This is a genomic window from Nocardiopsis sp. FIRDI 009 (assembly GCF_003386285.1).
Taxonomy (GTDB): Bacteria; Actinomycetota; Actinomycetes; order Streptosporangiales; family Streptosporangiaceae; genus Nocardiopsis.
On the sequence record NZ_QPNC01000037.1, the window covers coordinates 1 to 44,474 of the forward strand.

Below are 44,474 nucleotides of genomic sequence, written 5' to 3' on the forward strand. Positions count from 1 at the left end.
AACGGTCAAGCCCGTGACCGGAACGGTGTCCGGGTCACGAGCTGAGGTTAAACGCCAAGCTAGAGGGTGTCGGTCACGACTTTGCCGTCGCTCTTGTCGATGGTGAAGGAGTCCACGACGGTGCCGTCGGGGGTGCGGGCGGTGTAGCGCAGGGTGTCGCCGTCCACCTCCACGGCCTGGTAGGTGGGCGTGTCGGCCAGTTGCACGCGCACCTCGGCGCCGTTGTCGGTCCAGTTGTCCTCGGCAATGTCGTACATCTTGGTGCCCGTCACCGCGACGGTGTAGACCGGACCGGTCTGCACGCGGGGGTCGTCGGTGCCGTTGGCGGCCACGTTGCCGCGACCGTAGGAGTGGTCGTGGCCCTGGAGGACCAGGTCGACGTCGTACTCCTCGAACGTGTCCAACCAGGCGTCGCGCAGGATGCCGTTGTCGCGGGTCGGGCTGTTTGAGAACACCGGGTGGTGGAAGGTGACGACCGTCCAGGGGTGGGGGTTGTCGGCCAGGACGTCCTCCAGCCAGCCCCGCTGGATGTCCGTCCAGATCCGGCTGCCGATCGGCGCGGCCTGCCGGTAGTTGGAGTTGAGGACGATGAAGCGCACGCCCTGGTAGTCGGTGTAGTAGGTGGTGTCGGGCAGGTGGCGGCCCCACGAGCTGGCGCCGTTGCCCGGGGTTGGGAACTGGGGCCGCCAGTAGTCGCTGAGCGAGAGCAGCGCGTACTCGTGGTTGCCCGCGGTGGTGACGTGGTTCATCGTGCCGGTGGCCTCGGCACCGAAGGCCCCGAACCACTCGGTCCACTCCGACTCGCTGTTGGCGTCGTTGACCAGGTCGCCCGCGTGCACGGCCAGCTCCGCCTCGGGTTCGGCGGCCAGGGCCGCCCGCGCCACCGCGGCTCCGCCGGTGGAGATGCCGTTCTGGACGTCGCCGAAGTACAGGAACGTGAAGGGGTCGGCGCCTTCGGAGGCGGTGGTGAAGGTACGCCAGGGGCTGAAGACGGCGCCGTCGCCGACGCGGTAGCGGTAGTCGGTGTCGGGGGCCAGGCCGTCGGCCGTGACGGCGTGGAAGACGCCCCCGACCTCGTCGGTCTGGGCGCCGTCGACGGTGGTGACCTGGTCGGGGGAGGCGGCGGGCGCGATCTCCAGCACGGGGGAGCCGGAGCCGTCCGAACGCCAGGTGACGGTCTGGGAGGTGGAGGGGTCCGCGGTCGGGACGAGGATCACGCGCTCGGGCGCGGTGGCCGCGTCGGCGACGGGGGCCGCCACCGCGACGGAGGTCAGGGCCAGCAGGGTCGCGCCGAGCGCGGCGAGGGTGTGACGGACGGCGGGGTGGGACACCGGGTGCCTTTCTGCGGGGGAACGCTGACGCAGCGACGGTAGCTGCCCCCCGGCAACACGGTGTGAATCCTCTGTGACCATCCGTCGCGGCGTGGTGAACCCCGGGTATGCGTGCCGTTTCCCGCCCAGGACACCGGTGTGCGCGGGCGCCCCGGACCGGGCCGCCCGTTCCGCGGGGTGCGTCCTGGACGGGTTCAGTCCAGCGGGTCGCGGGACAGCGGGCAGGTCATGCAGTGTCCGCCGCCGCGCCCGCGGCCGAGTTCGGCGCCGACGATGGTGACGACCTCGACCCCGGCCCTGCGCAGCGCGGCGTTGGTCAGGGTGTTGCGGTCGTAGGTGAACACCACGCCCGGCTCCACCGCGACGGCGTTGTTCCCGCTGTCCCACTGCTGGCGTTCGGAGGCGTAGACGTCGCCGGCGGTCTCCACCACACGCAGCCGGGGCAAACCCATGGCGTCGGCGACCACGTCGACGAAGCGGGCGTCCCCCTCGTCGGTGACCTCCACCCCCGGAGCCCGGTCGGAGGGCCGGAGGGAGAAGGCGCGGATCCCGTCGACGATCGCCGGGTGCACGGTGACCAGGTCGCGGTCGGCGAAGGTGAACACGGTGTCCAGGTGCATCGCCGCGCGGAGCCGGGGCATGGCGGCCACGACGACGCGATCGGCCGCCCGGGCGTCGAACAGGGCCTTGGCGAGCTGGGTGATCGCCTGGCGGGAGGTGCGCTCGCTCATCCCGACGAGGACGGCCCCGCCTCCCACGGGCATGACGTCGCCGCCCTCCAGGGTGGCCCGCCCCCAGTCCTGTTCGGGATCGCCCCACCACACGGCCGAGCCCGCCAGCTCCGGGTGGAACCGGTAGACCGCCTTCATGAGCAGGGTCTCGCCGCGCCGGGCGGGCCAGTACAGCGGGTTGAGCGTCAGTCCACCGTAGATCCAGCAGGTGGTGTCTCGGGTGTAGAGCGTGTTGGGCAGCGGTGGCAGCAGGTATTCGCGGTCGCTGCGGGCCTCCCGGGCCATCGAAGCGTGGTCGGTGCGCAAGTCGGCGGGAAGGTCGGAGACCGCCAGGCCGCCGATGAGGTGGCGTGCCAGCTCCCTGTCCGGGAGGGGGTCGAGGTAGGCGCGGGTGCCCTCGACCAGCCCCAGCCCGACCTGGTTGGGGGTGATCGTGCGGTCCAGGAGCCAGGCCCGGGCGCCGGGGACGGCCAGGGTCCGCCCCAGCAGGTCGTGTAGCTCGACGACCTGCACACCCCGGTCGGTCAGCTTGTCCACGAAGTCGAGGTGGTCGCGCTGCGCGGCCTCGACCCACATCACGTCGTCGAACAGAAGTTCGTCGGAGTTGGTCGGGGTGAGCCGCTCATGGGCCAGACCCGGGGAACACACGAGGACCTTGCGCAACCGTCCTACCTCGGAGTGGACGCCGTGCGCGGGTGCGGTGGAGCCGACTGGCATGCGCTCTGCCTTTCTCGCGGGGTGATCCGTCCGGAGCCGGTCATGGACCCCACGACCGGGGTCACGAGGCTGCGGAGGCCGCCCCTGTCGACGAGGTGTCGTCCCCAGGCGGGAGCCGGGGGACCGATCACGCTCGCCCGGTGATGCTCGCAGTGATTCTCCGAGTGTTCACGCAGACACGCTGGGTCTTCGCGTGTGCGGTCACAGGGGTCGCATGTCGGCGTCGAAACGCTTCTGGTGCTCACCGAAGGGACGGCGGCGGGCAGGGATCGATCGCGGACTGCGTTGGCCTGGACGATCTGAGCTGGATCGGTCACGAGTTCGGGGGCCAGCCTCCGGACGTCGGAGTCGTAGTTCATGCGCACGAGCCGGTGCGAGTCGAAGGGCCAGTAGTCGAAACGAGGGAGGCCCCCGGGCCAGGATGAGCCGTCCGCCACGGGGAGGATGTTGACGTCCTCGCCCGCCCTGACGTTGGCGCGGTAGGCCCACACGCACTCGAACCTCAGAGGGCGTCTTGCTTATGTGGCTGGTGGTGTGCCCGGTTCGGTGGGAGCGTCCCGCCATATCGGGGTGTTCCCACCGGTCAGGCGACGGCTCATGACGTCGATCATGGCCCAGTGGACCATCGACCGGGCGTGCCCGGAACGGGCCTCGTGGTCACGGGTCAGACGGCGGTGCAGCACCAGCCACCCGAACGTCCTCTCCACCGCCCACCGGCGGGGCAGTACCCGGAAGCCGCGCTGGCCGGGCTCCCTGGCCACGGCCTCGATGGTGATCCCGGCCCGTGCGGCGTGCTCGGCGAACCGGGTCTTGTAGCCGCTGTCCACCCAGGCGTGGGCGGCGATGACGATCACGGCCAGCAGCAGCCCCGGGGTGTCGGTGGCGATGTGGCGCTTGCGGCCTTTGACGCGCTTGCCCGCGTCATAGCCCTGCTCGGACTCGGCGACGTTGGAGGAGGTGGGCACGGTCTGGGCGTCGATGATCGCCGCGGTGGGCTCGTCCTTGCGCCCGCTCGCGTGGCGGGTGCGTCGGCGTAGCAGGTCGTGGATGCGTTCGGTGGTGCCGTCGGCCTGCCAGGCGGAGAAGTAGCCGTAGACGGTCTTGTGGGGCGGGAAGTCGTGGGGCAGGTACTCCCAGGCGATGCCGGTGCGGTTGACGTAGCCGATGGCGTTGACGATCTCGCGCAGGTCGTGGGTGGGTTTCTTGATGCCCAGGCCGCGTCGGGCCTCACGCCAGGCGGTGAGTGTCGGTTCGATGAGCGCCCAGCGTTCGTCGGACAGGTCGGTGCGGTGGGGGCGTCGGGAGGCCATACCCGGTGGATTACCAGTAGATCACCGGTCGTGGGACGGTGTCGCGGTGGTCCCGGATCCTTCGATCGGGATGATCCGGGGCTAAAACAAGCAAGACGCCCTCTGAGAAGCACACATGAGAGGAGGGGTGCCGCAGCCCCCCGCGGTCTGCGGCACCCCTGGCCCGTGGAGGACTACACGAGCCCGGGCAGGCACTCGCGGGCGGGCGTGGGCTTCCACGCGAGGTCGCGTTCGACGACGTGCGGAGGAGTCCCGGCGCGTGACAGCCGCAGCGCTTCGAGCCGGGTCAGATCGATACGCCCCCATTCACCGCCTTCGGGGTCGCAGCGGAGCCAGGCGAACCCGAAGGCCCACCAGCGACCAGGGGTGTGCCTGTCCTCCCAGAGTTCGGTCACCCACCAGTCGGCCGACGGTGAGAAGTAGTGCAGGTGCACGATGGCCTCCTCCAGGGGCAGGTCGTCCTGCCCGAGATCGCCGGGGATGAGGGCGCGCTCCTCGGGTGGAGGGATGAGGTCGTGTCCGCGCAGATGGCGGTTGACCTCGGGCACCGTGCTGGGGCCGGTGTTCTTTGGCATGGTGTCTCGCCTCGATGCGGAAGATTTCAGAGGGTTCGTGTGACCGCGCGGATGAGTTCCTCGGGGGTGTCGGCGCAGACCAGGCACATACGGCCGGTGTGCGCCGCCCAATACTGTCGGGTGTGCCGTCCGAACCAGACCGTCCAGCCCCGGCGGCGCAGGTCAGCCGCCGACAGACGGGGTTCGGGTTCGGGTCGGGTGATCGGACTCGACCAGCGAGGGAAAGCGCTCGTCGGTCGGGTCCGCTCCACGGCGATCACCGGGCACCGGCCGACGGGCGCCCCAGGGCCTCGCGCAGGGCAACCGGGGTGGCGGCGGTGACCAGATCGGGGGAGCGGGGACAGCAAGGACGGGCGCGGGTGGCGGTGAACACCGGGCGTCCTCGCTCGTCGTGGAGCTCACAGATCAGGTGCTCGGGGAACTCGGCGCGCAGCCGCTGTACCTCACGGCTGGGGTGGAGGCTGTACCCGGTCATGCTCACCACCCGCACGCTTCACGCCGCACGGCACCGGATCGGGGGAGGGGCTCGGACCGCTGGCGGAGCGGGGACCGCTGTGGTGGCTCCCATTCGAGGGTGAAGTAGACGGCGGGGCCGCAGCCGGTGCGTTCGACACCCCACGTGTCCGCGAGGCTGTTGACCAGGAACAGGCCGCGGCCGTGCTCGGCGTACGGGTCGGCGGGTACGACCTCCAGGCGGGGGACGGCGGGTCCACCGGTCGCGCGGACGGCGACGCGCAGACAGTTCGCGTACATGAAGACGGAGACGAAGAAGGCTCCGCCGCCTCGCCCGGCGGGGTCGTGCAGCAGGGCGTTCGTGGCGATCTCGCTCAGGATCAGCAGGGCGTCGTGCCGGGGGGATTCGGGCACCCGAGCCAGGTCCAACCGCTGCCCGAGCCAGTCCCGGGCGTCCCTGACCGAGGTCAGCGCGCTGGGGAAGCGGCCCAGGAAGCGCCTCATCTCGGGGTGATTCGGGGGTTTGTGTACGGGAGCGCTACGCTCGTTCACAGGTCCTCACCTGTCCCTATCAGGTTCGAGGGCTCAGGCCCTGGTCTGGTGTGTCCGCACCCGACCAGGGCCGTTTTGTTGCGCACGGGCATCAGGAACTTCAGGAAGCCACCCCTGAGCTGTGCTCTTGGTCTCTATCATCAACACTACAAGGGGTAAGTGCAAGAGATCTTTAATAGTTCGTCGCATTTTTAGTTCAGATGATGAGGCTGGAGGCTGGCAAGATGGGCCGACGTACACCGAACGACGCCATGAGTGGAGTGACTATGAGGACGCGGCTCAGCCTGTCCGTCCGGGGGAAGCGCCTGCTGCGCGAGCTGCGGCGTCTTCGCGACGAGCGGCGGATGAGTCCTGAGGAGGTCGCCGGGCAGCTCGGATGGCACAAGACGAAGCTGTACCGGATCGAGCGTGGCGAGAGCCGCCTGATCCTTGATGACCTGGACGAGCTGCTGGAGCTCTACGGGGTGCGCTCTCCGGAGCGTGAGTCGCTCTTCCAACTGGGCAAGGACGCCTGGAAGCGTGGTTGGTGGCTGGCCTACCGCGACCTCTACCAGGGTGAGAGCTTCTTCGTGATGGAGAACGACGCCGCGAAGATCAGTGTCTATGCCCCCAACCTCCTGCCTGGGCTCCTCCAGACGGCGGACTACGCACGTGCCGTCATCAGCGCGCTCGATCCTCAAGGGGAGGCCGCCGAAGTGGATCGCCAGGTGGCAGTACGGATAGAGCGACAGGGTGTGCTGGCGCGGCAGGAGCCCCCGGAGGTCGTTGCGGTCCTTGACGAGAGCGTCCTTCGGAGGAGAGTGGGGGATCGCGATGTGCACTGTGAGCAGTTGCGGAGGCTTCTTGAGCTGGCCGAGCGACCGAACGTGACGATTCATGTGATCCCCTTGGACGCAGGGGTGTACATGGCCCAATCAGGTCAGTTCACGCTCTTCGAGTTCCCAGATGCCGAAGACGCGCCTGTCGCCTACCAGGAGGGCCTCTTCGGTGATGTCTACGTCGAAGACGCGGAAGACGTGGCGCGGTATAGGCTGGCAGCCTCGAAGACGACTGACGCGGCACTGAGCGTTGACGCCAGTGTCGCGTTCATCCGTGGTGTGCTGAAGGAGACTGAATAGATGGCTGCCCAGCCTACGCAGGTGCACTGGCGCACGAGTACCTACAGCGGCGCTGGCAAGGAGTGCGTCGAGGTGGCGGACGTCGAGTCCCGTTCGCTCGTGCGCGACTCGAAGCGGCCTGAGCTGGGGCACCTGGCATTCGCCTCGGGGGAGTGGAGCACCTTCGTCTCCTCCCTCAAGGGCACGGCGAACCCCTCCTGACCGCAGATCGCGTCGAACCCCGGGAACGCCGTGCTCCCGGGGCTCCGTCATGCGGTCACGGAAGCCCGTGAAGGTCGTCGAGGTGTCTGAGGCGGGCGCGTAGCTCCCGTGCGGCCCTGGGCCTCATCGCGTTGACCAGGGTGTGGAGGAACTCCCGTGCCGTCACGGGGTGATGGCAGCAGTACCAGACACAGTCGTCCTCCGTGTCGTTCCATGGTGTCCGCACGAGGGCGCGGGCGTGCCTCTCCCCCACGGGGAGCACCTCTTCGGTGATCCCCGGCCACAGGCGGGGGTGGCGCCGGACCGGCACACCGTGCCATGCTGCCGTGTCATCCGGTCATCCGACCGTGACACGAACCCCCGGAGTGGAGAGGCCCGCCATGCCCCAGCAGGTCGAAACGAAGGTGTTCCGCGACGTCAGGCCGATGGGAGGCGAACCCGTCGACCTCGTGGTCTCCGGCGGGGTGGTCACCTCCGTGGCCGACGCCGGAACGGCTGGGGCCGGGACCGTGGTGGACTGCGGCGGCCGCCTGGCCCTGCCCGGCCTGGTGGACGCGCACATCCACCCCGACAAGACCACCTGGGGCGAACCCTGGGTCTCGCGGCGCGCGGCGCGCGGCATCGCCGACCTCGGCGAGCAGGACGCCGAACTCTTCCGCACCCTGCCCACCCCCGTCGGGGTCCGCGCCGAACGCCTCATGGCGCACGCCGCCGCCCTCGGCACCCGCGCCATGCGCGCCCACGCCGACGTCGCCCCCGCCTACGGCCTGGCCGGGCTCGAAGGAGTCCGGAGTGCGGCGGCCAACCTGGCGCACGCCACCCGGGTGCAGACCGTCGCCTTCCCCCAACACGGCGTCCTGCGGGCGCCGGGCACCGCCGACCTCCTGGCGGAGGCGGCCCGCTCCGGACTGGCCGACCTGGTCGGCGGCATCGACCCGGGCACCTTCGACGGCGACCTGGACGGCCAGCTCGACCTCGTCTTCGGGATCGCCGAGCGCCACGGGGTGGGCGTCGACCTCCACCTGCACGACCGGGGCGAGCCCGGCCACGCGGCCCTGCGCGCCATCATCGACCGCACCCGCGCGCTGGACATGCGCGGCCGGGTGACCGTCAGCCACGCCTTCCGCGTCCCCGAACTGAGCGGCGACGACCTGCGCCGCCTGGCCGAGGACCTGGCGGAGGCCGGGATCGGGCTGACCACCGTCGCACCCAGCCCCGCGAGCGTCCTGCCCACCGGGGCGCTGCGCGAGCGGGGCGCCGTCGTGGGCGTCGGCTCGGACGGCGTCCGCGACGCCTGGAGCCCCTTCGGCGACGCCGACATGCTCCACCGCGCCCACCTGCTCGCCCGCTCCCTGCGCGCCCGCTTGGACGACGAACTCACCGACGCCTACCTCACCTGCGCCCACGGCGGCGCCGACCTGCTGGGCCTGGCGCGCGCCGACCTCACCCCGGGGTCCGCCGCGGACTTCCTCCTGGTCGAGGGCGAGTGCGTCCCGCAGGTGGTCGTGGACGTGCCGCGCCGGTGGGCGGTCGTGCACGGCGGGAACGTGGTGGCCCGGGACGGCGTCCTGTTGGGCCGGGAGGGGGACTGAGCGGCCGGTCCGCGTACCGACTCAGTCGCAGACCGAGGGCAGCGCGCGGACCAGCCCGGTCGTGTGCAGCGGGTCGAACCCGTATCCGGCGGCGACGCGGTGGGTGTCCCGGGCCAGCGTGTCGAAGCAGCCCGGCCTGGCCCGCAGCTCCTCGGTGGCCTTGAGCTCCGCCACGAGCTCGGCGGTGATGCGGTCGAGCACCGGCCGCAGCTCGGACAGGTCGGGTTCCTGGAGCGGGGCCCGGCCGGGGTCGCGACGCCACTGGGCGATCAGCCCGCGCTGCACGAACTTGTTGGCCTCGATCTGGTCGCGCATCACCGCGGTCGCCACGTGCGGGTCCAACCTGGCGCGGCGGGCCTGCTCCGCCACCGCGGCCAGGATCTGCTCCTCACGCGCCGGATCGTCGATCTCGGCGCCCGTGTGCCACTTGGCGGCGGCGACCGCCTCGGCGACGGTGACCCGCTCGGCGGACAGCTCCACCAGGTCCCCGAGCCCGCCCCCGACACCCGCTCTGGCGGGAGCGGCGAGGAGCGTCGCGGACAGGGCCAGGGTGACGGGGAGCACGAGCGCACGCACGGTCGTTCCTTGGGTTCGGTGGTCGAGGGACTCATGAATCTAACAGAAAGTGATCACTCGATGATCGTGTGTCGCAGTCGGGGGAGGTGGGTGTGTGCGAGGGCACGTCGGGGTGTCGGCCACTGGTGTGTCCGTTTGTGCACATAGAGTCACGATCGTTGGCTGGTACCGGCGAGAGGACGCACGATGGCTGACCCGGCAGACGTCAGCGAGGAGACCACCCAGGCCCCGGCCGCCGAGGAGGGGGCGGCGCGCGAGGCCGAACCGCGCGGCCGCGAGGCCGGGCCCGGCAGGGGGCACACCATCGTGGTGGGCGCCGGGATGGCCGGTCTGGCCGCCGCCAACCGGCTCGCGGACGCGGGGGAGCGGATCACCGTCGTCGAGGCCCGCGACCGGACCGGCGGGCGCGTCCACTCGATCCGGACCTGGGAGGGCTTCACCATCGACGCGGGCGCCTCCTGGATGCGCGGCGAGGAGAACAACCCGCTCGCCGCGCTGGTCCGCGAGGTCGGTGCCCGCACGGCCGTGTTCAACCGCTCCACCGAGACCGCCTACGACCCCAAGGGCCGCAGGCTCCTCTTCGACCGCCACCGCCGCAACATGGAGGACGTCAACCTCCTCCACGAACACATGTACTGGGCCAACGTCGGCGCCGACCCCAGCGAGTCGATGGAGGAGGGCATCCAGCAGGCCCTCTACGACGCCAACCTGGTCCGGGCGCGGGCCAGGGACGCGAGCGAGATCGTCCACCGGATCATCGAGGCCGACCACGGGGCCGACGCCTCGGAGGTCGCCTTCAGCGCCGTGGCCGCGCTGCACGAGTTCAGCGGCGACGACGTCGTCTTCCCCGACGGGATGAGCCAGCTTACCGACCACCTGGCCCGGGGGCTGGACGTGCGCCTGGAGCACGTGGTCCTGGGGATCTCCCACGACGACGAGGGCGCCTCGGTCCGCGTCGAGACCCCGGAGGGGGAGGAGACCCTGACCGCGGACCGCGTCCTGATCACCCTGCCGCTGGGCGTGCTCAAGGCGGGACAGGTGGAGTTCTCACCCGGCCTGCCCGGCGCCAAGAAGGACGCGATCGAGCGCCTGGGCAACGGCCGTCTGGAGAAGCTGTTCCTGTTGTTCGACGACGTGTTCTGGGGCGACGCCGAGGTCATCGTGCACCTGGGGACGGAGGAGGGGACCTGGTTCCACTGGTACGCGGGCCAGCGCATCCGGGGCGTCCCCGTCCTGGTCTGCCGCAACGGGGGCAACGCCGCGCGCTTCCTGGCCCGGATGGAGGAGGGGGACGTGGTCGAGCACGCGATGGCGTCGCTGCGCTCCCTGTTCCGCAAGGCCCCCGACCCCGTCGACCACTACCTCACGCACTGGATGCAGGACCCGTTCGCCCGGGGCGCCTTCTCCTACACGGCCGTCGGGTCGGGGGACGAGGACCGCGAGGCCCTCGCCGAACCGGTGGACGGCCGGTTGTTCTTCGCGGGGGAGGCCACGGAGATCGAGCACACCGCGACCGTGCACGGCGCGCTGCTGTCCGGACTGCGCGAGGCCGACCGCGTCCTCGGCGTGGAGTAGGGACGGAGCCCTCCTTGGGCCTTCACCGGGCTTCGGCCCGCCCTCACCCACCACCCCCGACGACGCCTGCGGCGCGGTTCCACCCGCCCTGTTCGGGCGTCCCTCAGCGCACCAGCCGACGTTCGGCGGCGGTGATCCCGGCCCGGCAGGCGCGCTCCACCCGGCGGTGGTTGCGCAACCGCTCGAACAGGCCGAACGGCTGGGGCGCGGGGTCCGGGCCGCCCTCGGCCTCGGCGATCTCCAGGGTCTGCCCGCGCAGGGAGCCGGTCCTGCTCCACCGGTCCCACCGCTCGTAGTCCGGGCTGGCCTGGTGGCCGAAGACGAACGCGGCCCCGCCGTCCCCGTCCAGGTTCCGGCCGTCGCGCGGCCACAGTTCCACCCTGTCGCCCGCTCCGCCCGACCAGTCCGGCGCGGTGACCACGTCCACGCTCACGTCCGCGTCGACCTCCCGGACCAGCAGCGCGTCGCTCGCCCGGGTGCGGGCGGGGACGCGGCGGACACGGTCGACGTCGACCAGGCTCACCACGGCCCGCGACATCCACCACCAGTTCTCCCGGCGCGCCATGAGGCTGCCCGCACGCAGCCGGGTCGGCGGATGCTTGCGCACCTCCTGCTCGACCAGGTCCCCGCCGAACTCCGACCCGTCCAGGTCCAGGCGGACCCGGATCCGGCCGGTGGCGACCAGCGTCGGCTCACCGGGACCGGCTGCCGTGGTCAGGCAGAACGCCGCCCGGTTGACCAGGGAGTCGACGAGGGGCAGGTAGGCCAGGGGCAGCGCCACGCAGGGGTGGTCCGCCAGCAGCGGAACGACCGGGACCCCGACGGGCCCGTCGTCGGACAGCCAGCACATCTCACCAGCGGGGGAACGCCGCCACGCCGTGTCCCAATCGTTCACTTCGAACCTTTTCCGTGACGTGGCCCTCATGTTAACTTCTCGGGACTGTACCCACATCCCCCATCCCCAGCACCCACGGGTCAGCCACACCGGGGTGCCGACACCCAAGGAACCCCCCATGCCTGCCGTAGCCGTCCTCCTCGGGGCCCTGGCGCTGTTCGCGCTCGGCTACCGCTTCTACTCCGTCTACCTGGCCAAGCGGGTCTACCAGCTGGACCCCGCCTTCGTGACACCGGCCCACACCTACCGGGACGGGGTGGACTACCTCCCCACCAACAAGCACATCGTCTTCGCCCACCACTTCATCTCCGTGGCCGGGGCCGCGCCCATCGTCGGCCCGGCCATCGCCGTGTTCTGGGGGTGGGGGCCGGCGCTGCTGTGGGTCGTGCTGGGCACGATCTTCGCCTCCGGCGCGCACGACTTCGGGTCGATCGTCGTGTCGGTGCGGCACAAGGGCCGCGGTATCGGCACGCTCGCCAGCGACGTGATCAGCGCGCGGGCACGCGTCCTGTTCCTGCTGATCATCTTCTTCCTGGTGACCATGGTCAACGCCGTGTTCGCCGTGGTCATCGCCGGTCTGTTCATCGCCACCCCCGAAGCGGTCCTGCCGGTGCTGGTCACCGTCCCGCTGGCGATCGGCGTCGGCCAGGTGGTCTACCGCCGACGTACGGCCGCGCTCCTGCCGTCGGTCATCGCGCTCGTGGTCGTCTACGCCTGCATCCCGCTCGGCCAGATGGTGCCGATCACCGTCGACCCGGTGGCCGGAGCCCTGGGGGTCGACGCGTCGCTGGTGTGGATGGTCCTGCTGTTCACCTACACCTTCTTCGCCTCGCGCCTGCCCGTGTGGATGCTGCTCCAGCCGCGCGACTACATCAACCAGCACCAGATGATGCTGGCGCTGGCCATCATCATGCTCGGCGTGGTCGTCGGGATGGACAGGATCGAGGCGCCCGCCTTCCGCGACGTGCCCGACGGCTCCCCGGCGATCTTCCCGCTGCTGTTCATCACGATCGCGTGCGGTGCCGTGTCCGGCTTCCACAGCCTGGTCGCCTCCGGCACCACGGCCAAGCAGCTGGACAAGGAGACCGACGCCCGCTACGTCGGCTACCTCAGCTCCCTGGGCGAGGGCACCCTCGCGGTCTGCTCGATCCTGGCCTGCACCGCCGGGATCATGGTCCTGTCCACCAACCAGGACACCACCTGGACCCAGCTGTACGTGGACTGGGAGACCGCCGGGACGGGGGCGGGCGGCCGGTTCGTCCAGGGCGTGGCCGGGTTCGCCGCCAACGTCGGGGTCCCCGAGAGCATGGGCCTGATCTTCGCCAGCGTCGTGGTGATCAGCTTCGCCGCCACCTCCCTGGACACCGCCGTGCGCCTGCAGCGCTACACCATCCAGGAGATCAGCACCATCGTGGCGGACCGGACGAACGAGGGCGGCGCGGCCCACCGGGCGTTCGCCTTCCTGTCCCGCAGCACCACCGTCGCCACGCTGATCACGGTCGGCCTGGCCCTGTCCCTGGCCCTGGTGCCCGGCAACTTCGCCCTGGGCACCCTCTGGCAGCTGTTCGGCACCACCAACCAGCTGACCGCGGGCCTGGCACTGGCGGTCATCGCGGTCTGGGTGACCAAGCGCGGCCGCAACCCGATCGTCATCCTCGTCCCGCTGGTCTTCCTCGTGGTGATGACCTCCTGGGCGCTCGTCATCCAGCTGCTCACCTTCGTCGGCTCCGACGACCCCCTCCAGCGGTTCGTGCTCGCCCCGCTGGACCTGGCCATCTTCGGCCTGGCCCTGTGGATGACCGCCGAGGCCGCCGCGGCCCTGCGCCGCGCCTTCCTGTCCCGCCGGACCGGCCCCGCCGATGCCACCGCTGCGCGGGAGGACGCGCGGAAGGTGCCCGAGACCTCCGCCGAGGGGACCGACGGCGATGACTGACCACCGGTCGGACGCCCCCGCGTGAGCACCGGCCCCACCACCGCCGCCGGGCCCGGCCCCCTGGGTCGGGCCTGGCGGCGCGCCGTCTCCTCCTGGCGCCGCTTCGAGACCTTCCACCAGGCGGTGTTCGAGGCTCGGTGGGGGCACGCCCGCCAGCGCGAGGCCCGCACCCAGCAGGACACCTTGCGGGCCCTGCTCATGCTGGAGACCCTGGGTGTGGACAACCCCGTCGCCTACGAGACCCTCGACCTGATCCCGTACATGGTCGCCGACCTGCACGAGTGGCACCAGCGCCTGGGCCGCGAGGACTTCGGCGCCCCCGGAGGCTGCTGTTGACCACCCCACCCCCCGACCCCTCGGCCCCGCCCCCTCCCGCCGCGCCGATCACCTTCGTCGGCGGCAAGGGCGGCGTCGGCAAGACCACCCTGGCCGCCGCGCACGCCCTGGCCCTGGCCGACGCGGGCCGCTGCGTCCTGGTGCTGTCCACCGACCCCGCCCACTCCCTGGGCGACGCCCTGGACAGACCGCTGTCCGACGAGCCCGCGCCGGTCGCGCCCGGCCTGTGGGCGGCCGAGCCCGACGCCGACGCCGCCGTGCGCCGCCGGATCGCCCGGGTCGCCGAGGACGCGCGCCGCGCCGTCCCCCGCGAGGTCATGCCCGCCGTGCACCGCCACCTGGAGCAGGCGGGCGCCAGCCCCGGCATGGCCGAGTCCGCCCTGGCCGACCTGCTCGTCGATCGTATGGAGGAGGTCGGCCGGCGCTGGGACCACCTGGTCGTGGACAGCGCCCCGACCGGGCACCTGCTGCGCCTGCTCCACCTGCCCACGCTGCTGACCCCCTGGGTGGCGGGCCTGACCCGCCAGCGCGAGCGCGCCCGCCGGGCCGAGGCGCTGGCCGACGTCGTCGGCGGCGGACATGAGGCCGACGACCCCTTGCTGGAGCGGCTGCACGCCCGACGCCACCGGCTGGAACGGGCCGCCGCCCGACTGCGCGAGGACGCCGTCGTCACCCTGGTCACCCTGCCCCGCCGCATGGTGCTCGCCGAGACCGAACGCGCCGTCGACCGGCTCTCCGAGGCCGGGTTCCGGCTCACCCCCGTCATCGTCAACCAGATCCCGCCGGACGGCGCGGCCGGACCCGACGGAGCGGAGGCCCTCGCGCTGACCCAGGAGAGGTTCGCGCACCTGGGCGTGGTGCGGGTGCCCCTCCAGGACACCGAACCGACCGGACCGCGGCGGCTGCGTCGGCTCGTGCCGTTCCTGGGCGCCGTCCCGGCCCGGTGAGCAGCCCGGGCACGGCCGCGATCGGCCCGCCACCGGCCGCGGACGACCCCCGCAAGGCACGTCACACCAGGTGGCTGCCGTGATGGCGGGAAAGGGCCCCACCGCCCGCTATCGTTGGCGCTATGGGGCGATCCGGGGAAGACGGCAGAGGCGAGGCGGGGGGCGACGTGGCCAGACCGGTGGTCAGTGACCGGATCTGGACGATCCCGAACCTGTTGAGCATGCTCCGACTGGTGGGTGTTCCGGTCTTCCTGTGGCTGGTGCTGGGTCCGCGCGCCGACTGGTGGGCCCTGCTGGTGCTCGCCTTCGCCGGGCTCAGCGACTGGCTGGACGGCAAGATCGCCCGCGCCTGGAACCAGACCTCGCGGCTGGGGACGGTGCTCGACCCGCTCGCCGACCGGCTCTACATCTTCGCCGCGCTGCTCGGCCTCGTCGTCCGGGGCATCATCCCGTGGTGGCTGATGGGCATCCTGGTGCTGCGCGACGTCCTCATCCTCGGAGCGCTGCCGCTGCTGCGGCATTTCGGCTACGGCCCCCTGCCGGTGAACTTCGCGGGCAAGGCCGCAACGTTGTGCCTGTTGTACGCGTTCCCGCTGCTGTTCATCGCGGGACACACGTCGATCGTCTCAGATGTGGCGCGGATTATAGGTTGGGCGTTCGCTCTGTGGGGAACTGCTCTCTATTGGTGGGCCGGACTGCTTTATGCCGTACAGGGGCTGCGCCTGATCGCCCAGACCCGCCGCGACGAACGCGCTGATCACACCGGTGGCCGGACGGGCACCGAGGACAGCGACCCAGCGCGGCCGCAGCACGGATCGACCCGATCCAACCGACCAGGCGACCGCTGACGGAGGACCCCGGGGCGGAATCCGAGGACGAACGGACGCACCACGAATTCGGAACCGGACCCGGTTCCGACCCCGACCCGGGCAGACCGGCGGAACGGCTCACCGCGAATCCTGTCGGATCGAGAGGGAGTGTCATCTCCGCCATGAGAACATGTCCCACCGCGTGCGACGACGCGCGCTCCCACCCCCGCGTCGCGACCTTCGACGGCACCGCTGTACGGAGGTCCCGGCGATGACCGACACCAGCGCCCACAGCGGCCCCGACCGCAGCGGCGACGCCGCCGACACCCCGGCCACACCCCCGATGAAGGCCGTCGTGATGGCGGGCGGCGAGGGCACCCGTCTGCGCCCCATGACGGCCAACCAGCCCAAACCCCTCCTGCCGGTGGTCAACAAGCCCATCATGGAGCACGTCCTCCGGCTGCTGCGCAAACACGGCTTCACCGAGACGGTGGTGACCGTCCAGTTCCTGGCCACCCTCATCCGCAACCACTTCGGGGACGGTGAGGAGCTGGGCATGAAGCTCCACTACGTCGCCGAGGAGGTTCCCCTCGGAACCGCGGGCAGCGTCAAGAACGCCGAGGAGTACCTGCGCGGCGAACCGTTCATCGTCATCTCCGGCGACGCGCTCACCGATATCGACCTCACCGACATGGTGCGCTTCCACAAGGAGCGCGGCGCCAAGGTCACCATCGCCCTCAAACGGGTCCCCAACCCGCTGGAGTTCGGGATCATCATCGTGGACGAGCAGGGCCGCATCCAGCGGTTCCTGGAGAAGCCCACGTGGGGCCAGGTCTTCTCCGACACCGTCAACACCGGCATCTACATCATGGAGCCGGAGGTCCTCGACCGCGTCGCCGAGGGCGAGGTCGTGGACTGGTCCGGCGACGTCTTCCCCGAGCTGCTCAAGGAGGGCGAGCCCCTCTACGGCTACGTCGCCGACGGCTACTGGGAGGACGTCGGCACCCACGAGAGCTACCTCAGCGCCCAGGCCGACGTGCTCTCCGGCCGCGTCGACGTGGACATCGACGGCTTCGAGGTGTCGCCGGGCGTGTGGGTCGGCGAGGGCGCGCAGGTCGACCCGAACGCCGTGCTCAAGGGTCCGCTGTACATCGGCGACTACGCCAAGGTCGAGTCCGGGGCGGAGCTGCGCGAGTACACCGTGGTGGGCAGCAACGCCGTGGTGCGCGCCGACGCCTTCTGCCACCGCACGGTCCTGCACGACAACGTGTTCGTCGGGCGCGGCGCCAACCTGCGCGGCACGGTGATCGGGAAGAACACCGACGTCATGGCCGCCGCCCGGATCGAGGAGGGCGCGGTCGTGGGCGAGGACTGCGTCATCGAGTCCGAGGCCTACGTGCACAACGACGTCAAGGTCTACCCGTTCAAGACCATCGAGGCCGGTGCGGTGGTCAGCACCAACGTCGTGTGGGAGTCGCGCGGGCAGCGCTCGCTGTTCGGTCCGCGCGGGGTGTCCGGCCTGATCAACGTCGAGATCACCCCCGAACTGGCGGTGCGGTTGGCCAACGCCTACGCGACCACCCTGAAGAAGGGCGCGATCGTCACCACCTCCCGCGACGTCTCACGGGCGGCGCGCACCCTCAAGCGGGCGGTGATCAGCGCGCTGACGGCGGCCGCGATCGACGTGCGCGACCTGGAGGTCGTGCCGCTGCCGGTGGCGCGCTTCCACACCTCCCAGAGCGGGGTCAGCGGCGGCATCCACCTGCGCACGAGCCCGGGGGACCCGGAGTCGGTGGACATCCTCTTCCTCGACGGGCAGGGCGCCGACCTGTCGCCCGCCTCCCAGCGCAAGCTGGACCGGGTCTTCTCCCGGGCGGAGTACCGGCGGGCCTTCCCCGGGGAGATCGGGGAGCTGACCTTCCCCTCGCGCGGGGTGGAGAACTACTCGCACGACCTGCTGCGCGCGGTGGACACCAGCGGTGTGGCCGAGGCCGAACTCAAGGTCGTGGTCGACTGCGCGGGCGGGACGGGCTCGCTCATCCTGCCGTCCCTGCTGGGGCGGATCGGGGTGGACGTGCTCACGGTGAACAACCGGCTGGACGAGGCGTCCCCGACCGACACAGCGGCCAAGCGGATGCGCGACCTGGAGCGGCTGGGCGAACTCGTGGCCAGTTCCGGGGCCGACTTCGGCGTCCGGTTCGACCCGGTGGCCGAGCGACTGGCCGTCGTGGACGAGAACGGCGAGCTGGTCGACGGCGGGCGGGCGCTGCTGGTCGTGCTGGACCTGGTCGCCGCCGAGCGCGGCGGCGGCACGGTGGCGCTGCCGGTCACCACCACCAGGGTGGCCGAGCGGGTGGCCGGCGCGCACGGGGTCTCGGTGCGGTGGACGGCCACGGCCACCGACGAGCTGACCAAGGCCGTCCGGGCGGGGGAGGAGGACATCGTCTTCGCCGGGGACGGCCGGGGCGGGTTCGTCATCCCCGAGTTCAGCCCCACCAGCGACGGCATCGCCGCCTTCGTGCGGCTGCTGGGCCTGGTGGCGCGCACCCGGCGCTCCGTGGGCCAGATCGACCGCGCCATCCCGCAGGCGCACCTGCTCCGCCGTTCGGTGCCCACCCCCTGGGCGGTCAAGGGCAGCGTCATGCGGGCCGTGGTGGAGGCCGCCGGGGACCGGGAGCTGGACACCACCGACGGGGTGCGGGTCCTGGAGGCCGACGGTAGTTGGGCGCTCGTCCTGCCCGACACCGCCGAGGCCGCGACCCATCTTTGGGCCGAAGGTCCCGACCCCGACACCGCGCACCGCCTGCTGGACGAGTGGGCGGCCGTCGTGGAGCGGGCCGAGGGCTGACCGATCGCCGCGCGGGTGGGGACGGGACCCGTCCCCACCCGCGCGGCGTGTCCATCGAGGGGACACCGTCCCCACCCCGGCGCGAAAGTTCCCGTTAAACTGGACATAACGGCAGGTCATCGTGGTGGGGGAAAGTTCGCGCGAATCCGTTTGGCTCAGTCGCGAACCAATCCGCCCCGCACGGCATCAGCACCAGAGCAGGTGTCCATCTCGACGGGGGCGGACATCGGCGGAGACGGTGCCCCGGGTGCCGGGTCCGCCGTCCCCTCCGCCGCGGGCGGGTCCGGGCGCCCACGGCAGGCCGAGGTGGAGCAAAACCCTTCCTGGACAGGGATATGGTTTAAAGTCGAGTGTTCCCTGACGCACCGCGTCACCACCGGGCGGGCACCCCAGCGACGGCGGACCCGGGCCGGGGGTGACAAGGAGTACAACATGGGGGATGAGACCAAGCGACCGACCGTGTGAGGCGCACCGCTGCCCGCCAGCGGGCTGTCTCGCCACGCTCCGGGCGGTGTTCGGGTGAGCAACCCGTACGGCGTCCGGGACGTGTCACCGATCAGCCGAATCAAGCACCGCCCCGTGCGGTAGGAGGCCGAGCCGACCTATGTCGAGCGTTTACTGCACGCAGTGCGGTCACGCCGTTGCGGATGATGCCCGTTTCTGCTCCTACTGTGGGACTCCCATTCGCAGGCCCCAGCAGCAGACCCCACAACCTGGTGCGGGTGGGGACTCCGCCGGCGATGTCACGTCCACCATCTCGATCTCCGGGATCCAGGCCCTCGAGGAGGAGGAGTCGACCGGTGACGAGTTGGCGGCCGACGACCCGGCCAACGCCGACGCTCTTCCGCCGGGCACGGCGCTGCTCGTCGTGCGGCGCGGTCCCAACGCCGGGAGCCGGTTCCTGCTGGACAGCGACGTGACGACCGCGGGGCGCCACCCCAACAGCGACATCTTCCTCGACGACGTGACCGTCTCGCGCAGGCACGTCGAGTTCTTCCGTCGCGGTGACGGTTTCGGGGTCCGGGACGTGGGCAGCCTGAACGGCACCTACGTCAACCGCGAGCCCGTCGACGAGGCCGCCCTGGGCGGTGGGGACGAGATCCAGATCGGCAAGTTCCGCATGGTCCTGCTGACCAAGCCGCGCCGCTGACCGGCGCGGTGACCAGGGGAAGGTGGGGCTGGAGCCGAAGGCCCCGGCCGAGGGCGGTGGTCCCATCTTCCCGAGAGGCGGTCATGGAGACGACGGACGGGTGGGGCTGGGGCAGGAGGCCCTCGGCCGGGGGTGGTAGCCTCCCCGCGAATCGGCCGCCACGGCGATGGTGGGCGACGGGCGGGAGGGCCGAGCAGGTTTGCGGGCCCCCGCCTCCGGAGAGCTTTGTAACGAAGGGTGCCGATTTCGCCCTCGGGTCCTGATCCAAACGGGGGAGCAGGGACGAGCGCCCATCCGGCATGACGACTCGTGGGACGGAGCCGCTGTGAAGCACATGGAGGTCGTCGGCGTCCGGGTTGAGATGCCCTCGAACCAGCCGATTGTCCTGCTCAAGGAATCCGACGGAGACCGCTACCTCCCGATCTGGATCGGCGGGGTGGAGGCCACGGCGATCGCACTCGCGCAGCAGGGGGTGGCGCCCGCCCGGCCGCTCACCCACGACCTGTTCCGGGACGTGCTGGAGGCACTCGACACCGGGTTGCAGACGGTGAACATCACCGGCCTGAGCGACGGGATCTTCTACGCCGAACTGGTGTTCAGCAACGGGGTGGAGGTCAGCGCGCGGCCCTCCGACTCGATCGCGCTCGCGCTGCGGACCGGCACGCCGATCTACGCCCACGAGGACGTGATCGACGAGGCCGGGATGCCGATCCCCGACGAGCAGGAGGACCAGGTCGAGGCGTTCCGGGAGTTCCTGGACAACATCTCGCCCGAGGACTTCGGTCGGCGTACCGAGTAGGGTCCCGCCAGGCCGCGCGGCGGGCCGGTTCCGCCGCGCCCGTGGTGTGCCCGAGGACGGGTCCACCCCGGCGACACAGCTGTGACCTGCGGCTTCGTCGGGCTCGGTACTGATAGATTGGATTGTCGGGGCAAGGGAGGGGACGTGGTGGTCACGGCCGGGGCCTCCGGGCGGCCGCGGATCGGGCCCGGTGCGGATCCGGGACGCGCGCGACGCGCGTACTTGGCGACGCGCCGCGTGCCTTCGTTGACGCTGCCGGTCGGTCGTCCTACGGTCGGTGCAGTGGAACCCACGGCGCACCCTTTCCCTGAGTGGACATCCCCTGTCGACACCGCCGTGGGACGAGGAGCCGGAGGTCGGCGTGGCGGTAGCGGGCGGCAAGCGGGAGACCCATGACAGGCGGTCCGCGCTGCGGCTAGCGGGGCAGCAGGGCCTACTGTGCGAAGAGGACGTGGTGGCGCTGCCGATGGACGTCGGGTACAGGGGGCCAGCGGCGTGTACCGCCGCCGGGATCACCTACCGTCAGCTCGACTACTGGGCCAGAACCGGCCTGGTCGAGCCGAGCGTGCGCGCCGGAGCCAACAACGCCCCCCTGTACAGCCTCCCCGACATCCTGTTGCTGAAGGTCGCCAAACGCCTTCTGGACACGGGTATCTCCCTCCAACAGATCCGCACCGCCGTCGACCATCTGCGTGGCAGGCCCGCCCACGACCTGGCCAGCATCACGCTGATGAGCGACGGCGTCAGTGTCTACGAGTGCACCTCGCCCGACGAGGTCGTCGACCTGATGCAGCGCGGACAGGGCATGTTCGGGCTGGCGCTGGGCAACGTGTGGCGGGAACTGGAGGAGGCGCTGGGCGTGGTCCCGGCCGAGGACCGCGCCGACCTGCCCGCCGCCCCGCCCCAGCCGGTGGACGAGCTGGCGCGCCGCCGCCGGGAGCGCCGCACGGGTTGACGGCGGCCCGCGACCGCGCGGTGGGGAGTGTCCGGCGGGCGATCGGGAACAGCGGTGTGTGAGGACCGCCCCGAGCGGGGAGCCGGCGGGGCGGGCGCCGGGGACACGCCAGACCCTGGCTCGGCTCCCGACGCGGCTATCGAGTACCGTTTGGTCACGGCAGGGATGAAAACCGACATTCACCCTGTCCATACATTCACACACAGCGTCAACAGGCCGTCAATACCACGCGGGAGAGACCCCGGCAGGGGCGCCGACGGGGCAATACTCCCCAGTAACCTCTCAGGCACCACGGACCGCGTGGAGGAGGCCGCTCTGAAGCCTGGGCCGCGCCGTGCCCGGTGACAGAGGGGGAGACCGTGAGGAACGCGCCGACCCGCTCGGCCCTGTCACCAGGAGGTCTCCGTGCCTGACCAGTCCACGCCAGACCCGACGCCGCACACGCCCGGCACCCCCGCGCGGGTCTTCGCCGACCGCCACATCGGACCCACCCCCGCCGAGACCGCGGAGATGCTCAAGACCGTCGGCTACGGCTCCACCGCCGAGCTCATGGCCGCCGCCGTCCCCGAGTCCATCCTCACCGGCCCGGGCCGCAGCGCGCCGCTCGACCTGCCCGAGGCGCTCGGTGAGGCCGAGGCCCTCGCCGAACTGCGGAACCTGGCCGACCGCAACCAGGTGCGCACCTCACTGATCGGTCTGGGGTACTACGACACCGTCACGCCGCCGGTCATCCTGCGCAACATCATGGAGAACCCGGCCTGGTACACGGCCTACACGCCCTACCAGCCCGAGATCTCCCAGGGGCGGCTGGAGGCCCTGCTCAACTTCCAGACGATGGTCTGCGACCTGACCGGCCTGCCCGTCTCCGGCGCCTCCCTGCTGGACGAGGCCACGGCCGCCGCCGAGGCCATGACGCTGGCCCGGCGCGCCTCCAAGAGCAAGGCGGACGTCTTCGTCGTCGACTCCGACGTCTTCCCCCAGACCCTGGACGTGCTGCGCACCCGTGCCGAGCCCCTGGGCATCGAGGTCGTCGTCGCCGACCTGTCCCAGGGCCTGCCCGACGGTGACGCCTTCGGCGTCCTGGTGCAGTACCCGGCCGCCAGCGGTGTCGTGCGCGACCCGAGCGGGATCATCGCCGCCGCCCACGAACGCGGAGCGCTCGCGGTCGTGGCCGCCGACATCCTCGCGCTCACCCTGCTGCGCAGCCCCGGTGATCTGGGCGCCGACATCGCGGTGGGCTCCACCCAGCGCTTCGGCGTCCCGCTCGGCTTCGGCGGCCCGCACGCCGGGTACATGGCGGTCGGCGAGAAGCTGCGCCGCCAGCTGCCCGGCCGCCTGGTCGGCGTCTCGGTGGACGAGTCGGGGCGTCCCGCCTACCGCCTCGCCCTCCAGACCCGCGAGCAGCACATCCGGCGGGAGAAGGCCACGAGCAACATCTGCACCGCCCAGGTGCTGCTCGCGGTCATGGCCGGGATGTACGCCGTCTACCACGGCCCCGACGGCCTGCGCGCCATCGCCCGCCGGGTGCACACCCGCGCCGCCGCGCTCGCCGACGGCCTGACCGAGCGCGGCTTCGAGGTCGTGCACGACGCCTTCTTCGACACCCTGCGCGTGCGCGTGCCCAGCTCCGCCGCAGTCATCGAGCGCGCCCTGGAAGCCGGGTACAACCTCCTGGCCGTCGACCAGACCACGGTCGGCGTCAGCGTGGACGAGACCACCACCCCCGCCGACCTGGAGCGGGTGCTGGAGTCCTTCGGCGAGTTCGAGCGCGGCTCCTCCCGGGCCGGGCTGACCGTCGACGAGAGCGCCGACCGGGTGCCCGCCGACCTGCGCCGCGGCGTGGACTACCTCACCCACCCGGTGTTCAACACCCACCGCAGCGAGACCTCCCTGCTGCGCTACATGCGTCGCCTGTCCGACCGCGACCTGGCCCTGGACCGCACGATGATCCCGCTGGGCTCGTGCACCATGAAGCTCAACGCCACCGCCGAGATGGAGGCCGTCACCTGGCCCGAGTTCGCGCGGCTGCACCCCTTCGCGCCGCTGGAGCAGGCGGCGGGCAGCGTGGCGCTCGTCCGCGACCTGGAGTCCTGGCTGGCCGAGGTGACCGGATACGACGCGGTCTCCCTCCAGCCCAACGCCGGGTCCCAGGGCGAACTCGCCGGTCTGCTGGCGATCCGCGGCTACCACCGCTCCCGGGGCGAGGCCCACCGCGACGTGTGCCTCATCCCCAGCTCCGCGCACGGCACCAACGCCGCCAGCGCCGTCATGGCCGGGATGCGCGTGGCCGTCGTGGCCTGCGACTCAGGCGGCAACATCGACCTGGCGGACCTGCGCGCCAAGACGGAGAAGCACGCCGGGGACCTGGCGGCCATCATGGTCACCTACCCCTCCACGCACGGCGTGTACGAGGACACCATCACCGAGGTGTGCCGCCTGGTCCACGAGGCGGGCGGTCAGGTGTACGTGGACGGCGCCAACCTCAACGCGCTGCTCGGCTGGGCCAAGCCCGGCGAGTTCGGGGCCGACGTCAGCCACCTGAACCTGCACAAGACCTTCTGCATCCCGCACGGCGGCGGCGGTCCCGGCGTCGGCCCGGTGGCGGTGCGCTCGCACCTGGCCGGGTTTCTGCCCAACCACCCGGGCCAGCCCGAGGCGGGCCCGCACACGGGGGTCGGCCCGGTCTCGGCCGCGCCGTTCGGATCGGCGGGCATCCTGCCGATCTCCTGGGCCTACATCCGGATGATGGGGGAGGACGGGCTGCGCGCGGCCACCGAGACCGCCGTACTGTCGGCGAACTACCTGGCCAAGCGCCTGGAGTCGCACTACCCGGTGCTCTACACCGGCGCCAACGGCCTGGTGGCGCACGAGTGCATCATCGACATCCGGCCGCTCCAGAAGGTCAGCGGGATCAGCAACGAGGACGTCGCCAAGCGGCTCATGGACTACGGGTTCCACGCGCCGACGATGTCGTTCCCGGTGGCGGGCACCCTGATGGTGGAGCCCACCGAGAGCGAGAACCTCGCCGAGCTGGAGCGGTTCGTCGAGGCGATGATCGCCATCCGCGAGGAAATCGACCGCGTGGCCTCGGGGGAGTGGGACGCCGACGACAACCCGCTGCGCAACGCCCCGCACACCGCCGAGGCGGTGACCGCCGACACGTGGGAGCACGGCTACGGCCGCTCGGAGGCGGCCTACCCGCTGCCGTCGCTGCGCCAGGACAAGTACTGGCCGCCGGTCGGTCGGATCGACCAGGCCTACGGTGACCGCAACCTGGTCTGCTCCTGCCCGCCGCCGGAGTCCTTCGAACTCTGACGGTCGACCGCTTCCGTGGGAGGGGATCCGTGGTGGTCCCCTCCCACGGGTGTGTCCGGTCGCCGGGGCGCCGCGCGTCCGCGCGGGGAGACGCCGGAGGAGCCCGTGCGGCCCGGGACGGTCATGGGATCACCACGGGAATCGTTTCGCGGTTGATGTCCGGAGAACACCCACAGGGCACCCCGGTCCGCTAGAAACGCGTCATGGTGCTCACCAAACTAATCTACGGACACGAACGACGCGTGGTCAGAAAGGCGGGTGTCACCACGGGAGACGCGTGGCGGGACCGTGACCTGGCGTCGAGACTCCCCGCGATCCGGTCGGGCGACACGGACACGGCGGTCATGCTGCTCAAGACCCTGGACCCGAACCTGCGCGCCCTGCGCGTCGACGTCCTGGGCACGGAGTGCGTCCCCTTCCTGGACAGGCTCGAAGAGGCCCGGAAGGAGAGCGACGACCCCGACCTCGCCCTCCTGGCCGGAAGGACGCGGATCACGGCGGCGTGGCGGGTCCGGACCGGGGCGTGGGCCAAGGACGTGAGCAGGGAGCGCTTCGAGAGGTTCCACGCCATGCTCCCCGACGCCTACGAGCACCTGATCCACGCGACCAACGCGGCCCCGGACCGGCCGGACGCGCTGAACCACCTGCAGTGGTTCGGTCTGGGGGTGGGGATGCCCCGCGAGGACCTCGACTTCCTGTGGGAACGGATCGTCGAGCGCGATCCGTGGCACTACGAGAGCCACCTGTCCCGCCTCCAGGTCCTGTGCCAGAAGTGGAAGGGATCCCACGAGGAGATGTTCGCCTTCGCCCGGGAGGCCGCCGCCCACGCCCACCGGGGCGATCCGCTGCTGGAACTGGTGCCGCGGGCGCACGTGGAGCGGTTCTCGATACTGGAGCGGGACAGGGAGGACGAGGTGGTGACCGTCGCCGACCTCAAGTCCCTGCGCCGGGAGTACTTCTCCGACCCCGGGGTGCGGTCGGAGCTCGCCGACGCCGCGGACCTGTGGCTGTCCGGGGACGACGACCACCCCCGCGGGCAGGAGACCGCGCACGAGTTCGGCGCCGCGCTCTACTTCTCGGGCGAGACGGAGCTCGCGACCCGTGCGCTGCGGCTGGTTGGGACGATCGTCCCGGATCTCTCGGCGTGGACCCGCTGCGCGTCGGGCGCGGAGTACGAATACATTCGTGCCCGCCGCAAGCTGGGAATCCCGTTGTCCGGTCAGGCCGACCCCCTCCGTACCTGAACCACGGGCGCCGACACGGAACCGGCGCCCTTTTTCGGACATGTCGAAAATCTACGACGTAAAGGTGGCGCCTGTTTCCACAGAACCGCACAAGGAGGATCCCCAGTGCCGACCACTCCGGCCTCCGGTTCCCCCCGGATCATCCGCCGCGCGCGTTACAGTGGCGGCGGCACCGACGGTGCCCACCCCACCGAGCGACCACCAACGCCCCTGGAAAGCGGACCGCGCATGACCACCACGTCCGGCTCCCCCTCACGCTCCGGTCCCGACGAACCCCCGGCGGACGGCCCCCGGCGGCACGAGCCGCTCGCCGTCGACCCGGCCGACTCCCCGGGGACGGACACCCCCTCCGCGCACGACGCCTCGGGCCTGTGCGACCAGGCCCAAGACCTGGCGTCGAACGGCCACCTCTCCCAGGCCGCCAAGCTCTACCAGCGGGCCGTGGCCGCCAACCCGCCGCCCGCCGTGCAGGCCCGCGCCCTCCTCGGCCTGGCCGTGGTCGAGGACCAGCGGGGCGACCTGCCCGCCGCCCGTGACGCCGCGCGCCGCGCCCTGGCCACGGGGGACGCCCGCCACGCCCCGCGCGCCGCCTACCACCTGGCCCTGTCCCTGGAACAGGAGGGAGCCTGGGAGGAGGCCGCACGCGTCTGGCGGCGCCTGCTGGACCTGGGCGGACCCGCCTACACGGCCGTCGCCCACTACGGCCTGGCCCGCGACGCCGAGGCGCGGGGCGAGACCGACCGGGCCGAGACGCACTGGGAGGCCGCGCTCGACCTTCCGGCCGACCCCGGGGCGCTGAGCCCCCTGCACGCGGACACCGTCGTCGAGGCCGCACGGGACCTGGCCGGGCGGCTGCTGGAACGGGGGCGGCCCGAGGCGGCCGGGGCCGCGGTGGAACGCGGACTGGCGGTCGCCGACGTCCCGGAGCTGCGGCTGCTGCGCGCCGCCGCCCACCTGGAACACGCCATCGCCGATCTGGGGGCGGTGGTCGACCGGGAGCCGGACACCGACGGGGCCGCCCGACCGGAGCCCGCGACCTCCGGCGCCGCGGTCGAACTCCTGGCCGGGCTGCTGGCCCTGCGCGGGGAGCCGGACGCGGCCGAGCGGGTCTGGCGCTCCGGTCTGGCCGACCGCGCCCCCGAGACCGCGGCGGAGGTGCGCCGCCGTGCGCGGCGGGGGTTCGCGTCCGCCCCCGAGGAGGACGCGAACGGGGCTGCGGAGCCCCCGTGGTGGGAGCCCTACCTGGAGGAGGCGGCGGTCACCTCCAGTACGCCGGTGCTCGCGGGGGAGCTGTTCGCCGTGGTGACCCGCATGCACGCGCTGCTCGCCGTCCCCCTGGTGGAGGGCGAGGCGCGCCCCTCCGCGCTGCGGGCCGTCATGGAGCAGGCCCTGCGTACGCCGGGTGGCACGGTGTGGGGGGCCGGCGTGCACGCCGACTTCCGGCGCCGACTGCACGAGGCGATGGGGGAGGACCCGCTGCCCGAGGGGTGGCCGGAGCACGGGCCACTCGACGGTTCCTGAACGGACCGGCGGCGGACCCCGGGGCGGGAGGTCCCGGGGTCAGGCCGGCACGTGGGCGACGTCGGGGCGGCGTGGGGCGACGACCTGGCCCCCGGGCAGCAGCTCTCCGGTGTCCTCGAACAGGACGACACCGTTGCAGAGCAGGCTCCAGCCCTGCTCGGGGTGGCTGGCGATCACCCGCGCGGCCTCGCGGTCGGTGTCCTCGTAGGACGGACAGGCGGGTTCGTGGCTGCACGTGAACATGGAAGGCCTTTCGGTCCAGAACGCTCGGCGTTGAGCTGACGCCAAGAGTAGTGGCTGACATCACATGTTGCTGCGGTTTGGGACGAGATCTTCTCGTCCTCTTGCTCTGACTGTGAGATACCCGCTGGTCGCGTGGAAGTTCTGGCCGATCGCGGTCGGATCCGGGTGAGGGCGCCGCCAGGGGGCCGCGCTCAGTACCCTCCGCGTGTCCTGCGGGCAGCGGGACGGCTGCGCATGCCCGCCCCCGCCAGTCCGCCGTGCTGGAAGGCCCGGACGAGTTCGCCGCCGAGGTTGACCCCGGCGCCCAGGGCGAGACCGACCATGACCGCCTCGACGATGCTGAGCAGCCCCGAGACCACCGTCCCCTGGGTGATCTGGATCAGCCCCCGGTACAGGATGCTGCCGGGCAGCAGAGGGGCGATGGAGGGGATGAGGTAGGGCAGGACCGGCCTGCGGGTGCGCCGTGCCAGCCAGTGGCCGAAGACGCCCACGGCGACCGCGCCCGCGACGGTGCCCACGACCGGGGGGACCTCCAGGGTGTCGCGCAGACCGGCGTAGATCACCCAGATCAGCACGCCCAGGAGGCCGATCGCGGGGAGCAGCCGGGGTGGGACCGCCAGGGAGATCGCGAAGGCCATCGCGATGCCCGCCGCGCCGAACAGCACCGGGACCTCCAGGGAGGTGCCCGCCGACGGCAGTGAGTCCAGGTTGATGTGCACGCCCAGCCGGATGGCGGTGTAGGCGACCGCGGCCACGCCGGACACGATCGCGCCCAGGATGAAGAAGGTCTCCAGGAGCCGGGCGGCCGCGGAGACGTAGAAGCCGCTGATGCCGTCCTGGAGGCTGGACACCAGGGGGCGTCCGGGGAGCAGGGCCATGATGTTTCCGGTGATGATGGCGCTGGCCTGGAGTCCCAGCTCCAGTTCGGCGCTGATCCACAGCAGCGCGAGGCCGATGCTGGCGGCCACCACGGCGGCCGCCGCCATCTGGTAGAACTCCGCGACGCCGCGCCGGGCCAGGAAGACCGCGGTGCGGTCGCCCAGGACGGTGGCGAGGAAGGCCGCGGCCGCCACGATGAGACCGCCGCCCATCATCACACTGGCGCTGGAGGCGATGAGGCCGAAGCCGACCGCGATCATCCAGTTGGGATAGGGCATGCGTGCGCGGCGGATCCGGTCGAGGCGGGCGGCGGCCTCCTCCAGGTCCAGCAGGCCGAGTGCGGCCTCCTGCACGAGCGTGTGCAGTTCGCCGACGCGGAAGTAGTCGAGGGTGCGGCGGCGGACGACGCGTTCGCCGGTGACGGGCGGTTGGTCGCCTCCGGGGTGGGTGGAGAGGGTGATGGTGGTGAAGGTGACCGACACCTCCGCGCGCGGCAGGTCGAAGGCGACGGAGAGGCTGAGCATGGCCTCGCTGACGGCCTCGGTGCCCTCGCCGCTGGCGAGCATGAGCTCGCCGACGCGCAGCACGGTGTCGATGGCGCGCGCGTCGGGGAGCTGTTCGTCCTCGTCCAGGCCGTCGGGGGTGAGTTCGCGCTCGTGGGCCGCCCGCCAGTCGCGCATCCTGCTCAGCAGGCGGTCCTCACTGGGCGCCGCGGGCCGCTCTCGCTTGCTGGGCATGTCAGTCCTCCCCTCACGTTCCGCCTGGTCACGTCGTGGCCGGCGTGTCCCTCCAACGCACAGGAGACGCCGTTGGGTGGTTCTGGGTTCGCCTGGTCGGGCGGTGCTCGTCGGTGAGGTCGGTCACCGGATCATCCTTCCAGGGCGCTGGGGTGGCTGACAGCGACGCGCCGGGTGCCGTGCTCGGTCAGGGGCCGGAAAACGGGTCGACGGCTTCGCGGTGCCCTTGGCACAGTGGCGGGCCATGGCGAACTCCGAGTTTGTGACCGCGGCGGACGTGCGGCTCATGCAGGGGCTGGCGCAGCGTGTCACCGCCACCCGCCCGGACCTGGTGAACGGCGACGCGACGTTCGGCGAGCTGGCCTGGAACTGGGGCAGGGGGCAGGTGGGTGAGGGGGCGAGCTGGCGGCGTCGGCTGTGGTTCTCCGGCGGGGACCTGGTGGGGTGGGGTTGGGCGCGGCTGCCACGCCGGGTGTGGCGGAGCGACGGGTCGGTGAAGGACGTCACCGGCGCCTCGCTGGCGTACCAGGTCCATCCCGACCACGCCGGGCTGGTCGAGGAGGTGATCGACTGGTACGACGCTACGGCGGCGGGCCTCGAACGGACGGTGGTGCTGAGTGCCGCCGACGGGTTCGCCCTGGAGCGGTGGGCGGCGCACGGTTACGTGACCGATCCGGCCTCGCTCGGCGACACCGGGTCCTGGACCCAGTTCAACGAGCGGGATCTCACCGACGTGGAGCAGCCGGTACTGCCGGACGGATTCCGGTTCCGCGCCGCCGACGAGGCCGGGCCGGAGGCCGCGGTCCGGGCCCATCTGGACGCCTGGGCCCCTTCGACGTACACGGCCGAGGGCTACCGGGGCGTCCGGCGGACGGCGGCCTACCGCGGCGGCCTGCACGTCCTGGTGGAGGCGCCGGACGGGACGATGGCGTCCTCGGCGATCATGTGGCTCGACGCAGTGAACAGGAGCGCTGAGTTCGAGCCGGTCGGAACGCATCCGGACTACCGGCGTCGGGGGTTGGGAAGGGCGGTGCTCCTGCACGGGATGCGTCTGGCGCGGGCGGCCGGGGCCACCCGCGTGACGGTCGCCTGTCTGGGCGCTCCGGGGCATCCCGAGGCGCGCGGTCTGTACCGCGCTGTCGGGTTCCGGGAGCTGTCGCGGGACGCGTCGCTCATCAGGACCGCGGACTGAGGTCCGAGGGGACGCCCGTCTACTCCCCGGGGCGGACCAGTCCGGTCTCGTAGGCGTGGACGACCGCCTGGACGCGGTCGCGCAGCCCCAGTTTGGTCAGGAGGCTGCGTACGTGGGACTTCACGGTGGTCTCGCCCAGGACCAGGTGGGCGGCGATCTCGGCGTTGGACCAGCCGCGGGCGACCAGGCGCAGGACCTCGCGCTCGCGTGCGGTGAGGGGGTCCTCGTGGGGTGGGGCGGCGCCGGTCTCGGCGGGCAGGTGGGGCGTCCAGCGGCGCAGGAGCCGGTCGAGGACGGTGGGGGTGATGACGGCGCCGCCGTCGGCGACGACGTCGACGGCGGCGAGGAGTTCCCCGGGTGGGGCGTCCTTGAGCAGGAAGCCGGAGGCGCCCGCGCGCAGGACGCCGACGGCGTACTCGTCGCGGTCGAAGGTGGTCAGGGCCAGGACGCGGACGCGGTGTCCGTGTCGCCCGGCCCAGGCGGTGATGCGGCCGGTGGCCTCGATGCCGTCCATGCCGGGCATGCGTATGTCCATGAGGACGACGTCGGGGAGGAGGCGGCGGGCGGCGTCGACGGCCTCGCGGCCGTCGGAGGACTCACCCACGACGGAGAGGTGGTCGGCGGACTCCAGGATCATCCGGAATCCGGCGCGCACGAGCGGTTGGTCGTCGACGAGCAGTACTGAGACGGGCACGGGCTCGATTGTGCCGTAGCCGGGGCGGTGGCGGACGCGCTCGGGGCGTCGCTCAGCGGCTGGGCGGGGGTGGCGGGGTGCCGCCGAACTCGGGGCAGATCGCCTGGTGTTCGCACCAGCCGCAGAGTTTGCTGCGTTTGGGCTGCCACACGCCGGTGCGTCCGGCCTCCTCGATCCGTTCCCAGATGTGGCCGATCTCCGCCTCGGCGGCGCGGAGTTCGTCCTCGGTGGGGTCGTACCAGCGGACGGCGCCGTCGCCGCCGAGGTAGACGAGTTGGAGGCGGGCGGGGACGACGCCGAGGTCGCGCCAGATCATGACGGCGTAGAAGAAGATCTGGAACCGGGCCTTGTCCTCGAAGCGGGGGTGGGGTGACTTGCCGGTCTTGTAGTCGACGATCCTGATCTGTCCGCCCGGGGCGACGTCGAGGCGGTCGACGTAGCCGCGCAGGCGCAGGCCGGTGGGCAGGGCGACGTCCAGGCGCATCTCGCGGTCGCGGGGTTCGAGGGCGGTGGGGTTCTCCAGGTCGAAGTAGCGGGTGACGAGTGCGCGGGCGGACTCCAGCCACGCGTCGCGTTCGGTGTAGTCGGCGAAGAGGTCGTCGACCTCGGGTCGTTCGGTGCGCAGCCGTTCCCACTGGGGGTCGACGAGGCCGACGGCGGTGCGGGGGGTGCGGCTTTCGGCGGGGAGTTCGTAGAGGCGTTCCAGGCAGGCGTGGACCAGGGTGCCGCGCAGGGCGGCGGAACTGGGGGGTTCGGGGAGTTTGTCGATGGCCCGGAACCGGAACAGCAGCGGGCACTGGAGGAAGTCGGAGGCCCGGGAGGGGGAGAGGGCGGACGGGAGCGGCACGGTGGTCATGGCACGAGCCTATGGGAGGGGTGGGACGGGCGGGGAGCGGTCGGACGTGGGGTGCGGCTGGTACGGCCTAGTCTGGGGGCGTGACCAATGGTAGCGACGATTCCAGGCCCGGATCCGGCGGGCGTTCCGCGAGGCCGGGGCTTCTGCTCGGCCGTCCCTTCGGCATTCCGGTGTACGTGACCTCCTCGTGGGTGATCGTGGCGGTGTTGATCACGCTGGTCTACGGCGGGATCGTGCAGAACCGGCTGGTGTTGGGGCCGGTGGCGTACCTGTTGGCGTTCGTGTTCGCGATCCTGTTGTACGCGTCGGTGCTGGTGCACGAGTTGGCGCACTCGGTGGTGGCGCGGGGGTTCGGGCTGCCCGTGCGGCGCATCGTGCTGTACGTGTTGGGCGGGGTCTCGGAGATCGAGCGTGAGGCGCCCACGCCGGGGCGGGAGTTCTGGATCGCGTTCGCGGGGCCGCTGCTGTCGTTGGTGCTGGCGGCGGGGGCGTACGTGCTGGCGTCGGTGGCCGATCCGTTCAGTGTGACGGGGGAGCTGCTGTTCCAGTTGTGGGTGGCGAACCTGCTGGTGGGGGTGTTCAACCTGTTGCCGGGGTTGCCGCTGGACGGTGGGCGGCTGCTGCGCGCGGGCGTGTGGAAGGTGACGGGGCGGGCGTTCACGGGCAGTGTGGTGGCGGCGTGGGGTGGCCGGGTGCTGGCCCTGGTGGTCGTGGCGCTGCCGTTCCTGTTCGCGTGGTCGGCCGGTGGGCGGCCCAGTCCGTGGGCGATCGTGTGGGGCCTGGTGCTGGGCGGTTTCATGTGGATGGGGTCGACGGAGGCGCTGTCGAGCGCCCGGGTGCGTGAGCGGGTGCCGGGGTTGCGGGCGCGGGCGCTGGCGCGGCCCGCGGTGACGGTGGTGGCGGACACGCCGTTGGCCGAGGCCGAGCGTCGGGCGGGGGAGTCGGGCGCGGAGGCGGTCGTGGTGGTGGACGCCGGGGGTGTCCCGGTGTCGATCGTGCATCCGGAGGCGGCCGAGGCGATCGGGCAGGGCCGTCGGGCGTGGGTGCCGGTGTCGAGTGTGTCGCGGGCGCTGACGCGGCATTCGGTGGTGTCGGTGGAGTTGGCGGGTGAGGAGCTGCTCGGGGTTTTGACGAGTCATCCGTTGCCCGAGTACCTGGTGGTGGATGAGGACGGGGGTGTGTTCGGGGTGTTGCGGGCCGTGGACGTCAACGCGGCGATGACGGGTGAGGGTTGAGGGTTCCGGCCGGGGGCTGGGGCCGGGGGTCCTGTTCTCTGGAGTGGTCACCCGAGGGGGTTACCGTTCGGGCGCCGCCAGGGTGCTGGTGGGCGGGGCTGCGCCGCAGGCGTCCGTTGAGGGTGAGGGGCGGGCGGGGCGAGCCGCGGGGCGAGGAACGGGCGACGGGCGCCGCCGAGGATGGAGCATCGCTGCCTCCGGGGCACCCGACCAGGGTCCGAAGCGAAGCGGAGGGCCATGACAGGCCGCCCTAGCGGTGGGCGCCCTGGGGCCACAGGACGGAGACGGGGCGGAAGCGTTCGCGGGCGTAGGCGACGACGTCGGCCGTGCCGCCGGGGCCTCGGGCGGGCTGGCCGTCCCAGACGGCGATGAGTTGGTCGCATCGGTCGACCAGTGCCTTGCCCGCCGCCATGTGCGCCTGGGGGGTGGAGGCGGTGTTGGGGAGTGTGTGGACGAGGACGGCCTGGCCGAGGAGGCGGTCGTAGGTGCGGTGGTGTTCGGCGGGCAGGGCCGCGCGGTAGTCGCGGGCGGGGACGATCACCTCCAGGGGGGCGCCCGCGGCGACGACGGCTTCGGCGAAGAGGGTGTCCGCTCCGTCGGCCAGGCAGGACACGCCGGTCATCGCGCAGCCGTGGGGTTCCAGGTGGGTGGCGATGAGGTCGGCGACGCGTTCGCTGACGTCGGGGGGCAGTGCGCGGTGTCCGGTGATGCCGATGCGGATCACGAAACCTCCCTACTGGTCGTTGTGCGCGTATCTACCCAGTGGCGGGCAGATCGGTGGTGAGTGAGGCGAGCCGGTCGTCGAGGGCGTCGACACAGTGCGCGCGGGGGCCCCGGTAGCGGCGCCGGAAGGAGCGGACGCGGCCGATGATGCGTTCGGAACCGAAGCGTACGCCCGTGGTGAGCGCCTCCTGGGCGAGCCGGAAGGCCTCGTCGACGTCTCCGGCTTCGGCGTGGGCGGAGGCGAGTTCGACCTGGAGGACGGCGGACTGCTTGGCGCTGGGTGAGGTGGGGCCGAAGGCTTCGGCGAAGGCGGCGCGGGCGTCGTGCGGTTGGCGTAGGCGGACGCCGACGAGGGCGCGGTAGCCGGCGACCTTGGCCTCGTCGAAGGCGAACACCCAGGGCCAGGGCGGGTCGCTGTTGCCGGGGCGGGCGACTTCGCGGTCGGCCTGGCTGATGGCGTGGGCGGCGGCGTGGGCGTCGCCGGTGCCGGCGTGGGCGAGGGCGGCCACGCAGTTGAGCCAGGCGCGGGCGGTGGGGTGGGCGGCGGGGCCGAGGACGTGTTCGGCCTCGCGGACGAGTCCGAGGCCGAGTTCGGGGTCCTCGGCGGTGTCGATCTCGAAGGCGGCGAGGGAGCCGAGCATGTAGACGTCGAGGAGGCGCATGCCCGCCTGGCGGGCGCGGACGACGGCGGTGCGGTAGTGCGTGCGGGCGGAGCCCATGTCGCCCTGGTCGGCGTGGAGCCATCCGGCGAATCCGCGGGCTTCGCTGGCGGCGGCGCTGAGTTCGGCGAAGAAGGGTGTTCCGCGCGCGTTCGTGAGCATGTGCTCGGACAGATGCACGTGCGCCATCGCGCTGGGCAGGAGGTGGCGGGCGGAGGAGGTGGCGTCCATGCGGCGCTGTCCGCCGGTGATCGACCGCAGTACGGGCGCGGTGGTCTCGTTGACGGAGTGTTCCCCGTCGTTCCGGCCGGGGGGGTGGGGTACGGCCGTGATGAGGGCGCCGGCGGCGACCGCGCGTCCGAAGTCGCGTCGTCTCGTACTGTCCACTCCCTTCGGTGCGGGGCCGTCTCGGTGGGGGGTGTCGGCGAAACGGATCAGGTGCAGGGGGATCGCGAGTCGGCGGGCGAGGTCTTGGACCTGGGTGACGGTGAGGGCCTGTTGGCCGTTGACCACACGTGAGACCCAGCTCTGGGAGTAGTCGACCGCGCGGGCGAGGTCGCCCTGTGACCATCCGCGCGCCTCGCGCACGCCCTCGATGACCGTCGCCATGTCGCAGGTGGCCAGTGCGGCCGCGATGCGCGGTCGGGTCCACAGGTCCGGTGGGAGATCGCCGTCTGGTTGGGGCATGAGCCTAGGTTAGGGATTCGCGCGGTGCTCGGGGGCTATGTGCGAGAAAGAAGGGGGCATGCGGGATACGCATAGGTGCGGGCGGTGACTCTCCGGATACGGCAGAGTGGCAGAGGTCGTAGGTCGCCGGCGGATGCCGGACTACCTGGGAGGGAGGCCCCGTGACCGTTGAGACCCCATCAGCGGGTAGCCCGAGCCTGGCCGCGTACGGGCGTGGGGGCGATGTCGGATCCGAGCGCGTCGGGTCCGCCGGAGATGCTCCGACGCCCGAGGCGGGTGGTCGGGTGGACCCGGTCTGCCGTGCTCTGCGCGGGTTGGCCGCGGAGTTGCGTTCTCGGGGGGTGGAGGCCCGTGAGGACGGGGTGTTCGGCTCCGTCGAGGCGGGTCCGGCCTCGTGTCCGCAGCGCGCGTTGCTGCGGCCGCATCGCGGCGGCCTGTGGTGGTGGATGCGTTGGCCCCTCCAGGAGGGGGTGTCGTCGGCGCTGGCGGGTGTTCCGCTCTCACCGGTCACCCGGACCTCCGATGCCGCGCGGCGGATCGCGGGCGCGCTGGCGGCGTCGGTGGGCGAATCCTGAACACGCGCGGGGGTCGTTCCCCGCGCTTCTGCGGGCGTGTGCCATGTCCACGCCCGGTGAGCGGGTGGGGTCTGGGCTTCCCCGAAACCCAGTCTCCCTCTGCACGGGGCCTTGCCCTGCCTCGCCCGCTCACCCCCGTACGGCATGGGAAGGTCGGGATGTCTGGCTGCTCACCGCCCCTCCGCCCCTTTCGGTGAGTGCAGTCCCCCGGCTCCGGTGCCCGGTCCTCGACCGGGCACCGGTCGGCCGTCGGCGCTCACGGCCCGGTGTGGACGGTGTGCCCGTGCGCGGCGCGGTAGACGCCGGGGGTCACGCCGTAGTAGCGGGTGAACCACCGGGTCAGGTGGCTCTGGTCGGCGAAACCCGCGTGCGCGGCGGCCTCGGCCAGGGGCACCCCGGCGGTGATGAGTTCCCGAGCCCTCCGGAGACGGAGCTGGCGCTGGTAGTCGCTGGGGGCCATGCCCTCCACGGCGAGGAAGGCGCGGTGGACGGTGTAGCGGCTGCGTCCGACCGCGGCGGCCAGGTCGTCGGCGCCGAGGTCCTCGGTGCGGCGTTCGTGCAGGATCGAGCGTACGCGTCGGGCGACCCGGCGGGCGTCGGGTCCGGTGATCGGGGGCGTCGGCGGCGGGGTCGCCGCCGTGCGTCGGACCATCGAGAGCACGGTGTGGTGGAGGGCCTCGTCGGTGTCCAGGCGGGACGCGTCGCCGGTGAGGGCGGTGTGGAGGCGGCGTAGCGCCGCGGCCAGCTCGGGGGCGTCCACCACGGGTTCGGGGAAGAGGGGGAGCGCGCCGGGGGTGTCGGTGGCGTCGGCGAGTACCGAGCGCACCAGGTCGGGGCCGATGTGGACGATGCGGTAGGTGAACCCCGGTTCGGCGCCCGCGTGCCCGTCGTGCGGTTCGTCGGGGTTGAAGGCGAGGACCATCCCGGGCGCGCTGGTGTGCGCGCCGCCTCGGCAGTGGAAGGCCTGCAGACCCGATTCGGTCACGCCGAAGGAGTAGGCGTCGTGGCTGTGCCGGTGGTAGGCGTGCCGGGTGAAGTGGGCGTGCATGGCTTCCAGCGGTCGGTCGGGCGAGCGCCAGTAGTGGGTCCAGTCCTCGGTCACGGTTCCCCATTGTTCCCCAGGGGCGGACCCGCGCCGGAGGTGTCGTTCGGGTGGCGGGCGCACGAGCGTTCAAGACCTCCGTCCGGTCGTCCGTCATCGTCGAGGGCATGCGTTTCGACACCAAGATCGCCGTGGCCGTCCGGGAGGATCTGGCCGTGTGGCAGAAGCTCAACGTGACCGCGTTCCTCAGCAGCGGGGTCGCCGGCGGCCAGCCGGGGGTGATGGGGGAGCCGTACGAGGACGCCTCGGGGCGCTCCTACCTGCCGATGTTCCGTGAGCCCGTCATGGTCTTCTCCGCCGACGCGCCCGCGTTGGCGCGCACGCTCGACCGGGCGCGTTCGCGGGATCTTCCCACGGCCCTGTACACGGACGAGTTGTTCAAGACCGGCAACGACGACGACAACCGGGCGGCGGTGCGGGCGGTCCCCACCGACGAGCTGGACCTGGTGGGGGTGGCCGTCTACGGCCCCCGTGGCGCGGTGGACAAGGTGGTCAAGGGGCTGAGGCTGCACCCGTGAGCGGAGGCCCGGGCCGCGTGGCGACTGCCTCGCGGCCCGGGCGCGGAGGGGTCAGCGGGGGCCGGGATCGTCGTCGGCGGCGGCGGCCAGGGCAGCGCCGACGATCCCGGCCGTGTTGAGCAGCGCGGCGGGGACGATGGGGGTGCGGATGTCCAGGAGGGGGAGGAACTTCTCGGACTTGCGGCTCACCCCGCCGCCGACCACGATGAGGTCCGGCCACAGCAGGTCCTCCACCACGCGGTAGTAGCGCTGGAGCCGCTGGTGGACCCACTCCTCGTAGGAGAGGCCGTCGCGTTTGCGGGCGGCCGAGGAGGCGCGGGTCTCGGCGTCGTGGCCGTCGATCTCCAGGTGGCCGAACTCGGTGTTGGGGACCAGGTGGCCGTCGGTCACGAGGGCGGTGCCGATCCCGGTGCCGAGCGTGGTCAGCAGGACCACGCCGGGCACGTCCTTGGCCGCGCCGAAGCGGACCTCGGCGACGGCGGCGGCGTCGGCGTCGTTGAGGACGCGGACCGGGCGGCCTGCGGCCTCGGCGAACAGGGCGCGGGCGTCCGTGCCGACCCACGCCTCGTCCAGGTTGGCGGCGGTGCGGATGACGCCGTTCTGGACGATGCCGGGGAAGGTGACGCCGACGGGGCCGTCGGCGGCCTCGGGGAAGTGGGCGGCGATCCGCCCCACCACGCCGGCCATCTGCTCCGGCGCGGAGTGCTCGGTGGTGGCGAACTTCAGGCGTTCGGCGGTGAACTCGCCGGTCGTCAGGTCGACGGGCGCGCCCTTGATGCCGCTGCCGCCGATGTCGATTCCCAAGCCGATGTTCGGCTGTGCCATGTGTCGCGGTCTCCTGTGCTGTGGTCGTGGGCGGTAACCGGTCTGGACCACCGGAGCACATACTGCCCTGTCCCCCGTGCCGGGAGGAAGTCCGGCGGCGGCGGGCGTCACCGTGGTCGGGGCGGTGCCGGGGGGCCGATACTCTGGGCGACTGCCCGACCAAACGCGACGTGGGAAGACGAGAGCGACGTTGACCGGTATCCATGGCCGCCGCGGCCCCTTCACCGACGGCGACACCGTGCAGTTGACCGACCCCAAGGGTCGCATGCACACGATCACGCTGACCGAGGGTGGCGCCTTCCACTCGCACAAGGGCAAGGTCGACCACGACGACCTCATCGGGCGGCCCGAGGGCAGTGTGGTGCGCTCCAACACCGGCACGGCGTACGTGGCGCTGCGTCCGCTGCTGATCGACTACACGCTGTCGATGAAGCGGGGGGCGACGATCGTCTACCCCAAGGACGCCGCGCAGGTGCTGGTGGAGGCGGACATCTTCCCGGGCGCCCGGGTGGTGGAGGCCGGGGCCGGTTCGGGCGCCATGTCGAACTGGTTGCTGCGCGCGGTCGGTGAGCACGGGATGGTGCACTCCTACGAGCGCCGTGCCGACTTCGCCGAGATCGCCCGCAAGAACGTCGAGCGCTTCTACGGCGGGCCGCACCCGGCCTGGCGGCTGACCGTCGGCGATCTGGTCGAGTCGTTGGACGAGACGGACGTGGACCGGGTCTTCCTGGACATGCTGGCGCCGTGGGAGTGCCTGGACGCCGTGGCGCGGGCGCTGATCCCGGGCGGTCTGGTGTGCTGCTACGTGGCCACCACCACGCAGCTGTCGCGGGTGGTGGAGGAGCTGCGTGAGGACGCCCGGTTCTACGAGCCGCGGTCGTGGGAGACCATGCTGCGCACCTGGCACGTCGAGGGTCTGGCGGTGCGTCCGGACCACCGGATGATCGGGCACACCGGGTTCCTGGTGACGGCGCGGCGGCTGGCCGACGGCGCGGAGGCGCCCGAGCGGCGCCGCCGTCCGGCCAAGGGCGCCTACGGCAAGGACTACGAGGCGGCCCGGGCGGCCGGGCGGGCGCCCGCGGCGGAGTCGGGGGCCGACGCGGCGGGGTCGGTCGAGTCGCGGGAGAGCGGGGGCTCGGAGCGGGGGTGAGCGGGTCCGCGTTGTGCGTCGATACCCCCGCGGCGCTGGCGGAGTCGTGGTCTCGGGCCGACACGGAGGTTACTTTCTCATTACGCCAGGCCGTCTGCTACCACTGTGACCTGGTGATACGCAAGGTCGATAAATGAGGTCTTCGACACTCCCCGAAGGTGGGAGGTTAGGAAATGGGCAGGGGTAGGTAGGCTCCCGAGTAGTCGTCCTTCTCATAGGGAGGTGGCGGACGTGGCCGAGCGCGACGACGAGCGTCAGAGCGACCGGGACCGTGAAGTCGCTGAACTCACGGCCCAGGTCTCCTACATGGAAAAGGAACTCAGCGTGGTTCGGCGTAAGCTCGCTGATTCGCCCCGACATGTACGCCTGCTGGAGGAACGGCTGAGGGAGGCTCAGGCCAACCTCGCCGCGGCCAACGGCCAGAACGAACGACTCGTCTCCACGCTCAAGGAGGCCAGGGAGCAGATCGTCGCCCTGAAGGAGGAGGTCGACCGGCTGGCCCAACCGCCGTCCGGGTTCGGCGTCTACCTGGGGTCGCGTGAGGACGAGACCGTCGAGATCTTCACCAACGGCCGCAAGATGCGGGTCAACGTGAGCCCCTCGGTGGACCTGGACTCGCTGCGTCCGGGCCAGGAGGTCATGCTCAACGAGGCGTTCAACGTCGTCGAGGTCGAGTCCTTCGAGACCGTCGGCGAGGTCGTCATGCTCAAGGAGCTGTTGGAGGACGGCGAACGGGCGCTGGTGATCTCGCACCACGACGAGGAGCGGATCGTCCGGATGGCGGACCCGCTGCGCGACGAACCGGTGCGGCCGGGGGACTCGCTGCTGCTGGAGCCGCGGTCGGGGTACGTGTACGAGCGGATTCCCAAGTCGGAGGTCGAGGAGCTCATCCTCGAGGAGGTTCCGGACATCTCCTACACCGACATCGGTGGCCTGTCCGGACAGATCGAGATGATCCGCGACGCGGTGGAGCTGCCCTACCTGCACAAGGAGTTGTTCTACGAGCACCAGCTGCGGCCGCCCAAGGGTGTGCTGCTGTACGGGCCGCCCGGATGCGGTAAGACCCTCATCGCCAAGGCGGTGGCCAATTCGCTGGCCAAACAGGTGGCCGAGCGGACCGGTCGCGACGTCGGCAAGAGTTTCTTCCTCAACATCAAGGGCCCGGAGCTGCTCAACAAGTACGTGGGTGAGACCGAGCGGCACATCCGCCTGGTCTTCCAGCGTGCGCGGGAGAAGGCCTCCGAGGGCACGCCGGTGATCGTGTTCTTCGACGAGATGGACTCGATCTTCCGGACGCGTGGTTCGGGGGTGTCCTCCGACGTGGAGAACACGATCGTGCCGCAGCTGCTGAGCGAGATCGACGGTGTCGAGGGGCTGGAGAACGTCATCGTCATCGGCGCCTCCAACCGGGAGGACATGATCGACCCGGCGATCCTGCGGCCCGGCCGACTGGACGTCAAGATCAAGATCGAGCGTCCCGACGCGGAGGCGGCCCGCGACATCTTCGCCAAGTACATCACTCCGGACCTGCCGTTGCACGACGAGGACCTGGCCGAGCACGGCGGTTCGGCCAAGGCCACGGTGGACGCGATGATCCAGCGGGTCGTGGAGCGGATGTACACCGAGGGCGAGGAGAACCGGTTCCTGGAGGTCACCTACGCCAACGGGGACAAGGAGGTCCTGTACTTCAAGGACTTCAACTCGGGGGCGATGATCGAGAACATCGTCTCGCGAGCCAAGAAGATGGCCATCAAGGACTTCATCGACAACAAGTCCAAGGGCATCCGGGTGTCGCACCTGATGCAGGCCTGCGTCGACGAGTTCAGCGAGAACGAGGACCTGCCCAACACGACCAACCCCGATGACTGGGCTCGGATCTCCGGTAAGAAGGGTGAGCGGATCGTCTACATCCGTACCCTGGTGACCGGGAAGAAGGGCGCGGACTCGGGTCGGAGCATCGACACGGTGCCCAACACGGGGCAGTACCTGTAGGAACGCGTCCCGAGAACGTGTGGCGGGGCCGACCGGATCTTCCGGTCGGCCCCTTTTCGTTTCCGGTTGTCTTCGGGCCCCGTGTTAGCAGGGTGTTAACACTTCTTTGGGGCCCGCGCGGGCTGAGGGGCTGGCTCATACAACCTCGTGATGATCACCGAAAGTGACCACTGGGGGGTTGAGGTGGTCCCAGGATCCGGCAGGTGCCCGGTGATCTCTCCGGAGTTGAGCGGGACCCTCATTTCTGGTGTCTGCTGGTCTATGCTCCCCGGAGAACACCAGCGACAGAACGGACCCCTCCATGACCGACTACCTCCAGGTGTCCACGGCGACCGAGACCCGCGAGCAGGCGGTGGAACTGGCGAAGACAGCAGTAGAGGCCAAGCTCGCAGCGGGCGCGCAGATCGTCGGGTCGGGATGCCCCTGCTAGCCGCCCTCCTCCTCGAAACCCTCTTCATCTCCCGCCGTAAGGCGTGGAAGAAGCAGCAGGCACACACGGGCAACCCTGTCCCCAAAGCCCTCTGGCTGTGGGGCCCGATCGGCTCAGCGAGCATTACCCGACGGCAACAGCTCTGGGCCGTACCGGACTGGGAGGATGCCCTGGAACTGCACATGGTCCGGTTGGAAGCCATCAGGAGGCTCCATCGCGCGTTCGGGTGGTTCTGGTTCTGGAAGGTGCCCGCCCACGTCGCTGTGCGACTCCGTAAGGGGTTCCGCGTGCACCAGGCCACTGTCGAGGTCGATGCCATCCTCAACGAGCAGCAGGAGACGAAGCAGGAGAAGGGAGCACTGCCCGCCCTGCCGGAGCTGCCTGCCGCCCGAGACCCGAAGGTGTTCGAGGAAGCGGTCGAGTATTACGTGGAGGCCATCCGCAACGACGTGGAGCGCCCCTCCGAGCGCGGCTTGTGCAGTGCCTTCGATGTTCCCACGACGAACCGTCGCTGGGCCAAGCAGGTGAAGAAGGCGGCAGAAGCCCGCGTCAAAGAGCGCAAAGCTCCTACATCACGCGAGCTCCAGCCTGTTCCTGCCTAGTCCCTGGAGTCCTGGTCTGGGGACCGGGGCTCCCCCTTCGATATCAGCGTCGCCGTGAATGTGCGTTACCTGGGGCCGACAATGACTTCGCCGCGCCAGCTGAGCCAAGACCAGCACATCATCTTCGGGTGACCGTGGGTTATGAATGGAGTGGAATCTCCAACGCTTGATGGCGTACTACAGCATGCCGATAACCAGGGGTTGGGATCCCAGTGTAAACAGCTCGCCCTGGGTCAGTCGTTGTCCTCCACGCACGCCAACCACTCGCCAACCCCGACGACGGTGTCCTCGGCCTCACGCCAGCCGGGTACGCCCGTACACCCGTGATGGGAGACCCCGTCCCTGGTATAACTCAGTGTGATTGCTCGACCAAGCACGGTGTACTGAGCGTTCGCCGCGAGACAGGGGAGTTTCACATACCCTAGTTCGGTGCCCATGTAGCCCACACAGTCCCCCCTCGCGACGCTGTCGGTTCCGCCGTTGAGAACCAGACCGACCACTGAGGCGACGGGGGAGACGAACGCGTACAGGAACAGTGCGACGGCGGCGAACGCCAGAGCCTTCCACCACCCGTGGCCTCCGGAGGTTTTCTTCGCGTCATCGCGCTTGGAAGAGCCGCCCTGCGCGTCGACGATCCCTTTCTGCCGCTGGGGGTGGGACCGCTCCGGTGTTCGCTGCCCGGTCGGCCCGGGGCGGGGCGGCAGTCCCCTGTCAGGAGCGGCAGGCTGACCACGGCGCCGGGAGATCAACGTATTCACACCGTTGAGGAGCCTGGCATGCAGCATGGCCCTCATCTCGCTCTCGAAGGCCCGAGTGCGATCGGAGGGGACGGGGTCCAGGACCAGGGTCGTGTGCAGGGTGATGACTTCGGTGAGCGCTTCGGGCAGCCATCGACCCTCGGGCCGCTCCTCAACCGGCGGCACCAGCGCTGACAGCTCCCGCAAGAGGTGTTCCAGGGCGGGGCGGGCGGCGGGGTCCTTGGCCAGGCACACGCTCACCAGGTCGACCAGCGGGGCGGGCAGGTCGGACAGGTCCGGTTCCTCGTGCACGACCCGGAAGACCACCGCGTGGACGGGTCCCTCACCGAACGGGCTGTGCCCGGTGGCGGCGAAGGCCAGTACGCACCCGAGGGAGAACACGTCCGAGGCCGGACTGACCTGCTGGGCCATGGCCTGTTCAGGGGACATGAACGCCGCCGTGCCCAGCACAGTGGAGGTCTGGGTGTGGGAGGTGGTGTCCAGGGCGCGGGCGATACCGAAGTCGATCAACCGGGGCCCGTCGGCGCCCAGGATGATGTTGGCGGGTTTGAGGTCGCGGTGCACCAGCTTCTGGATGTGGACCGCAGCCAGCCCTTCGGCCAGGCCAGCCCCGAGCACCGCCACCGACGCCAGGGGGAGGGGGCCGTGGTCGGCGACGGCGGTGTGCAGGGAGGGGCCGGGGATGTAGGCGGTGGCCAGCCACGGGGGGTCGGCGTCGGGGTCGGCGTCCACGACCGGGGCGGTGTAGAAACCGCCCACTGTGCGGGCGGCGGCGACCTCGGAGGCGAAACGGCGCCGGAAGGTGGCATCGTCGGCCAGTTCGGGACGCACGACTTTGACCGCGACCGTGTGTCCGCCGGGCGAGCGGCCCAGGAAGACTCGTCCCATGCCACCTCCGCCCAGCCGGGCGTGCAGTTCATAGGGGCCGACCTGATTGGGGTCGCCGTCGCGCAGGGGGTTGGCCATGGCACCGTTTCCGCGTAGAGGGTTGTTCGCCCGGTCGGCCCTGATGATCCCAAAAAGCCGTGCAGTTTGGGAGTCGCTGCCCGGATTCGGCCACAGGATCTCCAGTGAGCGCTTTTCATCGTGCTTCGCGGAGTTGAAGTACGAGCACGGCTCGGGTGATCTCTCCGG

Annotated in this window: 41 protein-coding genes and 1 riboswitch; of the genes, 23 read left to right on the plus strand and 18 right to left on the minus strand. The window is 71.3% G+C overall.

Annotation, left to right across the window (positions count from 1 at the left end; translation table 11 throughout):
* Nucleotides 1-59: 59 nt before the first annotated feature.
* From DVR05_RS24790 to DVR05_RS24820, 7 genes are all read right to left on the minus strand, one after another.
* Complete coding sequence (locus DVR05_RS24790; RefSeq protein ID WP_116248335.1) at nucleotides 60-1,331, minus strand: metallophosphoesterase family protein; 1,272 nt, start codon at nucleotides 1,329-1,331, stop codon at nucleotides 60-62.
* 194 nt (nucleotides 1,332-1,525) lie between these two features.
* Nucleotides 1,526-2,779 carry an arginine deiminase gene (locus DVR05_RS24795; protein WP_116248336.1) on the minus strand — a complete coding sequence of 418 codons (1,254 nt, stop codon included), beginning with the start codon at nucleotides 2,777-2,779 and terminating at the stop codon, nucleotides 1,526-1,528.
* Nucleotides 2,731-3,270 (minus strand): DUF6879 family protein, encoded by a 540-nt coding sequence (locus tag DVR05_RS28035; protein ID WP_369974579.1) that lies wholly within the window; start codon nucleotides 3,268-3,270, stop codon nucleotides 2,731-2,733. Before DVR05_RS28035 ends, DVR05_RS24795 begins: the two co-directional genes overlap by 49 nt.
* A gap of 27 nt (nucleotides 3,271-3,297) precedes the next feature.
* Entirely contained in the window at nucleotides 3,298-4,089 is a 792-nt protein-coding gene (locus DVR05_RS24805) for an IS5 family transposase (protein WP_116248337.1), read from the minus strand.
* Nucleotides 4,090-4,262: 173 nt separating this feature from the next.
* Complete coding sequence (locus tag DVR05_RS24810; protein ID WP_157982540.1) at nucleotides 4,263-4,664, minus strand: hypothetical protein; 402 nt, start codon at nucleotides 4,662-4,664, stop codon at nucleotides 4,263-4,265.
* Between the two features lie 256 nt (nucleotides 4,665-4,920).
* A complete protein-coding gene (locus DVR05_RS24815) occupies nucleotides 4,921-5,139 on the minus strand; it encodes a hypothetical protein (protein ID WP_116248339.1) in 219 nt (72 codons plus the stop codon).
* 2 nt (nucleotides 5,140-5,141) lie between these two features.
* Nucleotides 5,142-5,621, minus strand: coding sequence for an ATP-binding protein (locus tag DVR05_RS24820; RefSeq protein ID WP_116248340.1), 480 nt, complete (start codon nucleotides 5,619-5,621; stop codon nucleotides 5,142-5,144).
* Between the two features lie 251 nt (nucleotides 5,622-5,872).
* On the opposite strand from DVR05_RS24820, the gene DVR05_RS24825 reads away from it, so the two are divergent.
* The 3 genes from DVR05_RS24825 to DVR05_RS24840 all read left to right on the plus strand — a co-directional run bounded on the left by DVR05_RS24825 (nucleotide 5,873) and on the right by DVR05_RS24840 (nucleotide 8,580).
* On the plus strand, nucleotides 5,873-6,787 hold the full coding sequence (locus tag DVR05_RS24825) for a DUF5753 domain-containing protein (RefSeq protein ID WP_157982541.1): 915 nt from the start codon (nucleotides 5,873-5,875) through the stop codon (nucleotides 6,785-6,787).
* Complete coding sequence (locus DVR05_RS24830) at nucleotides 6,788-6,988, plus strand: DUF397 domain-containing protein (RefSeq protein ID WP_116248342.1); 201 nt, start codon at nucleotides 6,788-6,790, stop codon at nucleotides 6,986-6,988.
* 380 nt (nucleotides 6,989-7,368) lie between these two features.
* Nucleotides 7,369-8,580 (plus strand): amidohydrolase, encoded by a 1,212-nt coding sequence (locus DVR05_RS24840; RefSeq protein WP_116248344.1) that lies wholly within the window; start codon nucleotides 7,369-7,371, stop codon nucleotides 8,578-8,580.
* Between the two features lie 21 nt (nucleotides 8,581-8,601).
* On the opposite strand, the gene DVR05_RS24845 is transcribed toward DVR05_RS24840, so the two are convergent.
* Nucleotides 8,602-9,156, minus strand: coding sequence for a chorismate mutase (locus DVR05_RS24845; protein WP_116248345.1), 555 nt, complete (start codon nucleotides 9,154-9,156; stop codon nucleotides 8,602-8,604).
* A gap of 186 nt (nucleotides 9,157-9,342) precedes the next feature.
* On the opposite strand from DVR05_RS24845, the gene DVR05_RS24850 reads away from it, so the two are divergent.
* Nucleotides 9,343-10,731 (plus strand): NAD(P)/FAD-dependent oxidoreductase, encoded by a 1,389-nt coding sequence (locus tag DVR05_RS24850; RefSeq protein ID WP_116248346.1) that lies wholly within the window; start codon nucleotides 9,343-9,345, stop codon nucleotides 10,729-10,731.
* 103 nt (nucleotides 10,732-10,834) lie between these two features.
* Here DVR05_RS24850 and DVR05_RS24855 read toward each other — a convergent pair whose 3' ends face one another.
* The gene (locus DVR05_RS24855; protein WP_369974580.1) at nucleotides 10,835-11,626 is read right to left on the minus strand and encodes a hypothetical protein; all 792 of its coding nucleotides are present in this window, start codon (nucleotides 11,624-11,626) and stop codon (nucleotides 10,835-10,837) included.
* A gap of 118 nt (nucleotides 11,627-11,744) precedes the next feature.
* Here DVR05_RS24855 and DVR05_RS24860 point away from each other — a divergent pair, with 118 nt between their 5' ends.
* The 11 genes from DVR05_RS24860 to DVR05_RS24910 all read left to right on the plus strand — a co-directional run bounded on the left by DVR05_RS24860 (nucleotide 11,745) and on the right by DVR05_RS24910 (nucleotide 27,483).
* On the plus strand, nucleotides 11,745-13,559 hold the full coding sequence (locus DVR05_RS24860) for a carbon starvation protein A (RefSeq protein WP_116248348.1): 1,815 nt from the start codon (nucleotides 11,745-11,747) through the stop codon (nucleotides 13,557-13,559).
* A 21-nt stretch (nucleotides 13,560-13,580) separates the two neighbouring features.
* The gene (locus tag DVR05_RS24865; protein WP_198659343.1) at nucleotides 13,581-13,895 is read left to right on the plus strand and encodes a cory-CC-star protein; all 315 of its coding nucleotides are present in this window, start codon (nucleotides 13,581-13,583) and stop codon (nucleotides 13,893-13,895) included.
* Complete coding sequence (locus tag DVR05_RS24870; protein ID WP_198659344.1) at nucleotides 13,892-14,842, plus strand: ArsA family ATPase; 951 nt, start codon at nucleotides 13,892-13,894, stop codon at nucleotides 14,840-14,842. The genes DVR05_RS24865 and DVR05_RS24870 overlap by 4 nt, the downstream gene beginning before the upstream one ends.
* 167 nt (nucleotides 14,843-15,009) lie before the next feature.
* On the plus strand, nucleotides 15,010-15,690 hold the full coding sequence (locus DVR05_RS24875; RefSeq protein WP_198659345.1) for a CDP-alcohol phosphatidyltransferase family protein: 681 nt from the start codon (nucleotides 15,010-15,012) through the stop codon (nucleotides 15,688-15,690).
* A 304-nt stretch (nucleotides 15,691-15,994) separates the two neighbouring features.
* Nucleotides 15,995-18,499, plus strand: coding sequence for a mannose-1-phosphate guanyltransferase (locus DVR05_RS24880; protein ID WP_116248368.1), 2,505 nt, complete (start codon nucleotides 15,995-15,997; stop codon nucleotides 18,497-18,499).
* A gap of 604 nt (nucleotides 18,500-19,103) precedes the next feature.
* Nucleotides 19,104-19,649 (plus strand): FHA domain-containing protein, encoded by a 546-nt coding sequence (locus DVR05_RS24885; RefSeq protein ID WP_116248349.1) that lies wholly within the window; start codon nucleotides 19,104-19,106, stop codon nucleotides 19,647-19,649.
* Nucleotides 19,650-19,974: 325 nt separating this feature from the next.
* Entirely contained in the window at nucleotides 19,975-20,448 is a 474-nt protein-coding gene (locus DVR05_RS24890) for a bifunctional nuclease family protein (RefSeq protein ID WP_116248350.1), read from the plus strand.
* Nucleotides 20,449-20,914: 466 nt separating this feature from the next.
* Entirely contained in the window at nucleotides 20,915-21,403 is a 489-nt protein-coding gene (locus DVR05_RS24895; protein WP_116248369.1) for a MerR family transcriptional regulator, read from the plus strand.
* Nucleotides 21,404-21,623: 220 nt separating this feature from the next.
* Nucleotides 21,624-21,712, plus strand: a riboswitch (glycine riboswitch).
* Nucleotides 21,713-21,913: 201 nt separating this feature from the next.
* Nucleotides 21,914-24,718, plus strand: a complete 2,805-nt coding sequence (gene gcvP / locus DVR05_RS24900; RefSeq protein ID WP_369974582.1) for an aminomethyl-transferring glycine dehydrogenase — start codon at nucleotides 21,914-21,916, stop codon at nucleotides 24,716-24,718.
* A gap of 203 nt (nucleotides 24,719-24,921) precedes the next feature.
* Entirely contained in the window at nucleotides 24,922-25,962 is a 1,041-nt protein-coding gene (locus DVR05_RS24905; RefSeq protein WP_157982542.1) for a hypothetical protein, read from the plus strand.
* 228 nt (nucleotides 25,963-26,190) lie between these two features.
* The gene (locus DVR05_RS24910) at nucleotides 26,191-27,483 is read left to right on the plus strand and encodes a tetratricopeptide repeat protein (protein WP_116248353.1); all 1,293 of its coding nucleotides are present in this window, start codon (nucleotides 26,191-26,193) and stop codon (nucleotides 27,481-27,483) included.
* A 39-nt stretch (nucleotides 27,484-27,522) separates the two neighbouring features.
* On the opposite strand, the gene DVR05_RS24915 is transcribed toward DVR05_RS24910, so the two are convergent.
* Together DVR05_RS24915 and DVR05_RS24920 are read right to left on the minus strand one after the other, a co-directional pair.
* A complete protein-coding gene (locus DVR05_RS24915) occupies nucleotides 27,523-27,726 on the minus strand; it encodes a DUF5999 family protein (RefSeq protein ID WP_116248354.1) in 204 nt (67 codons plus the stop codon).
* A 191-nt stretch (nucleotides 27,727-27,917) separates the two neighbouring features.
* Complete coding sequence (locus tag DVR05_RS24920; RefSeq protein WP_232832310.1) at nucleotides 27,918-29,342, minus strand: threonine/serine exporter ThrE family protein; 1,425 nt, start codon at nucleotides 29,340-29,342, stop codon at nucleotides 27,918-27,920.
* Between the two features lie 244 nt (nucleotides 29,343-29,586).
* On the opposite strand from DVR05_RS24920, the gene DVR05_RS24925 reads away from it, so the two are divergent.
* The gene (locus tag DVR05_RS24925) at nucleotides 29,587-30,534 is read left to right on the plus strand and encodes an N-acetyltransferase (RefSeq protein WP_116248355.1); all 948 of its coding nucleotides are present in this window, start codon (nucleotides 29,587-29,589) and stop codon (nucleotides 30,532-30,534) included.
* Nucleotides 30,535-30,553: 19 nt separating this feature from the next.
* On the opposite strand, the gene DVR05_RS24930 is transcribed toward DVR05_RS24925, so the two are convergent.
* Together DVR05_RS24930 and DVR05_RS24935 are read right to left on the minus strand one after the other, a co-directional pair.
* A complete protein-coding gene (locus DVR05_RS24930) occupies nucleotides 30,554-31,228 on the minus strand; it encodes a response regulator transcription factor (RefSeq protein WP_116248356.1) in 675 nt (224 codons plus the stop codon).
* Between the two features lie 52 nt (nucleotides 31,229-31,280).
* Nucleotides 31,281-32,084, minus strand: coding sequence for a RecB family exonuclease (locus tag DVR05_RS24935; RefSeq protein WP_116248357.1), 804 nt, complete (start codon nucleotides 32,082-32,084; stop codon nucleotides 31,281-31,283).
* 80 nt (nucleotides 32,085-32,164) lie between these two features.
* Between DVR05_RS24935 and DVR05_RS24940 the strand changes: the two genes are divergently transcribed.
* Complete coding sequence (locus tag DVR05_RS24940; protein WP_116248358.1) at nucleotides 32,165-33,319, plus strand: site-2 protease family protein; 1,155 nt, start codon at nucleotides 32,165-32,167, stop codon at nucleotides 33,317-33,319.
* A gap of 250 nt (nucleotides 33,320-33,569) precedes the next feature.
* Here the strand turns inward: DVR05_RS24940 and DVR05_RS24945 are convergent, their stop codons facing one another.
* On the minus strand, nucleotides 33,570-34,043 hold the full coding sequence (locus DVR05_RS24945; RefSeq protein WP_116248359.1) for a hypothetical protein: 474 nt from the start codon (nucleotides 34,041-34,043) through the stop codon (nucleotides 33,570-33,572).
* Nucleotides 34,044-34,074: 31 nt separating this feature from the next.
* Nucleotides 34,075-35,388: a helix-turn-helix transcriptional regulator gene (locus DVR05_RS24950; RefSeq protein WP_116248360.1), complete on the minus strand. Its 1,314-nt coding sequence runs from the start codon at nucleotides 35,386-35,388 to the stop codon at nucleotides 34,075-34,077.
* A gap of 161 nt (nucleotides 35,389-35,549) precedes the next feature.
* Between DVR05_RS24950 and DVR05_RS24955 the strand changes: the two genes are divergently transcribed.
* Nucleotides 35,550-35,963 carry a hypothetical protein gene (locus DVR05_RS24955; protein WP_369974581.1) on the plus strand — a complete coding sequence of 138 codons (414 nt, stop codon included), beginning with the start codon at nucleotides 35,550-35,552 and terminating at the stop codon, nucleotides 35,961-35,963.
* A gap of 256 nt (nucleotides 35,964-36,219) precedes the next feature.
* Here the strand turns inward: DVR05_RS24955 and DVR05_RS24960 are convergent, their stop codons facing one another.
* The gene (locus tag DVR05_RS24960) at nucleotides 36,220-37,065 is read right to left on the minus strand and encodes an AraC family transcriptional regulator (protein WP_232832311.1); all 846 of its coding nucleotides are present in this window, start codon (nucleotides 37,063-37,065) and stop codon (nucleotides 36,220-36,222) included.
* Between the two features lie 107 nt (nucleotides 37,066-37,172).
* Between DVR05_RS24960 and DVR05_RS24965 the strand changes: the two genes are divergently transcribed.
* The gene (locus DVR05_RS24965) at nucleotides 37,173-37,583 is read left to right on the plus strand and encodes a DUF2000 domain-containing protein (protein WP_116248372.1); all 411 of its coding nucleotides are present in this window, start codon (nucleotides 37,173-37,175) and stop codon (nucleotides 37,581-37,583) included.
* Nucleotides 37,584-37,634: 51 nt separating this feature from the next.
* On the opposite strand, the gene ppgK is transcribed toward DVR05_RS24965, so the two are convergent.
* Nucleotides 37,635-38,408 (minus strand): polyphosphate--glucose phosphotransferase, encoded by a 774-nt coding sequence (gene ppgK / locus DVR05_RS24970; protein WP_116248362.1) that lies wholly within the window; start codon nucleotides 38,406-38,408, stop codon nucleotides 37,635-37,637.
* Between the two features lie 190 nt (nucleotides 38,409-38,598).
* On the opposite strand from ppgK, the gene DVR05_RS24975 reads away from it, so the two are divergent.
* The 4 genes from DVR05_RS24975 to DVR05_RS24985 all read left to right on the plus strand — a co-directional run bounded on the left by DVR05_RS24975 (nucleotide 38,599) and on the right by DVR05_RS24985 (nucleotide 42,582).
* Entirely contained in the window at nucleotides 38,599-39,558 is a 960-nt protein-coding gene (locus tag DVR05_RS24975; protein ID WP_232832312.1) for a tRNA (adenine-N1)-methyltransferase, read from the plus strand.
* A gap of 222 nt (nucleotides 39,559-39,780) precedes the next feature.
* The gene (arc, locus tag DVR05_RS24980) at nucleotides 39,781-41,550 is read left to right on the plus strand and encodes a proteasome ATPase (protein WP_116248363.1); all 1,770 of its coding nucleotides are present in this window, start codon (nucleotides 39,781-39,783) and stop codon (nucleotides 41,548-41,550) included.
* Nucleotides 41,551-41,851: 301 nt separating this feature from the next.
* Nucleotides 41,852-41,980 carry a hypothetical protein gene (locus DVR05_RS27805; RefSeq protein WP_255423126.1) on the plus strand — a complete coding sequence of 43 codons (129 nt, stop codon included), beginning with the start codon at nucleotides 41,852-41,854 and terminating at the stop codon, nucleotides 41,978-41,980.
* Nucleotides 41,968-42,582 (plus strand): hypothetical protein, encoded by a 615-nt coding sequence (locus tag DVR05_RS24985; protein WP_116248364.1) that lies wholly within the window; start codon nucleotides 41,968-41,970, stop codon nucleotides 42,580-42,582. The genes DVR05_RS27805 and DVR05_RS24985 overlap by 13 nt, the downstream gene beginning before the upstream one ends.
* A 233-nt stretch (nucleotides 42,583-42,815) precedes the next feature.
* On the opposite strand, the gene DVR05_RS24990 is transcribed toward DVR05_RS24985, so the two are convergent.
* Nucleotides 42,816-44,474 (minus strand): serine/threonine-protein kinase (locus DVR05_RS24990; protein ID WP_232832313.1); only part of this gene is annotated, 1,659 nt, incomplete at its 5' end.

What these genes read in the sequence shown, in the direction of transcription:
- DVR05_RS24830 (WP_116248342.1), top strand. Translation starts at nt 6,788, where the DNA reads ATGGCTGCCCAGCCTACGCAGGTGCACTGGCGCACGAGTACCTACAGC.
- DVR05_RS27805 (WP_255423126.1), top strand. Translation starts at nt 41,852, where the DNA reads ATGACCGACTACCTCCAGGTGTCCACGGCGACCGAGACCCGCGAGCAG.
- DVR05_RS24880 (WP_116248368.1), top strand. Translation starts at nt 15,995, where the DNA reads ATGAAGGCCGTCGTGATGGCGGGCGGCGAGGGCACCCGTCTGCGCCCC.
- DVR05_RS24820 (WP_116248340.1), bottom strand. Translation starts at nt 5,621, where the DNA reads ATGAGGCGCTTCCTGGGCCGCTTCCCCAGCGCGCTGACCTCGGTCAGG.
- DVR05_RS24885 (WP_116248349.1), top strand. Translation starts at nt 19,104, where the DNA reads ATGTCGAGCGTTTACTGCACGCAGTGCGGTCACGCCGTTGCGGATGAT.
- DVR05_RS24795 (WP_116248336.1), bottom strand. Translation starts at nt 2,779, where the DNA reads ATGCCAGTCGGCTCCACCGCACCCGCGCACGGCGTCCACTCCGAGGTA.
- DVR05_RS24815 (WP_116248339.1), bottom strand. Translation starts at nt 5,139, where the DNA reads ATGACCGGGTACAGCCTCCACCCCAGCCGTGAGGTACAGCGGCTGCGC.
- DVR05_RS24850 (WP_116248346.1), top strand. Translation starts at nt 9,343, where the DNA reads ATGGCTGACCCGGCAGACGTCAGCGAGGAGACCACCCAGGCCCCGGCC.
- DVR05_RS24805 (WP_116248337.1), bottom strand. Translation starts at nt 4,089, where the DNA reads ATGGCCTCCCGACGCCCCCACCGCACCGACCTGTCCGACGAACGCTGG.
- DVR05_RS24915 (WP_116248354.1), bottom strand. Translation starts at nt 27,726, where the DNA reads ATGTTCACGTGCAGCCACGAACCCGCCTGTCCGTCCTACGAGGACACC.
- DVR05_RS24825 (WP_157982541.1), top strand. Translation starts at nt 5,873, where the DNA reads ATGAGGCTGGAGGCTGGCAAGATGGGCCGACGTACACCGAACGACGCC.
- DVR05_RS24965 (WP_116248372.1), top strand. Translation starts at nt 37,173, where the DNA reads ATGCGTTTCGACACCAAGATCGCCGTGGCCGTCCGGGAGGATCTGGCC.
- DVR05_RS24810 (WP_157982540.1), bottom strand. Translation starts at nt 4,664, where the DNA reads ATGCCAAAGAACACCGGCCCCAGCACGGTGCCCGAGGTCAACCGCCAT.
- DVR05_RS24935 (WP_116248357.1), bottom strand. Translation starts at nt 32,084, where the DNA reads ATGACCACCGTGCCGCTCCCGTCCGCCCTCTCCCCCTCCCGGGCCTCC.
- DVR05_RS24905 (WP_157982542.1), top strand. Translation starts at nt 24,922, where the DNA reads ATGGTGCTCACCAAACTAATCTACGGACACGAACGACGCGTGGTCAGA.
- ppgK (WP_116248362.1), bottom strand. Translation starts at nt 38,408, where the DNA reads ATGGCACAGCCGAACATCGGCTTGGGAATCGACATCGGCGGCAGCGGC.
- DVR05_RS24950 (WP_116248360.1), bottom strand. Translation starts at nt 35,388, where the DNA reads ATGCCCCAACCAGACGGCGATCTCCCACCGGACCTGTGGACCCGACCG.
- DVR05_RS24925 (WP_116248355.1), top strand. Translation starts at nt 29,587, where the DNA reads ATGGCGAACTCCGAGTTTGTGACCGCGGCGGACGTGCGGCTCATGCAG.
- DVR05_RS24840 (WP_116248344.1), top strand. Translation starts at nt 7,369, where the DNA reads ATGCCCCAGCAGGTCGAAACGAAGGTGTTCCGCGACGTCAGGCCGATG.
- DVR05_RS24910 (WP_116248353.1), top strand. Translation starts at nt 26,191, where the DNA reads ATGACCACCACGTCCGGCTCCCCCTCACGCTCCGGTCCCGACGAACCC.
- DVR05_RS24895 (WP_116248369.1), top strand. Translation starts at nt 20,915, where the DNA reads ATGGACGTCGGGTACAGGGGGCCAGCGGCGTGTACCGCCGCCGGGATC.
- DVR05_RS24860 (WP_116248348.1), top strand. Translation starts at nt 11,745, where the DNA reads ATGCCTGCCGTAGCCGTCCTCCTCGGGGCCCTGGCGCTGTTCGCGCTC.
- gcvP (WP_369974582.1), top strand. Translation starts at nt 21,914, where the DNA reads ATGCTCAAGACCGTCGGCTACGGCTCCACCGCCGAGCTCATGGCCGCC.
- DVR05_RS24920 (WP_232832310.1), bottom strand. Translation starts at nt 29,342, where the DNA reads ATGCCCAGCAAGCGAGAGCGGCCCGCGGCGCCCAGTGAGGACCGCCTG.
- DVR05_RS24985 (WP_116248364.1), top strand. Translation starts at nt 41,968, where the DNA reads ATGCCCCTGCTAGCCGCCCTCCTCCTCGAAACCCTCTTCATCTCCCGC.